This is a genomic window from Arthrobacter sp. 08Y14 (assembly GCF_002929455.1).
Classification (GTDB): Bacteria; Actinomycetota; Actinomycetes; order Actinomycetales; family Micrococcaceae; genus Arthrobacter_B; species Arthrobacter_B sunyaminii.
In genome coordinates, this window is the sequence record NZ_PJIX01000004.1 from 168,666 (window position 1) to 226,336 (window position 57,671).

Sequence of the window (57,671 nt, forward strand, 5' to 3'; positions counted from 1 at the left end):
GGTTTTTCAGTGGTGCGCGCGAAGGGATTCGAACCCCCAACCTTCTGATCCGTAGTCAGATGCTCTATCCGTTGAGCTACGCACGCATCTGGATTTTCTTCATTTTCCGGCCGGTGAGGCCTTCCTTCAAAGTTTCTCCGTGGCTGTTTTGCCGTAAATAACTATAGCCCAGATTTACGGGTGCGCCTAATCGGGGGTGCCCGGCGTAAAGTTACTAGACCGGTCTATATGACGTTCGTCACATCAGGGTATGTTTGGTGCTGGAAGTTCCCCGAAATCTAGCTGAACCTCCGGCGCCGCTGGATATAGGTATTACCTTATGTGCCGTGGTCCACGGCACACCGACAACTAGCATCAAAACCACACCACTGGCCCAACGAAGGGAAGAGTCATGGGCGATGACGCGCGTCAGCTAGTTCTCAATGAGAGCGGCGACAACGCTGCTCCTAGCCATTTGGACAGCAACACACCGGGGGCCTCTGAGGATGCCCCCACCACCCACCAGGCTCTCCTTGCGTGGGTTCAGCAAGTGGCCGAGCTGACGCAGCCTGATCGCGTTTATTGGGTGGATGGTTCCGAGGCGGAGAACAAGCGCCTCACCGATGAGCTGGTGGATGCAGGAACCCTGGTCCGGCTCAACCCGGAGAAGTTCCCTAATTCCTTTGCCGCTTTTTCGGATCCGAAGGACGTGGCACGCGTCGAGGAGCAGACATTCATCTGCTCCGAGAAGAAGGAAGACGCCGGCTTCACGAATAACTGGATGGACCCGTCCGAAATGCGGGCCAAGCTCAACGGGCTTTTCTCCGGTTCCATGCGCGGCCGCACCATGTACGTCATTCCCTTCGTCATGGGTCACCTTGAAGCCGAGGATCCCAAGTTCGGCGTCGAAATCACTGACAGCGCCTACGTGGTTGCCTCGATGCGGATCATGGCCCGCATTGGCACCGACGTGCTGCGGAAGATGGAAGAGCTGGACGCGTTTTTCGTGCCGGCCCTGCACTCCGTCGGAGCACCGCTGGCCGAGGGCGAGCAGGACGTCGCCTGGCCCTGCAGCGATGACAAGTGGATTGTGCACTTCCCCGAAGACCGCTCCATCTGGTCCTACGGCTCCGGCTACGGCGGCAACGCCCTCCTGGGCAAGAAGTGCTACGCCCTGCGCATCGCCTCCATCATGGCGCGCGACGAAGGGTGGCTTGCCGAGCACATGCTCATCCTGAAGCTCACCAGCCCGGCAAAGAAGGACTACTTCGTGGCGGCGGCTTTCCCGTCCGCCTGCGGCAAGACGAACCTTGCCCTGCTGGATCCCACGATTGAGGGCTGGAAGGTCGAGACCCTCGGTGACGACATCACCTGGATGCGCTTCGGCCACAACGGCGAACTGCGCGCCACCAACCCGGAAGCCGGCCTGTTCGGTGTCGCACCGGGCACCGGATGGAGCACCAACCCCAACGCCATGCGGGCGATCGCCAAGGGCAACTCCATCTTCACCAATGTGGCCCTGACCGACGACGGCGGTGTCTGGTGGGAAGGCATGACCGACGATGCTCCGGCGCACCTGACGGACTGGCTCGGCAACGAGTGGACGCCGGAAGCCGGCCGTCCCGCAGCCCATCCGAATTCCCGTTTCTGCACGCCGATCGACCAGATCGACATGCTGGCCGAGGAATACCACTCTCCCGACGGCGTTCCGGTGTCGGCCATCCTCTTCGGCGGACGCCGCAAGACCACGGTTCCCCTGGTGACGCAGTCCCGCGACTGGACCAACGGTATCTTCATGGGTTCCACACTGTCCTCCGAAACCACGGCTGCCGCCGCCGGTCAGGTGGGCGTAGTGCGCCGCGATCCGATGGCCATGCTGCCGTTCATGGGCTACGACGCCGGTGATTACCTGCGGCACTGGATCACGCTCAGCGGCAAGGCCAACCAGGAGACGCTGCCCAAGATCTTCCTGGTGAACTGGTTCCGCCGCACGGCCGACGGCGGATTCGCCTGGCCCGGGTTCGGTGACAACTCGCGCGTGCTGAAGTGGGTCATCGAGCGGATCGAAGGAACCGCCGACGCAGTGGAAACCCCGATCGGCTTCGTGCCCACCGGAGAGTCCCTGGACCTCACCGGCATGGACATGACCGCGGCCGACGTCGAGGCTGCCGTGCATGTTGACCCGGAGGAATGGAAGAAGGAGCTGGCGGGCATCGAAGAATGGTACGCCCGCTTCGGTGAATCCCTTCCCGAGGACCTCGTTGCCGAGCTGCAGACGCTCAAGGAGCGCTTCGCGGCCGCCTAATCCGGCAGGCAGACAAAAGGCCGGCGGTACTGCGCAGATGCGCGGTACCGCCGGCCTTTTGCATGGGCGGGGGAGCGGGAAGCCTTTAGGCCTCGCTGGACTCTTCCGTGCCCCAGACCAGCCGGTCGCCGGACTCCCACTGCGGTTCATTGAAGGTCCACTCGCCGTCGGTCTCGGAGTAGGTCTGGATCGCGGAGATGCAGACCCCCTCGGAGTGCTCGGCCACCACATGGATGGCGTCGGTGGATTCATCCGGCAGGTGGATGTCGGAGAACACGGCTGCAGCCCGGTTGTCGCCCTTCTGCTCCGTGAGGACCTGGTAGATGTCATCGATCATGGCATCGGCGTCGAGGTCCTCGTCGCTTTCCTCCGGAGCAACGGCAATCATCCGCAGCTCGCCGTCGTTCTGGACCACCAGGGCGGCGGGCAGGAAGGCGCCCTGTGCCTCCAGCTGCTCCTGGGCAACGCCCAGAGCGGTGCCCAGCAGCGAATTCAGGTCCTCCTGGACCTCGGCGGAGGGCTCGGAGCCGTTCAGTTCAACATCAGCCATTGGTTTTAGTTCCTAACTAGTTCAAGTACGCGGTCGCGGACCCGCACCATGGTGGGAAGGTCTTCGGCCTCGGCGTTCAGCCGGAGGAAGGGTTCGGTGTTCGACGCGCGGAGGTTAAACCACCACTGTCCGTCATCGGCGGTGAAAGTCAATCCATCGAGCGTATCCACGGTGACGCCGTCGCGGTCAAATTCTGCCCGGACGCGGGCCACGGCCGCGGGAACGTCGGAGAGCTCGGAATTGATCTCGCCGGAGGCAAAGTAGGGCTCGTACTCACGGGCCAGGTCAGAGAGCGGCAGCGTCTGCTCACCCAGTGCTGCAAGCACATGCATGGCCGCGAGCATGCCGGTGTCGGCGTTGTAGAAGTCGCGGAAGTAGTAGTGGGCGGAGTGCTCACCGCCAAAGACGGCGCCTTCCTCGGCCATCAAAGCCTTGATGAAGGAGTGGCCCACGCGCGTGCGGACGGCGCGGCCGCCGTCGGCCTCCACCAGTTCGGGAACGGCGCGGGAGGTGATGAGGTTGTGGATGATGACCGGCGTCGTTTCTCCGGCGGCCTTGGCGCGTGCGATTTCGCGGCGGGCCACCAGCGCGGTGATGGCCGAGGGGCTGACCGGGTCGCCCTTCTCGTCGATCACGAAGCAGCGGTCGGCGTCGCCGTCGAAGGCCAGACCCAGGTCCGCGCCATGCTCAACGACGGCAGCCTGCAGGTCCACCAGGTTCGCCGGCTCCAGCGGGTTGGCCGGATGATTCGGGAAGGAACCGTCCAGCTCGAAATAGAGGTCCACGATTTCCAGCGGAAGCCCGGCCAGCAGTGTGTCACCCAGAACGGCCGGTGTGGTGAGGCCGGCCATGCCGTTCCCGGCATCCACGACCACTTTCAGGGGCCGGATGGCGGTCAGATCCACCAGGGAGCGCAGATATTCGGAATAATCGCGCAGGATGTCGCGGACACTGATTTGGCCCGGCTTTGCGACGGCGGGGATGCTGCCCCCGTTCAGATACTGCTCAGCCTTGGCCTGGATCTCGTAGAGGCCCGTCTCGGAGGAGATGGGAACAGCTCCGGCCTTGGCCATCTTGATGCCGTTGTACTGCGCCGGGTTGTGGCTGGCGGTGAACGTGGCACCGGCCGCGTTGAGGGCGCCGCAGGCGTAGTAGAGCTCATCGGTGGAGATGAGGTCCAGCAGGAGGACGTGGGCGCCGCGCATGGTGGCGCCGGCAGCGAAGTCCTTGATGAACTCAGGAGAGGAGGGGCGCATATCCCCGCCCACCAGAACGGTCTGACCGGCAAGATCAAGCACGTCCACAAATGCGGCACCTACGGCTTTGACGATCTGCGGGGTGATGGTCTCGCCTACGACGCCGCGGACGTCGTAGGCCTTAAAGGACGCGGAAAGATCGAATGCACTAGTCACCCGGACAGTCTATAGGCCCGACCCGCAGGTGCGGTTTCTTGGAGGTGCCTCTGTCCATAACCGTTCCTGTCCACAGGGGTTCTCCGGGCTGGAGGAAACAGTCAGCGCCAACTGGGATAGTGGAAGGTATGGATATCCGGCAAGGCACCACCCATCAGGAAACCGCACAGCAGGAAACCGCACATCAGGACTCGAACTCCGGTTATGGCGTTGCGCCTGATGCACAGGGTGATACGGCCGGCGCAGGGTCCCCGGAGGCAAGCGCCGGTCTGCGGGCTGAAGCCGTGGGCTTGCTCCGCGCCCTGGTGGGAAATGACTCAGCTGACTTCCATGAGGGACAGTATGAAGCCATCGAAGCGCTGGTTTCCGGCGGCCGCCGCGCCCTCGTGGTTCAGCGCACCGGCTGGGGGAAGTCGGCCGTCTACTTCGTTGCGAGCCTGCTGCTGCGTGCCCGCGGTGCCGGTCCCACACTGATCGTCTCGCCGCTGCTGGCGCTGATGCGGGACCAGGTTGCTGCCGCTGCCCGGGCCGGAGTGCGTGCTGTGGCGATCAACTCGGCCAACCAGCTGGAGTGGCGGGAGATTTCCGCCAAACTTCAGGGCGATGAAGTAGACGTCCTCCTTGTTTCGCCCGAACGCCTGAACAACCCTGGGTTCCGCGAAACCCATCTGCAGGAACTGATTCGCCGCTCCGGGCTGCTGGTGATCGATGAAGCGCACTGCATCTCTGACTGGGGCCATGACTTCCGTCCGGACTATCGGCGCATCCGCAGCCTGATCGAGCAGCTGCCCGCCTCGGTTCCGGTGCTGGCCACCACCGCCACCGCCAACTCCCGGGTTGTGAAGGACATCGAGGAACAGCTGGCCTCCGGCGGTGAAGACGTTTTCACTATCCGCGGTGCACTGGCCCGGCAGTCCCTCCGTCTGGGGGTGCTGCGGCTGCCCACTGCCAAGGCGCGGCTGGGGTGGCTCCTGACCCACCTCGACGAGCTGCCCGGGTCCGGCATTATCTATGCGCTCACGGTCTCCGCGGCGGAGGACACCGCCCGGCTGCTGCAAAAAGCCGGGCATCCCGTCCTGGCTTACACCGGACGCACCGATCCGGCGGACCGGGAGCAGGCCGAGGCCGCGCTGAAGAACAACGAGGTCAAGGCACTGGTGGCCACGAGTGCCCTGGGCATGGGATTCGATAAGCCGGACCTGGGGTTTGTGGTTCACCTCGGCGCTCCGTCCTCGCCGGTGGCCTATTACCAGCAGGTGGGACGTGCCGGCCGCGGCACTCCGAGCGCCGACGTGCTGCTGCTTCCGGGTGCCGAGGACAAAGACATCTGGGAGTACTTCGCCACTTCATCCATGCCGGCGGAAGGCCCGGCCAATGCGGTGCTGGCGGAGCTCGCATCCGGGGCCGTGATGTCCACCGGAGCGCTGGAAACACGGGTGAACCTGAAGCGCTCGCCGCTGGAACTGCTGCTGAAGGTCCTGGCGGTGGACGGAGCGGTGGAACGTGTCTCCGGCGGCTGGCGGGGCACCGGGGAACCGTGGAGCTATGACCGGGAGCGGTATGAGCGGATTTCCGCAGCCCGCGTCCGGGAACAGCAGGCGATGCTGGACTATGAAAGCACCGCCGGCTGCCGCATGGAGTTTCTGTCCGTCCAGCTCGATGATCCCGCAGCCGCTCCGTGCGGCCGGTGTGACAACTGCGCCGGACGCTGGTTCTCCTCAGAGGTGGCGGCGGAAGCCACCGACAGTGCGGGGCAGGCACTGAGCCGGGTGGGCGTGGACGTGGATCCGCGCGGTATGTATCCCTCGGGCATGGACCGGCTGGGCGTCCCGGTGAAGGGAAAGATCAAGCCCGATCTGGCACTGTCCACCGGCCGGGCGTTGGCCCGCCTGACCGATCTTGGCTGGGGCGGTCGGCTGCGGGAGATTTTCGGCCCGGAAACAGCGGACACCACCGTGGATGATGCCCTTTTGAAGGGCTGCGTGCAGGTGCTGGCGCAGTGGGGCTGGGAACAGCGGCCGGTAGCCGTGGTCAGCATTCCGTCCCGCTCCCGGCCGCAACTGGTCGGATCCCTGGCACACGGCATCTCAAGCCTGGGACGGATCCCGTACCTGGGTGCCCTGCAGCTGCCGCATGGCGGCCCCACAGGAGGGTCCGGCGGAAACAGCGCCTTTCGCCTGGCGTCCGTCTGGGATCAGTTTGCGGTTCCTGAAGAGGGAGCAGCCTGGTTTGCGGCCAACCCCGGTCCGGTTTTGCTGGTGGATGACTTCGCTGACAGCCGATGGACGCTGACCGAAGCCGGTCGGGTGCTCAGGCAGGCCGGCGCGGCTTCCGTGCTGCCTTTTGTCCTGGCGTTGAAGGCATAGCGAACAACTCGTACACGGCAGGATCGGGTGCGATGCGGGCGATTTGCGGTGCCGGAGTCCGCGCCTGCCGCGCTGCAGGAAGCCGGGGTGCAGGAGGAACCTGGAGGGTAGCCGTTTTCTTCGGCGCCCTCCCCGGTGCTTTCTTAAGGGTCTCCTTCGGCCCTTTGGCCGCGGGCGGTGCTTCGGCCATGGGCGGTGCCGCGGGCTCCGGCGCCGGAGTCGGAGCCATGGCCCGCCTGGGAAGGGCAGGGGTAACGGAACTGGACGGCGTAGCCGGACCGGAAGAGGCAACAGGGCGGGGTGGTTCTGCCGCAGGGCGGCGGAGCCAGCGCTCGGCGGATGAGACATGGACGGTCATGAGGGAGCGGGCGAGCTCGGCATCGCCCACGGTCAGGGCTTCGAGGATGGCCGCATGTTCCCCTAGGACAGCCTCTGCCGCTCCGGCCTCGGTAATCCGCTGCCAGGTCCGCAGCCGCAAAGCGCTGCCGGTCAGCGAGTCCAGCAGCCCGGCCAGATAGGGATTGCCGGAGGCACGTGCAATGAGGGAGTGGAAGGTGAAGTCGTGGGACGCCAGATCGGCGGCTGACGCCTCCGGCGGAACGGACTCCAGACACTTGTGCAGTGCCGCCACGGAACGGGAATCGATACGTCCGGCAGCGTGGGCGGCAGCTCCGGGTTCAAGGATGCGCCTCACCTCCAGCAGCTCAGCGGCAGAACTCTCCTGATGGATTTCCACCATGAAGCCCATGGTTTCCGTCAGGAGTCCGGGTTCCAAACTCGTCACGTATGTGCCGTCCCCGCGCCGCACATCCAGCACACGGATCAATTCCAGCGCCTTTACGGCTTCACGAAGCGAACTGCGTGACAGGCCGAGCTGATCGCTCAGCTCGTTCTCCGGCGGAAGCCGGTCACCAGCCTTGAGCTGCCCACTGATGAGCATCTCCTTGATCTTGGTAATCGCTTCATCGGTAACAGCCACTCGACTATCTTAAGGGGCTGCTGCGCGGCAGCCTGCCCGTCGGAGATGAGCGAACCGGACCTTGACGGCGCCGCCTGCTTGTACCCTCGGCGGAGGGCAGGGCGGGAAACCTCAGTTGCCGGTGAAAACGGCCGGACGGCGTTCAGCGAAGGCAGTTGCCGCTTCATTGAAGTCGCGGCTGGCCAGGAACGCCGAATTCCATACCTGAACGTAGTCGAGCCCGGACTGGACGGACGCTTCACGGCCGTGGTTCATCACCTGCTTCACGCCCTGCACCACCAGCGGAGGATTCGCGGCAACCAGGGCGGCCAGTTCACGTCCGCGGCCGACGACGTCGTCCGCCAGTTCCGTGACCAGGCCCAGACGGTGGGCGCGGCCGGCGTCGAAATCTTCACCGGTGAGGGCGAGGTGGCGGGTCGGTCCTTCGCCGATGATGCCCGGAAGCCGCTGGAGGGATCCAAGGTCCGCAACAATGGCAACCTTCACCTCCCGGACGCTGAACTTGGCGGCCGGGGACGCAATACGGATGTCGGTGGCGGAAATGACATCAATCGCACCGCCGATGCACCAGCCGTCCACGGCTGAGATGACAGGCTTCGCGCAGCGGGCCAGGGAATTAACCGACTCCTGCAGGTCCCTGATGCTGCGCCGGAAGCCTTCCCGCCGGCGAGCGTCCATCCCGTCGGCGGAGAGCAGGGGAGCAAAGACCGGAGCCATGGCCGGCAGATCCAGCCCGTAGCTGAAGTTTCCGCCGGAGCCGTACAGCAACACGGAGCGCACGCTCTCGTCAGCGCTCAAGGCATCAAAGACTTCGGGGAGTTCCCGCCAAAAATCAGGGCCCATCGCGTTTCCCTTGGACGGACCGATGAGCTCTACTTCGGCTACTCCGTCAGCAATGCTCACGCTCAGCGAACGCAGGGAAGTGGTCAGGCTCATGGCATCTCCAATGATCAGCGGGCAGGGCTGCACGTCAATATACCGGGAGGAAGGTGCCTGCACCGCGGGCAAAGCTAGGATCGGTATATGGAGTTCCTGGTGATTGTTCTTTTTGTCGTAGCCATTGTTGCGGTCAACTTCGTGATCAGCCGCGCCCAGCGGCGGAAGAAGCAGGCCGACAGCGAATCTGGGGCGGGTGGAGAAAGCCGGCAATCATCGGGAGCCAAGCCGCAGCGGGCGACGGGGAACGGCGCGTCAGCAGCAAAGGCCGGGGGCAGGACCACCTCTAAGCGGCCGGCCAAGGCTGCTCCGGGGACGCCGCGGACGTCCGTTGAAGCTGCACGGGAGGCCAATGCGCGCCTGGACGCGACTGCGCACCAGCAGGTGTATGCAGCGATTGCCCAGGGGCATCCCATTAAAGCCGTGCAGCTCTACGCGAAGTTCACCGGCGTCGGCGTTCGCGCGGCAGGCGCCGCGGTGGAGAACCTCGCAATGCATCCGCAGCCCTTTGTGCCCCAGCAGCCGCAGCGTCCTGCCTCGGACGCTCCCGCCGGTGCTGCAGACAACGCGCCGGTCTCTCCGAAAACCGGGGACGCCGCGGGTTCATCGGTCTCCGGCCGGACGGCAAAAGATCAGAATGCGGCCCCGGAGGACACGAATCCGTTGGGTACGGCCCCGGAGGGACCGGCCGCTTCCACGGACAAGTCCCGCCAGGGTCCGGCAGCCAAACCAGCCACCACACCTGAAGAAGACGAAATCAGCAAGTGGGTCAAGAATCTTCGCCCGGAGGACTTTTAGCCGGCCTCCGGGGTATCTTTGCCAAACCGCCGGTTACGCCGGGTGCAGCTGCCGGGAACGTTGGTTGCGGCCGTCCGCCCCGTAGGGATAGTTGCCAACGGCCGGCCGGCTCAGATCGGCAAGCTGTTTTTCCTCGGCTGCAGTGAGCGCGAGGTTAGCAGCACCCAGATTGTCAGTGAGCTGCTCCACCGTGCGGGCGCCGAGGATCACCGAGGAGACACCGGGCTGGGCTGCAAGCCATGCCAGGGCTACTTGGGCAGAGCTGGCGTGATGCGCATCAGCGATGGCCCTCAAGGCGTCAATGATCTGCCAGGTGTGTTCGTTGTTGCTGCGCAAATCCCAGCCTTGGAACTGCCGGGCGGGATTGTCTCCCACCCGTGTTTTGCCCGCCGGAACTGATTCCCTGCGGTACTTGCCCGTGAGCCATCCGCCCGCAAGGGGTGACCAGGGCAGCAGGCCCAGTCCGGCGTCGAGCGCTGCCGGCACTACTTCGGACTCAATTTCGCGTTCCAGCAGGTTGTACTGCGGCTGCACGGTCACCGGCTCATTCCAGCCGTGCATCCGGGCGGTGTACACGGCTTTGGTCAGCTGCCAGCCGGTGAAGTTGGAGAGACCGTAGTAGCTGATCTTTCCGGCAGTGACGGCGTCCTGAAGGAAGCCAAGGGTCTCTTCCAAAGGGGTGAGGGGATCCCATGAGTGCAGCTGGTACAGGTCAATGTGGTCCACGCCCAGCCGTTTCAGCGACGCGTCCAGTGCCTGGCGCAGATGCCTGCGCGAAGTACCCAGATCATTCGGACCGGAGCCCATGGGGAACCTGCCCTTGGTGGCCAGCACCAGGTTCCTCGCCGCTTCCGGACGGGCCTGCAGCCAGTGGCCAATAATTTCCTCCGAGGCCCCGTCGGTGTAAACATCCGCGGTATCGATGAAGTTGCCGCCGGCTTCGACGTAGGTATTCAAGAGCGCGTGGGAGACGTGCTGATCCGATTCGTTGCCGAACGTCATGGTGCCGAGGGCGTAGGCGCTAACAACTGTGCCGCTGCGGCCAAGGAGACGCATTTCCATGGAGGGTCCTTTGCTCGATTCCGTCGGACTGACAGCATATGCGTGGTAGGGCTGTGCTTGTCTTCCCCTATCCCTGCGCAATGATGCCGCGCCGCGTGTACTCGGCGATTTCTGCCTCCGAAAAACCGTGGTCGGCGAGCACCGCATGGCTGTGCTCGCCCAGGACCGGCGGAGCGGAGTGCAGCCACGGCGCGTCGCCGGTGTCGGCAGGACGGTCCAGTACCAACATGTCACCCAACGTGGAGTGGTGCACCGAGCCGGTCAGCTCCAGTTCCCGGGCGAGGGGATGGTTGAAGACACCGTCCATGGCCAAGACGGGTCCGCAGGGGATTCCCGCGCGGTTGATGATGCTGATCCAGTCCGCAGAGTTCTTCCCGGCGAGCTGTTCTTCCATGAGTTTGCGCAGCTGAACCCGGTTGTCCAGCCGCACCTCGTTTGTACTGAACCTTGCATCCCGCAGAAGATCATCCAGCCCCAGCACAGCCGCGAGTTTTTCCCACATTTGCTGGTTCCCGGAGGCAATGGTGACGTGCCCGTCCCTGGTCCGAAACGTGCCCTGGGGGAAGATCAGCGGGTGATCGTTGCCCTCCATGGTTGGCACAATGCCCAGGCTCAGGTATTTCTGTGCCTGGTAGGTCATCATGAACGTCATGGTCTGCATCAGGGATGTGGACACCTGGCCGCCGACGCCGGTATGTGCCTTCTCGAAGAGCTTGGCAAGTATCGCAAAGCCGGCGACCAGGCCGGTGCTCGAATCGGCAACAGGGATACCCGCGCGCAGTGGTCCGGTCTCCGCCGTTCCCGTCACGCTCATGAAGCCGCTCATGCCCTGGGCATTCTGATCGAATCCTGCCATGGTCGAACCGGCAGTGCCGCTGCCGAAGCCGCTAATGGAACAATGAACCAGCCCGGGATTCCGCGGTGCCAGGTCGCCGTAGGACAAGCCCATGCGGGACACCGTTCCGGGTTTGAAGTTCTCGATCAGAACATCGCACCCGGCAGCGATCCGCTGGACGGCAGACAAGCCCTCGGCCGATCGAAGATCCACGGCGAGGGAACGCTTGTTGCGGTTTGCCGACATGAAATACACGCTCTCACCACCATCCATGAACGGCCCGGACTGCCGCGACGGGTCGCCGCCGGGCAGGGGTTCAACCTTGATCACGTCAGCACCCTGGTCCGCTAGCATCATGCTGGCCGTTGGACCGGCGATGTAGCGGGACAAATCAAGCACGACGACGCCCTCCAGCGGCCTCATCGGGTGGGTTCCCCTTCCGCGACCCCGCCGGCGAACACCGGCCTGCGTTTTTCCAGGAAAGCCGAGACTCCCTCCCGCAGGTCCGCTCCGTCGTAGGCGCGCAGGGAAAGTTCCTGCACACGGTCGGCGGCGGCATCGTTGAGCGTGCCGGCCAGATCGGTGATGACCTTTGCGGCAGTCATTACGGTGGCAGACGATGCCCTGACCGCGGCAGCCAGCGTGGAAACCCTGGCGTTCAGTTCCGCAGCCGGCACAACTTCATCCACCAGCCCCATCCCCAGCGCCTGCTCTGCATCCACGAGTTCGCCGCTGAACAGCAGCCGTTTCAGGCCATTGACACCGATATGGCGGACCAGCAACCGCGATTCCGTCAGCCCCAGGATGACGCCCAGGCGGCCCACCGGAATGCCGATGGAAAGGCCATCGGCTGCTATCCGCAAATCACATGCGGCAGCCAACTCACATCCTCCGCCCACCGTGAAGCCTTGCAGCATCGCGATGGTGGGGATCTCAATCTCGGCCACCCGCCGCAGCGTTCGGGACAGCTGGGCGTTGTAGACGGCGGCTGAGGATGCAGTGAAACGGAGTTCGGGGAACTCGCTGATGTCAGCGCCGGCCGCAAACGCTTCCGTCCCCGCGCCCCGCAGCACAATGACCCGCACCGAGGCATCGGAGGAAAGGCCCCTGAAAACGGCTTCCAGGTCCTTCCACATCTTCAGCGAAAGCGCGTTGCGGGCGGAGGTGTTGGCAATCGCGACTACCGCTACACCGTTCTCCACCGAACACAGAACATCCGGCAACCGGTCGTCAAAGTTGTCGAACGAGGATACAAATTTTTCGATCAAGGGATGTCCTGACTTTGAATCCAAAACGGGAAGTGTGCTGGCGGATGCAGATCCGGGAAAAGTATTAACTCCATCCGGGGACAATGAAGATCAGCCACGTTGCCACGGGGGCAATCAACACCATGGAAAAACCCCAGACCATGAGCTGGCGGAACACTTTATCCCGCTGGTCTTCGGGGGAGTTGGCCACCACCAGGGCGCCGGAGGTGGAAAATGGACTCGAATCAACAACCGAGGAGGATATTGACAGCGCAATAATCATTCCAATGGCGCCTACTTCACCCGTCATGAGGAAGGGAACGGCCAATGGAATGAGAGCCCCCAGAATGCCTGTGGTGGAGGCAAAGGCGGAGACGATGGCTCCGATAAAACAGATCAAAATGGCTGCAAACAATGGTGCGCCAATGTTTGCCACACCATTTCCGAGCCAGTCAATCGTCCCGATGCGCTCCATGAGGGACACATAGGTGACGATGCCGCACAGAAGCAGGACGGTGGGCCAGGCGATGGCACTGACTGCGCCTTTATTGCTCTCAGGCGACAACAGGGACAGGATGACGGCGATGGAGACGGCCGTGAAGCCGACGTCGAATCCGAACCCCAGTACCGCTACGGCGAGCACGAGGATTCCCACCAGTGTAAAGACCTTGTGCCGGTCCAGGCTGCTCTCCGTCGGAATGGGCTCGCCGGTGGACGGCGTCATGGTTTGAACGGTGGTATTGGCAGCCCTGCTGGTCCTGGATCCGCTTCCGCCACTCTGGGGTTCGGCTCCGTCGTCAGGCGAGGTGCGCCGGCTCGTGCTTCGGATGACACCGTCGCCGATATCGCGCTGGCCTATGAAGCTGCGTCCGCCAAACATGAAGAAGACGACGATACCCAGGCCGATGTTGAATAGCAGCGAGGACAGGAAGAGCAGGCCGGGGCTGCCGGGCAGATCGCTTCTCACCACCACGCCGTTGACGATGCTGCCGAACACGCTGATGGGGGAGAACCCGCCGGCGCTGGCCCCGTTGATGACCATCAGGCCCATCAGGACGGGACGGATTTTATAACGGACGGCAAATCCCATGGCGACCGGCGCAATAATTGCCACTGCGGCCGGGACAACTGCGCCCACCGAAGTGATGACGGCAGTAATGGCAAACATCACCCATGGAATGAGCGCAATTCTGCCGCCGACCATCCTCACGGATTTCACGACAACCCAGTCAATGGTTCCGTTTGCCTTCGCCAACGCAAAGAGATAGGTGACGCCTACGAGGATGACGAAGAGGTCTGCGGGAAATCCCAACAGGACTGTATCCACGTCTTCGCCAATAACCATGGTTCCCATAATGAAAGCTGCGACCAGCGCCAGCGCACCCATATGAACGGGGCGAACGGTTGCGATCAGAAATAGTGCGGCTAGTACCAGGATCGATAGAAGTTCAATAGACATTTACACTTCTCCCACGTCGTTGAGGGTCGCCATGATCCGTATGCCGCGACAGGTCGCACAGCCCTGGGAGCCGCGATCTTTGATGTCCGGAAGGAACACGCCGTTGGGGGAGAGTATGGAGAGGCGGACAGCGTCGCGTCAAGGACCCGCAAATAGGCTGCCTGGTCCATTCTGCGGCGCGCCAACGCATCGGAATCAGGGTTAAAGACGATGCTGGACGGGGTTGGACCCCACTGCTAACGTTCACCCATGCGATAAAAAAATTCCATTCAGAAGCTTGGCCGAGGGCGCAGTGAAGCGCCATCTTGGAGGACGGCAGCATGGAAACTTCTCGACCCAGGGCCACAAGCGGCCGCCACTATTTGCAGATTCCCGGACCAACAAACTGTCCCGATGAAGTGTTGAGGGCCATTGCAGCGCCCACCATCGATCACCGCGGCCCGGACTTTCAGGAGCTCGGGCGGCATATTCTCTCGGCCATCGGCCCGGTGTTCGGAACAACGCAGCCGGTCGTTATTTATCCGGCCTCGGGGACAGGAGCCTGGGAAGCAGCACTCGTCAATACCCTCAGCCCGGGAGACCGCGTCCTGTGTTTCGAGACCGGCCATTTTTCGGCACTGTGGAAGAAAATGGCGGAGGAGCTGGGCCTGGTTGTTGAACTGGTTCCCGGGGACTGGCGGCACGGCATAGATCCCGCGGTTGTTGAAGAAAGACTGTCCGCGGACCGGGAACATGAGATCCAGGCCGTCTGCTGTGTGCACAACGAAACCTCCACCGGCGTGACCAGCCGGATTGCCGAGGTGCGGGCGGCAATGGACGCAGCATCGCATCCGGCTTTGCTGCTGGTGGACACCATTTCCTCCCTGGGGGCGATCGACTATCGGCACGATGAGTGGGGTGTGGACGTCACCATCTCCGGGTCGCAAAAAGGGTTGATGCTTCCCCCGGGGCTGAGCTTCAATGCGGTCAGTGCCAAGGCACTCAGAGCCAGGGAAACGGCAGGATTGCCCAAGTCCTTCTGGGACTGGCTGCCCATCCTTGCGGCAAACGAAAACGGGTTTTGGCCGTACACGCCCTCCACGAATCTCCTCTACGGGCTCAAAGTTGCGCTGCGCATGCTTGATGACGAGGGTCTGGAGAATGTGTTTACCCGGCATCAGCGGCATGCCCGGGCAACGCGGGCCGCGGTGGAAGCCTGGGGGCTGGAAGTGCTGTGCCAGGACCCGCGCGAATACTCCGGATCTCTGACCGCGGTCCTGGTCCCGGACGGCTTCAATGCCGATGATCTCCGTGCCACTATCCTGGACCGCTTTGATATGTCCCTCGGAGCGGGACTGTCCAAGCTGAGCGGCAAGGTATTCCGGATCGGGCATCTTGGCGCCTTCGAGGACCTGACACTGATCGGCACGCTGGGAGGAGTGCAGATGGGCCTGAACCTCAGCGGAATACCCATCAAGCAGGACGGATTGGAAGCAGCCATGGCTGTCCTGGAACAGGGTTAATAAAGACAGCGCAAGGTCCGGGACACCGGTACAGGCGGCAACGAAGCCGCGGAAGCGAGGCATGTCAGTATGACCACCACTGAAATTTCGGCTGTGGACGCGGCGCTGCCCGCCGGGTTCGCCGAAGAACTCACGCAGGCGCTGACCGGAGAGGTGGCCTTCGACGATTACAGCCGGCACATGTTTTCGCGGGACGCCAGCATGTACACCATGCGCCCGGTGGCCGTTGTTTATCCGGTGGACGGGCGCGATGTTGCCGAAACCGTCAGGATTGCCGCGGCCTACGGCATCCAGGTGACTGCACGGGGGGCGGGAACAAGCCTGGCGGGGCAGACGGTGGGAGCCGGCATCATTGTGGACCATTCACGCCATATGAACCGGATCCTCAGTATTGATCCTGTTGCCCGGACGGCCCGGGTGGAAGTGGGGGTGGTCCAAGATGATTTGAACCGTGCCGCTGCGCCGTACGGGCTGATGTTCGGGCCGGATACTTCAACCAGCAACCGGGCAACCATTGGCGGGATGCTTGGCAACAACTCAGCCGGTTCCGGCTCGCTGCGCTACGGCATGACGATTGACCACATTCGAAGCATGGACGTGGTGCTCGCGGACGGGACCACTGCCAGGCTGGAACCCGTTGACGGAGAAGAGCGGATCCGTCGGGCAGCAGCGCAGACAAGGGAAGGCGAAATCTACCGCCGGCTGCCCGAGATCCTGGAAGAGAATGCCGAGGCCATTGCCTCCGGCTTCCCGCCTTTCTGGCGCCGGGCCAGCGGATACCGGCTCGACCGCCTGTCCCTGGACGATTTCAACCTGGCCAAATTTGTTGTGGGCTCGGAAGGAACCCTCGTCATTGCAACGCAGGTAGAAGTGGATCTGGTGCCCAAGCCCCGCCACACCGTCTATGCGGTGGGGCACTTCGCCACCACACAGGAAGCCATCGAAGCCACCGCCGACTCGCTGAGCTGCGAACCCGCGCAGGTGGAACTGATGGACAAGACGATTCTTGATCTGTCCCGCCAAAAGATCGAGTACTCGAACCTGGGCCGAACGCTGAAGGGGGACCCTGCCGCGCTTCTTTTCGTTTCTTTCACCGGAGACGACAAGGAAGAGATAACCGGACGGCTGGAAGCGCTGATTTCGCTGTGGGAAAGGAACGGCCGGGGTTATGCAACGCTGAAACTTGTCACTGCGGCGGAACAGGCTGATCTGCTCAAGGTGCGCAAGTCGAGTCTCGGCCTGCTGATGGCCGCCAGCGAAGGGTCCAACCGTCCGCTGGCCTTCGTCGAGGACACCGCCGTGCCGCCCGAGCGCTTGGCGGAGTACACCGCGAGGTTCGCCCAAATCCTGGACCAGCATCAGATGAGGGCCGGATTCTACGGTCACTGCTCTGTGGGATGCCTGCACATCCGGCCCTTTGTCGATCTTGCCAAACCCGACGAAGTCCTGCGCATGAGGGCAGTTGCCGTCGAGGTCAAGAACCTCGTGAAAGAGTTTGGCGGAGTGAACTCCAGCGAGCACGGCGACGGCCTTGCCCGCAGTGAATTCAACCGGGAAATTTTCGGCGACCGGCTCTACGAGGCTATGCGGGAAGTGAAGCGGGTCTTTGATCCAGGGAACATCATGAACCCCGGGAAGATTGTTGACGCCCCAAGCATGACGGACAATCTGCGCGATGCGATGTTGCCGGCTGCCGTCGGTTTCCGGACCCGTTTGGACTTCGAAGTGGTTGGAGGCATGCGGGGCGCCGCCGACCGCTGCATGAACATCGGTCTGTGCCGCAAGAGCACCACCGGGGCCATGTGTCCCTCATATATTGCAACCAAGGAAGAAGAGCATTCCACCAGGGGCCGGGCCAATGCCCTCGTCAAGGCACTCTCGGAGCCGGATCCCAAGGCAGCCCTTGGCGACGAGCGGCTGCACGAGGTCCTGGACCTGTGCCTGATGTGCAAGGCCTGCAAAGCTGAATGCCCGCTGGGCGTGGACATGGCCAAGCTCAAAAGCGAAACCCTCTCCCATTACCATGAGCTCCACGGGGTTCCGCTGCGGACGCGGATCTTTGGAGCCATCCGCACCCTGAACAAGCTCGGCTCGGCGTTTGCGCCTGTTTCCAACCTTCCCGGACGTATTCCGCTGCTGCGCGCAGTCATGGAACGCACCGTGGGGATAGCCGCCGCCCGGCCGCTGCCGCACTACCGGTTCATGAACCTCATCCGCTGGTACCGGCGAACCGGACGGCTTGCCGAGCCCGGCAGCCAGGGCACGATCAGCTTCCTGGCGGACTCCTTCACGACCTATTCGGAACCGCACATTGGGCAGGCAGCGGTCAGGCTGCTGCAGGCTACCGGCTGGAACGTGGAATTGGCCAGCACGGGTTGCTGCGGCAGGTCGGCGCTGTCCAAGGGGCTCGTCGACGAAGCCAAGGCCAAAGCGGCCGCGATGGCAAGGGACCTGAACAGCCCCGGGTCTCAGGAATCCCCAATCGTCGGATGCGAGCCTTCATGCCTCTTCACGCTCAGGGATGAGCACGTCACGATGCTGCCGCAGGATGCCAACGTCCAGGCGGTGGCCAAGAGGGTGAGGCAGATCGAGGAGCTGCTGACCGAAGCCATCGATGACGGGCGCCTGGTACTGGCCGAAGACTCCTGGCTCGCCGGGCGGACCATCCTCTACCAGGGGCACTGCCACCAAAAAGCGGAAGTGGGCACAGCCGCCACCATGGCCATGCTGCGGCGCATTCCCGGAGTTACAGTGACGGATTTGGACGCAGGTTGCTGCGGCATGGCCGGTTCCTTCGGCTACGAGTCCGAACACTATGCTGTATCCCTCAAGGTCGGCGAGGACCGGCTGTTCCCGGCAATTAGGGAAGCGGGAGAGGACACGGTGGTTGCGGCAACCGGAACGTCCTGCCGCGAGCAGATTTTTCACGGCACCCAGCGCTCAGCCTGGCACCCGCTGGAGCTTCTTCAGGAGGCATTGTCGAGCAGCACCGGGGAGGGCCGCAGTGCGGATCATTCGGTACGTTGAAGGGAACGGACAGCCGCAGTCCGGAGTCCTCGCGGACGGATCGGTGTACGAGCTGGTTGGCGGGTGGGAAAATCCTTCTGCCGGGCGAAGAAGAGCGGCGGAAGCGGACATTCAGTTACTGAACCCGTGCACCCCCGGCATCATCATCTGCGCCGGGGGAAACTACCGCAGCCAGCTGGCCGAACTCGGTAAGCCGGTGCCGGATGAGCCGCCCATCTTCCTGAAGGGGATCAACACGCTTGCCGGTCCCGGGGACGCCATATTGCATCCCAGGGAGCTGGACCGGCTGGAATATGAAGGCGAACTCGCCGTCGTCCTGGGCCGCACGGCCCGGAACGTGCGGGCGGCCGACTACCGGGACTATGTCCTCGGGTATACCTGCGCCAATGATGTCACCGCCAGCAACTGGCGGGCAGACGGGCAGTGGACCCGTGCCAAGAGCCTCGACACTTTCTGTCCCATGGGTCCCTGGATCGAAACCGGGATCTCCGGCGAGTCACTGCGGCTGCAGACACGCCTCAACTCTGAAACCGTTCAGGACTGCCAAACCTCCGACATGGTGTTTGGCGTGGGCGAACTCCTCGAATGGATTACCCGGTGGATTACCCTGCAGCCCGGGGACGTCTTGTTGACGGCAAGCCCCGCCGGAGTGGGACAGATGAAGCCCGGAGACACCGTGGAGGTTGAAGTTGCCGGAATAGGCGTGCTGACCAATTCGGTGGCCTGGCGGACCTAGAAAACAAAAAAACCCCCGGTTTCCCGGGGGTTTTAGCGCGGAGACGGGGAGATTTGAACTCCCGGTGGGCTTTAGGCCCACACTTCATTAGCAGTGAAGCCCATTCGGCCGCTCTGGCACGTCTCCAAATACCCTCTGGTAGCTTCCGCTGCCAGCCTGACAAGACTACCCATAAGGGGCCGGTAAGAGCAAAACGTCCCGGCCCGCAGAGCCCCGCGCCGCCGGTTGGTTAGGCCGTGCCGTCCCGGTGCAGGCGGTCCGTCAGGGCTTCCCACAGGAACTCATAGGACATGGCGTGCATGCGCGCCGCCTGGCGGTTGTCGGATGCACCGGCGTGGCCGCCTTCCAGCGCCTCGTGGAACCAGACCTGCTCCACACCCATCGCCTTCATGCGGGCTGCCATTTTCCGCGCCTGCACCGGGCCTACCCGGTCATCGCTGGTGGCCGTCCAGATCAGCGTGGGCGGATAATCGGCGTCGTCCTTGAGCAGGTGATAGGGCGAAAAAGTCTTAACAAACTCCCACTGCTTCGGATCATCCGGATCGCCGTACTCGGCAATCCAGGAGTACCCGGCGGACAGCTTGGTGTAGCGGCGCATATCCAGCAGCGGTACCCCGCAGGAAACAGCCCCGAAGAGGTGCGGATACGTGGTGAGCATGTTGCCGACCAGGAGCCCGCCGTTGCTGCGTCCGGTGCAGCCCAGGCGTGCCCGGGAGCTCACGCCGCGGTCGATCAGGTCCTGCGCCACCGCCGCGAAATCCTCGTAGGCCCGGTGCCGGTGTTCCTGCAGCGCCGCGCGGTGCCATTCGGGGCCGTATTCGCCGCCGCCGCGGATGTTCGCCAGCACGTACACGCCCGCACGCTTTATCCCTGATTCATCGGTGAAGCTGCGTTCCAGCCAGCCGCGGCCCACCATTGCGCTATAGGCGGGGGTGAGAGCCTGTTCGAAGCCGCCGTAACCGTTGAGCAGCGTGGGATTGCCGCCGTCGAGCACCAGGTCCTTGGGCCCCACCTGAAAGTAGGGCACCCGGGTTCCGTCAGCGGAGACGGCAAAGTGCTGTTCAACGGTGCAGGAGGAGGCGTCAAAGAACGACGGCGATTCCTTCACCACCGCTGCCCCGCCGCCTTCAGCCTGGCCGAGGGTTCCGCGTGAGAGCGTGGACGGGGTGAGGAAACCGGTGCTGATCAGCCAGTAGTCATTGCCGGCTTCCTCGTCCTCGTCATCCACGGCATAGGCATCAACACTGTGCAGCGGCGGGCAGGCGTCCAGGGCCGACGCCGTCCAGCCGTTGGCCGGATCCAACACCGAGATCTGCGAAGAAACATCATGCAGCAGGTTCAGCAGCAGGTAGTCCCGGGTCCAGCTCCAGGACTGCAGCGACGTGGCCGGGTCCGGAGTGAACAGCGTGAGAAGATCCCGGCTGCCCGCCAGGAAGGCGTCGAGATCGGCCGCCAGCAGGGACCCGGCAGCGTGGACTGTTTCGCCCAGCTGCCAGTCCGTGCGGGGACGCAGCACCAGCCACTGCCGGTGCACGTCCACGTTCACGTCCAGCGGCACGTCCAGACGGACCCACTGGTCATCGCGGCGCAGGAAGGTGGAGCTGTTGTAAAAGTCCACGATGTCCACCGCCAGGTCCCGCTCAAAACCGGGCGTCTGGTCGTGCGCCACCACCGCCATCATGTGGTCTTCAGGCACCTCGAAATAGGGAACGGCATCGGCGAGCTCCATCCCGCGCCGCAGAATCCGGCTGGTCCGCGGATAGGAGGAGCTGGTCATGGACCCGGGGCCAAAGTCGGTGCCGACGTAGAGCTCGTCCGGCCCGGCCCAGCTGATGCGGTTTTTCGCCGCAGGAATGTCAAAGCCCCCGGGAACAAAGGCGCGGTCGACGACGTCGAACTCCCGGTAGCGGGCGGCGTCACCGCCGTCGGGGGAGAGAGCCACCAGCGCCCGGCGGTACGGGCCGCCGTCAGTGGGGCGCAGGAACGCCGAACCGCCCCAGACCCACTCCATGTTCTCGGCGAGGCTGAGCTCGTCCACGTCCAGCAGGATTTCCCACTCAGGATTGTCGGTGCAGTAGTTTTCCCACGTGGTGCGGCGCCACAAACCCTTGGGATGCTCGGCGTCGCGCCAGAAGTTGTAGTAATGCCCGCCCCGCTTGGTTGCCATCGGTATCCGGTCGGTGGAGTCCAGGACTTCCAGCAGACGCTTCTCGGTGTCCTCGAAGCCCGTTTCGGAGAGCAGGTCCTCGGTGACCTTGTTCTCCGAGCGCACCCAGTCCAGTTGCTTGTCGCCGTAGATGTCCTCCAGCCACAGAAACTCATCATCAGCGAAGGGACCGGGCAGGTCAGGAGTCGAGGAAGTCATGTGCCCATCCTAGGGGCGGATGCCACAGGCACGCGGCTAGCCTTCGGGTCGGAGGTTCTCCCTGAGCGCTTCACCTGAGGCGTGCCCGCAACCTCTAACGGGCGCCCCGGACATGGACCAGCGCTTCGCGGGCGAAGCCGGTCCAGCTGGCCCGGGTCGCATCAAGGGTGGCTTCGGCCGGAATCACAACCCACTCCCGCATGGTGCGTTTGCCCATGGTGACCGGCGTGGCTGCGCCGGTTGAGACGAGGCTTGCGGCCCGGTCACGGGGAAGCTTCACGATGAGGGTGTCATCGTGCCCAAGGAAAGCAACAATTGTTCCGTCGAAGCGCAGGCCCGGACTGCGGAACATGGTCCCAACCGTTATCGGGCCATCCGGCTGCAGGGCGGCGGCTACATCGCGCAACAAATCGAGTGCAGTTTCGGAAGGAACCATGACGCTGCGCTTCCCTAGGAGAGATGAGCCGGACCAGTGGTGTCTTGATTACGATAGGCGATGGCCGCCTCAGATCAAGGGGGCGGACAGCCATTTGTCCGCCCCGCCGAAAAGGTGAACCTACCGGTTAGATACTCTTGAAGCATGATCAATACCACGCAGAGCTTCCAACTGGCCGTGATCGGAGCGGGCCCGCGGGGGATCTCTGTTGTGGAACGTACGCTGGCCCGGTATTTGGCGCTGCCGGAACCGAGCCGGCCTGCCCTGAAAATCCGGGTCATCGATCCGTTCAATCCCGGTCCGGGCCATGTCTGGCGCACCGGCCAGTCCCGGCTGTTCCTGATGAACACGCCCTGCCTCTTTCCCACCGTGGTTCCGGCCGGCGCCACCGCCGATGAGCTGGCGGCATCGCCGTCGGGCCTGTCCTTCGACCAGTGGCGGATACTGATGACGGATCCGGGCGCCGGCACGGAGCTGCCTGCTGCCGACCGGGACGAACTGGCACAGCTGACACCCGGTGCTTTTCCCAGCCGCGCAGTGTACGGCCGGTACCTCGAATGGACCTTCGCCCGGTTGCAGGAAGCGGCGCTCGCAGCCGGCGTGGAACTGGACCACGTCCGCTCCGAAGTCCTCAGCCTCACGAGGCCGGAAACCGGTGCGGGCTGGGTGCTTGAAGTGGCAGGCGAAGACAAGCTGGACGCAGACGCCGTCGTGCTCGCCCTCGGCCACCTTCCGGCAGCCCTGAGCGCGGATCAGGATCGGCTGCGTGATGCCGCGGACCGCCACAAGCTGCGCTACCTGCCGCCCGCAGTTCCTTCCGACGTGGATTTCAGTGTGTTTCCCGCCGGCGAGCCCGTACTTGTCCGCGGACTCGGACTGAACTTCTTCGACATCATGATTCAGGTGACCACCGGCCGCGGCGGACGCTTCCTGCCCAGCGGACTGCCTGCGGGCCGGGCGCTTCGCTATGAGCCCAGCGGTCGTGAACCGGTCCTGGTGGCAGCCTCGCGGCGGGGAACCCCGTACCGGGCTAAGGCGCGGCTGGACTCTTACGTGCCGCGCAGCGTTCGCCTGCGCTACTTCACTGAAGAAGCCGCAGCAGCCTTCAGGCAGCAGGGAATCCTGCCCGGCTTCGACCATGATCTCTGGCCGCTGCTGCACCGCGACGCCGTTTGGGCCTACTACTCCACACTTGCCCGGGTGGCGGCGGACGAGCTGCTCGAACCCGCAGAGCTGTTCCTCGAAGAGCTCCGCGCGGCCCTCGACCTTCCCGGCCCCGAATGGGATTCGGTCAAAGAAAAAGTTCTGGACCGCTTCGTGCCGGCGGACCGGCGCACCAACCTGGAAGCTTTGGCCCAGCCGCTGGGCAGACGCCCCTACCGCGGCGCGCATGATCTGGACAACGCCGTCCTGGCCTATTTGGAGGACGACGCCGCCGGTTCCGCAGCAGGGGAGGACGATCCCCTGAAAATGGCGATTGGCGCCCTGAACGCCGGACGCACGCTGCTGAAATCCATAGTGGCCGACGGCGGACTTGCCGACGCCTCCTGGCTTTCCGAACTGCGCGGCTGGTTTGAGCCGCTGGTGGAAGGGCTCGCGAGCGGACCTCCACCCGAGCGGATCGAACAGCTGGCCGCTCTGGTGCGGGCCGGCGTCGTGCACTTCGTGGGTCCGGACCCGCGCTTTGACATCGACGAAGCGCGCGGTGTGTTCACCGGTTCCTCGCCCTGGTCCGGCACGGAATACGCCGCCCGGACGCTGGTGGAAGCGATGATGCCGCCCAACCGTGTGGACCGGAACATCTCCCCGCTGCTCGGCGGGATGCTGCGCGACGGACTGGTGCGGCCCAAGGTCATGATGGCGGCGGACGGAACGGCTGTGATCACCCCCGGCCTGGATGTCACCCTGCCGCCGTACCGGCCGGTGGGGATCAGCGGTGAGCCGCAGGAGAACCTGTATGTACTGGGGCTCCAGCTTTCATCGGTGCAGTGGGGTACCGCAATCGCGGCTGAAGCGGGTTCCCCGGCCGGCGCAGGCGCCCGAACACTGCGGGATGCGGACGATATTGCCTCGGCCCTCCTGAGCTCAGCGGCCGGCCGCGGACAAACCGGCGGGGCAAGCAAGTACGAGCGGGCGAACGCCGGTAGTTCGAGCTGACCCGTTCCTTGCCTGCGCGCGCGGGCTTGCCTATGCTCAGGCGATGTCTGCGAAAACGATGCCGGGGGACTCAGGAAAGGCACTTCGCCGGGAACGGGCTGCGCTGCTGGCAGCCGGGCTCACCTACGGTCCTGCTGAGCTGATCGATTTCCTTATCCCGCTGTGGGCGGGAATTGCCCTGGGGGCGAGTGCCTCGCAGGTGGGGTTGCTGATCGCGGCGGAACTGCTCGTCTCGGTTCTGGTCCGGCCCCTGGCGGGACGCTTGGCCGACAGCAGGGAACGGCGGACTCTTGCCGGGATCGGTGCAGTCATTTACGGGGTGTCCTGCTGCGGCTACGCCCTTGCAGATTCCCTGCCGACGGCGTTTGCCGCCGCCGTTGTGGGTGGTGCCGGCGGAGCCGTCCTGTGGGTGTCCCTGCGTGCCATCGTGAGCGAAAGGTTGGCGGTAGACTCCGGAGTCTTTGCCCGGTTTATGTCCGTGCAGTCCACAGGTTCATGGATCGCCTTTGTTGCCGGGCTGACGCTGCTGGGACAGACGGACCTCTTCGCTCCGGTGCTCGCAGGATGCGGTGCGGCCTGCATGGTTGGTGCGGTGGCGCTGTTTACCAGCCCTGTCCGGCTTGCCCGGATTCCGGACGGCACGGGAACGGCCGGGGGAGTAAGCACCGGGTCCCGGGCCGTCGCCCGGCGGGTGCGGCCCATGCTGATTGCTTCAGCCACTACCACTGTGGCAGAAGCGGCCGTTTCCGTCCTGCTGTTGCTGCACCTGCAGCGGGGATTCGGACTGGGTGTCATTGAAGCCGCTTATGTCTTTCTTCCCGGAGCCATTGCCATGATGGTCCTTCCTCCCGTGCTGCATAAAGCCGTCCTGCGGATCGGGCGGCGGCGGGCGGTCATGGCGGCGTCCGTTTTCAGCGCGGTCTTTGCCATGTCGCTGGCATGGGTCGGCAGCCCGGTGCTGGTCTCGGTCCTGTGGATCCTGAGCGGTGTCGCGTTTGCCGTGCTGATGCCGGTTGAACAGGCCGTGGTTGCCGAGGCAGCACCGAACAGTGTCGGCACTGCCATGGGCATCTACACCGCCGTGGGACTGCTCAGTGCGGCCGCCGGCGCCCTTGCCGCAGGGGCGCTCTACGAGTTCAGTTCCTGGCAGGTAGCCTGCCTGGTTTCCGGGGCCTTGATTCTCAGCGGTGCAGTGCTGGGCCCGTGGGCAATCCGGAAACTGGGTGTTGCTGATGTCCCGGCCGAGGAATCACCGGTTATTCCGGGCTGATCCTGACCGGGGCTCCGATCCAGTGTCCCGGCGGTGCCGCTTCCCGCGGGATCTTTGCGCATCGCCTCCACACTCGAGGGCTTACTCGGGTGCTGCGTTCTGCCGCAGCATCCGGCAGAACGCGGCACTGTTCTCTGCGGGCCACCAGTGTCCGCCGTCGACGGCGCTGATCCGCAGATCCCGAACCTCCTCGCGCAGCCCGTCCGTCAGCCGCGGAGACAGGAATGGATCCTGCAGCGGAACCACCACGTGCACGGGAACGCCGATGAGGGGTGGGAGTCCTCCGGCCGGAACACCGGACCCCAGCAGGTTGGCCCGGTACAGCTGCAGCCCGCGGATACCGTTGTCTGTGGCGGTTTCGGCGCTGGTTCCCGCACGCTTCGCGTAGCGCGGCCCGAGTAGCCGCCACAGGAACTCCGGCAGCACGGGAAGCTGGAAGAAGGCCACATACGTACTGCGCAGTGCCTGCCCCGCTGCCAGCAGCCACCGGCGCGGAGAGCGCAGGGACACGCCAAACCAGCGCCGCAGGTGACCGATGTCCGGACCGGAAATGCTGGTGAAGCTGAAAATTGTGCCGTCGGCCCGGCTATCGCGGACTGCAGCCCAGCATTGAATGGACCCCCAGTCGTGGCCCACGAGACGGACCGGCCCGGCTTCTGCCGATGCCAGCACCGCGTAGAGATCATTGACGAGCAGCGGCAGCCGGTACGGAGCCAGGGGACTGTTTGCCGGGATGCTGTCCACCCGTGACGCACCCGCATTTCGCGTGTCATAGGCGAGGACCCGGTGGTCCGCAGCCAGATCCTCGATCACACTGCGGAACACCGTGTGGTCATCCGGGTAACCGTGCACCAGGAGCACGGTGGGTGTCGTCGGTGCAGCCGGCAGCCCGTACTCGAAAACGGCCAGCCGGGCGCCGTCGTTCTCCACTGTCCACTGTCGCCTCGCCTGCATCGACTCCCCCTTCATCTGCGTGGTACCCGGCAAAAGAACGATGCCGTCCCGGCAATCAGCCGGGACGGCATCCTTTCAGCTTTCAGCTTCGGGTGGAAGCTGCACCCGTTAGAACGGGTACTGCCGCGGCTCACGCTGCAGGGTCACCGTGTGGTCGGTGGTGAATTCCTCGATCGCCCATTCCCCGTTGAAACGTCCCAGACCGGAGTTCTTCTCGCCGCCAAAAGCCACATGGGCCTCGTCCTGAACGGGGATGTCGTTGACGTGCGTCATGCCGGCCTTGATGCGGCGGGCAAACAGAACGCCCCGGTCCAGATCCGAGGTGAAGACCGAGCTCGCCAGTCCGAGATCACTGGCGTTGGCCAGCGCGAGGGCGTCTTCGGCGTCGGCGGCGCGGATGATGCCGGCGATCGGACCGAAAATCTCCTCCTGGAAGAGCTCCATGTCCTTGGTGACATCGGCAAAGACGTAGGGGGAGAGGACCTGTCCGTTGGTTTCACCCTCCACCACCAGCCGTGCACCCTGCTCCTGGGCCAGCTCAATCTTTTTCTGCAGGCCTTCGAGCTGCTTGGCGTTGATGATCGGGCCCACTGTGGTCTGCGGGTCCGTGGGATCCCCGGACTTCAGCGTCTTGGCGTGTGCGGCGAACTTCTCGACGAACTCGTCATAGACGGCGTCCTCGACAATGATCCGGTTCACGGCCATGCAGATCTGCCCCTGGTGCAGGAACTTGCCCATGATGGCGGCCTTGACGGCCTGGTCCACGTCAGCGTCGGCGAGGACCACAAAGGGACTGTTGCCGCCGAGCTCGAGCGCCACATGCTTCAGCGTGGGACCGCTGGAAGCAAGGGCGCCGAGGTTCTTGCCCACCGGGGTGGAACCTGTGAAGGAGATAAATGAGGGAACCGGGTGCTCCACAAATGCGTCACCGATTTCAGACCCGGCGCCAACGACGACGCTGAGGACGCCTGCGGGAAGCCCGGCTTCCTCGAAGATGCGGGCGATCATCAGGCCGCCGGTTACCGGGGTGTCTGAAGCGGGCTTGAGGACGACGGCGTTGCCCAGTGCCAGCGCAGGTGCCACGGAGCGCTGGGACAGGTGCAGCGGGAAGTTCCAGGGGCTGATGACGCCGACGACGCCGAGCGGGCCTCGGTAGACGCGGGACTCCTTGCCGGGGACGTCGGACTGCAGGATCCTGCCGGACACGCGGTGCGGGAAGGTGGCCGACTCCTTGGTGATGGCGCGGGCGGAATCAACCTCGATGTTGGCCTTGATCACGGTGCTGCCGGATTCGGCGGCGAGCCAGGCGATGATCTCGTCGCGGCGCTCATCGAAGATTTCCGCTGCGCGTTCTATGACGGCGCGGCGGGCCGCAGGTGTCTGCGCCGCCCACTGAAGCTGGGCCTTGGCCGCTGCGGTGTAGGCCTCGTCCAGGTCTTCCCGGGACGCCTGGCGGATGCTCATCAGTTCGGTGCCGTCAAACGGGCTCTTGTCCGAGAGGGTCTTTTCCGAGCTGCCGTCGCGCCACAGCCCGGCGATGTACTGCTTCGAAGGAATCCAGTCCGTGAGGGCCGGAGCTGGTGACTGAACCTGAGTTGTCATGTGTTTCTCCTTGGAGTCTCGAGGCATGTCCCCGGTTCAACCGGGTGCCGGACGCTTTCATTCCCCGCTGTTGGACTGCACCGCTTCGAGCCCGTGGGCTGCGGAAGGTTCCTGCAGCCTCTGGACGGCGGTGAAAGAGGAGACCTACGATACAGACACGGCGGGCTCCGAGGGGATCGCTGGAAGTACGTTGTTCTGGCCACTGCACCCAAGGATGGCACTGCATGTCGACGCTCAAGTACTCCACTGATGAATCCGGCACCTTCGTCGCGCCGCGCGTCGTTCCGCTGTCCAAGGGACGCATCGTCGTCAACTGGATCACCTCGACGGATCACAAGACGATCGGATACATGTACCTGATCGCGTCGTTCATCTTCTTCTGCCTGGGCGGGGTGATGGCCCTGGTGATCCGCGCCGAGCTCTTCGAGCCCGGAATGCAGATCCTGCAGACCAAGGAGCAGTACAACCAGCTGTTCACCATGCACGGCACTGTCATGCTGCTGATGTTCGCCACGCCTCTCTTCGCCGGCTTTGCCAACGTCATCATGCCGCTGCAGATCGGTGCGCCGGATGTTGCCTTTCCCCGGTTGAACGCGCTGGCTTTCTGGTTTTTCCTCTTTGGCAGCACCATCGCCGTCAGCGGGTTCATTACGCCCCAGGGTGCAGCGTCCTTCGGGTGGACGGCCTATGCGCCGCTGTCCAACACCACGTTCTCGCCCGGGATCGGCGGGGACCTGTGGGTGTTCGGACTGGCCCTGTCCGGGTTCGGCACCATCCTGGGCGCAGTCAACTTCGTCACCACGATCATCTGCCTGAGGGCCCCCGGCATGACCATGTGGCGGATGCCGATCTTCACCTGGAACACGCTGGTCACCGCCATCCTGGTCCTCATGGCGTTCCCGCCCCTGGCAGCAGCGCTGTTCGCCCTCGGAGCGGACCGCCGGTTCGGAGCACACGTCTTTGACCCCGACCGCGGCGGCTCCATCCTCTGGCAGCACCTGTTCTGGTTCTTCGGCCACCCCGAGGTGTACATCATCGCCCTGCCGTTCTTCGGCATCATCTCGGAAGTGCTGCCGGTCTTCAGCCGGAAGCCGATTTTCGGGTACAAGGGACTCGTCTTTGCCACGATCGCCATTGCGGCCCTGTCCGTCACCGTGTGGGCCCACCACATGTACGTCACCGGTGCGATCATGCAGTCCTTCTTCGCCTTCATGACCATGCTGATCGCCGTGCCGACCGGCGTGAAGTTCTTCAACTGGATCGGCACGATGTGGCGGGGATCCATCACGTTCGAGACGCCCATGCTGTGGAGCATCGGCTTCCTCATCACCTTCCTCTTCGGCGGCCTGACCGGCATCATCCTGTCCTCGCCGCCGCTGGACTACCAGGTCTCTGACACCTACTTTGTGGTGGCGCACTTCCACTACGTGATCTTCGGAACCGTTGTGTTTGCCATGTTCGCCGGCTTCTATTTCTGGTGGCCCAAATTCACCGGGAAGATGCTTAACGAGCGTCTGGGCAAGATCCATTTTTGGCTGTTGTTCATTGGGTTCCACGGCACGTTCCTGGTCCAGCACTGGCTGGGCGTTATCGGCATGCCGCGCCGCTACGCCGATTATTTGGTGGAGGACCGCTTTACCGCCATGAACCAGCTGTCCACGATTTCCTCCATGATCCTGGGTGTTTCAATGATCCCGTTCTTCTGGAACGTGTACATCACCTGGCGCCGGGGACGCCGGGTGGACGTGGATGATCCCTGGGGCTTCGGGTGTTCGCTGGAGTGGGCCACGTCCTGCCCGCCGCCGCGCCACAACTTCACCTCCCTGCCCCGCATCCGGTCCGAGCGTCCTGCCCTGGACCTGCATCATCCGGAGCTGAAACCGCGGGCCAACGAGGACACGGACAACCCCATGGTCAAGGTCTTCGGGGCTGCTGATATGGGCAGTGAGAAGCCCAACGATCCGGACCCGCGGGACTAGCTGTCTGAAGACAGCCAGCGGGTCTGGACCTGAGGTCTTTGACCTGATGCTCCGCGGCGAGATCACGCCGGGCTACGAGGAAATCACGTTCGACCAGATCGGCGAGGGCCTCGAGCGGCTGAAGAACAACCAGGTTCTCGGCAGGCTCGTTGCCCGCTTCGGGAACTAGACGCCGCAAACAAGAGGCGGTGCTGCCGGGACTCAGGGTCCCGGCGGCACCGCCTCTTATTTGTCTCAGGCTCTATTGATCAGGCAGCCCGGACTAGCCCCGCTGGCTCAGGCAGACCAGGTACTTGGCCCACTCAAGGGCGTACCGGAGCCAGCCCCGGAAATCCCACCAGTGCTGGGGCGGAACCGGAGCGGTGCAAACCGGAGCCGGCGGAACGGTCGGAGCAGCCTCCACCGTGACAGGAAGCGTCACTGTGGTTCCGGACGGAGCCGCGGTGAGCACCAGGGTGCCCGAACCGGAAGCCGACGCCGGCAGGGTGACGTTCACTGTAGCCGTCCCGGTTGCCACAGGGGCTGTTCCCAGAGCTGTGGCGGTTCCGGCCGCATTCACCCAGCTGGCGGCCAGCCCGGTGTTGACAGGGCTGCCCAGTGAGGTCAGATCCAAACCGGACACGGTGAAGGACACCGCGGTTCCGGCCGTTGCAGTTGTCGGGGCGCCCTTGACGATGACGCCCTGGCGGGCAAAGTCCGGGGAGAGCGGGCTGTTGGCTTCGATGTAGCTGATCCAGGCATCACGGTCCACCAGTCCGGAGTCACGGGTGTCAGTGCCTTCGGAGAAGACGGTGAAGTTGTCACCGCCCTGGGCCAGGAAGCTGAAGGTGCCCACCCGGTAGTCGCGGGACGGATCCATGGCGGCACCGTTGATGGTGACGGTCTGGATCCGGGAGCCGCGCGGCTGGTCCGGATCATAGGTGTAGGTGATGTTGTCGGACAGGCCCAGCGCCAGGAAGGCACGTGAGCTTCCGTCGGGCTGCCACTGCTGTTCCAGCATCGTCTTGAGCTGGGCACCGGTGAGCGTGGTGGTCCACAGGTTGTTGACGAACGGCAGCACTGCGTTGGCTTCGGCGTACGTGATCACGCCGTCGTCGCCGTAGTACAGCTCGGCGCGCAGACCGCCGGGGTTGGTGACACCGATTTCGGCGCCGCCGCGCTCGGCGGAGGACAGCGTGGTCAACAGGGAGTCTGCCACGAGGTTGCCCAGCGTGGATTCCGAGCTGCGGTCATCACGGACGGTGCCGCTGAACGCGGTCGTAATGTCAGCTGTCACCGAACCGACCGGCTGGTTGCCGATCTCCGCGGCGGAGGCCAGCGCCGCATCCACAATGGACTTGACCTCTGCCACCGCGGGGTAGGCGGCAACGAGTGACTCAGCGCTCGCGGTGGTCCGCGGAACGTTGGTCGCCGTGTAGGACAGCACCTCATCCGTGGCCGGGTTGTAGTCCAGAGTGATCTGGCCGATGAACTCGCCGTAGGAACCGGTCTGCAGGACCGGACGGGTCTTGCCGTCGGTACCGGGAACGGGTGCATCCCAGGCGTACTGCTTGTGGGTGTGCCCGGTGTAGATGGCATCTACCAGCGGGGTGGTGCCGTTGACGATCTCGGCAAACGCACCGCCGTCGGCCAGTTCATCGGCGAGGGAAGCGCCGTCGGGAGTGCCGCTGCCGGCGCCCTCGTGGTACTCGGCGATGATGACATCAACATCGCCCTCAGCCTGCAGCTTTTCGGCTACGCGGTTGACGGCTTCCACGGGATCACCGAACTCAAGCGCGGCAATGCCGCCGGGCGTGACCAGCGTGGAAGTCTCTTCGGTGACGGCACCGATGACGGCCACGGAGACGCCGTTGACGTCCAGGACCGTGTATTCGTCCAGGGCAGGGGTGGTGGTGCCCTTGAGATAGACGTTGGCCCCCAGGTACGGGAAGTCCGCAGCGGGATCAACCCGGTCCGTCAGGTCGGCGTAACCGGCGTCGAACTCGTGGTTGCCCACGGCGGAGGCCCGCAGTCCCAGGGCGTTCAGCACGTCGATCGTCGGGACATCCTGCTGCACCGAGGAAGCGAACAGCGAAGCGCCGATGTTGTCGCCGGCAGAGAGGAACAGCGAGCTGCCCTCGGGTGCGGCGGCTTTGAGCTGTTCAACGGTTCCGGCGAAATTGACGGTGTTGGCATCAATGCGGCCGTGGAAATCGTTGATGTTCAGCAGGTTCAGTTCCTCGGTTTCGGTTCCGGCCGGGGTCAGGTCCAGGCCGACGAGGATGGGATCGTGGTCCGAGGAACGGTACGGATCCGGTGCGTAGTAGTTGGTGACGTTGGTGTTGTAGCGGCTGTATTCCAGTGCCACCGACTCCACCGAGTTGATGTTCCAGATGTCGGCACCGGTGACGGCTTCCGCTGCTTCCTCAGATGCCAGGATGTGGTCCAGGGAACCGACCATCCCGCTGAAGGCGTAGGAATGCTTGCCGGTGGCCTTGCCCAGATTCACATAACCGGCCCCGGCCAGAACGTTCATCGGATCTTCGGCGGCGTAGGAGTTGAAGTCTCCCAGCAGGAAGACCTTTTCCGTGCCGGCGGTTTCGGCCGCGCCGTCGGCAAACGCCGCCAGTGCCTGGGCCTGCCGGACGCGGTCTGCGTTCCAGCCGCCCTGCCCGGTGTCGGCGTTTTCGCCGGTTGCCGGAGCCGATCCCTTGGATTTGAAGTGATTGCTCACAGCCAGGATGGTGGAGCTGTCGTCCCCGGCGACAGGCTTGAAGGCCTGCGCCAGCGGTTCACGCGCATTGGAGAAGACGGTTTCATCGTTGAGGATGACGGATTCACCCACCGGCTCGGCAACGGCCGTGCGGAAGATGAAGGCGGTGCGGATGACGTCTTCAGCGTCCGGCAGCGCTGCGGGGGAGCGGACATAATCCCAGGTTCCCGGTGCTGCCTCATTCAGGGCGGCGGTCAGGTTGGCCAGGGCTTCATCGCGGTCCTTGCCGAACACTGCGGAATTTTCCACCTCCATCAGGGACACGACGTCGGCGCCCAGGGCGTTGATGGCGGAAACGATCTTGGCCTGCTGCCGTTCCAGGTTCTCCGGGTTGGCAGCGCCTCGGGCGTCACAACCTCCGCGCACAGTCAGCGGGGCGCCGGCGCGGTCGTTGTAGTAGGTGCACCCGGTGAGATCCGTGCCCGTCGTGCTGAAGTAGTTGAGCACGTTGAAGGATGCGAGTTTGAGGTTTCCTCCCACGCTTTCCGGTGCGGCGGTGCGCGTGGCTTCGAACGACGCCGGGGCCGCCTCTGCCGCATTGGCAGCGGTGAGCGCTGTGAGCGGCTGGAACTTCCAGGCACTGTTGCGGTAGTCCAGGATGACGCCCGTGGTGAACGTCGCGGCAGCGCCGATGCGCACCGGGTTGTCCAGAGTCAGGTAGGGAAGCGCGATGCCCTGATTGGCGGCGCTGAGGAAATTGATGCTGGTGCCGTCGTCCAGCTTCACGGCGCGGGCCGCGTTGTCGGCGACGACGGCGTCGTGCTCCGGGGTTCCGACGGCAGCCACAGCGGTGGGCTGGACCAGGGGTGAGTCGCCGGCGGCCAGACCGATCTCCGCGTACTGGTTCAGGGAGTAATTGTCGGTCACCGTATAACTGCCCTGCGGTGCCAGCAGCATGCCCTCGAGGGCTTCACGCTCCGCGTCGGAGGCAGGCCAGGCAACAGCGGCAGGCTTGATCTCTTCGGCCGGTTCATCGAGCTTGCTCATCTGGCTGGCAGCAACCGTGAGCTGGGTGAGGCCGAAGTACTCGCCAACGGCGCCGGTGACCTCAACATAGTCACCGGCTGCTACGGAGCCCACGGTGTCTGCGGAGAATACAAAGATGCCGTCCGAAGCGGTGTGGGTGGCCGGATCCAGTGCGCCGCCGGTGCCGGGGGTCTGGAGGTAGTAGCCGTTGAACCCGCCGGTGGGATAGACACCGGTGACTTTTCCGCGGGTGGTGACGGTCTGGCCCACCAGCGGACTGGTGTCACCGGAGCCCTGGATCTGGGCAATGGGAATGGCACCCGCAGGCGGTTCGACGGGCGTGGTGGGCGACGGCGTCGGAGAGGGGGTCGGAGTCGGCTCGGTGGGAGCTGTTCCGCCGGTTCCGGTGGGAGTCACGGCTGGGCTGAGCACGAAATCTGCTGCGTTGTTGTTCGTGTCCGCGAATTCGGTCCGGTTCAGGGACTTGGGGTCGCTGTTTCCGGCCGGTGCGGCGGCGGCGGAGGTTTCGAAGGTGTTCGAGGTGCCGTAGCCAAGCAGATCAACGACGCCGGCGGCGGCGGTGACCGAACCGGTGGGCAGGGGATCCACCCGGGTGGACTGGCTGGACAGGATCAGGGTGCCGCCCGAGCCGGAGAAGCTGGCGCCGATGGTCGCATCGGCTTCGGGCAAGGGTGCTCCGGTGGCGCCGTTGGAGGCGCCGGAGACCAGATAGTAGCCGCCGGCAGGAATAGTGCCGGACAGTGCGCCGATGCCGGTGGGTGCCACCGTCGAACCCGCGGCACGGTACTGGAGGGACCAGCCGTCAAGGCTGATGTCTGCGCCGGTCGGGTTGTACAGTTCCACGAACTTGTTGGCGAACGGCGCGTTGGCGCTGCCGCCGCTCAGGTACGCCTCGTTGATGATGACACCGGGGGAAACAGCAGCACTGCTGTCTTGTGCAAAGGCCGGCAGCGCCGTAATCGGTGCGGCCAGCAGGCCGGCTGTGAGAGTGGTTCCCAGCGCAGCCTTCCAGAATGGTCTTCTCATGCCTCTTGCTCCTTGGTCCGCTGGGGTGCCAGCCGACAGTAGTGACACCGCCGCGCGGCGCCAAGGGGGGGTAACTGGAGTGACGCACGTAATACTATGTGGTCTGCGTTACGAACACATGACCTGCAGGAGACCAAACGAAGTTATTGCATGTGGGGGAGTCCCCGGATAACAAAAAAGCGGCCCCAATACGGGACCGCTTTTAGCTTTTTGGCGGAAGGTAAGGGATTCGAACCCTTGGTACGGGGTTACCGCACACTGGTTTTCAAGACCAGCTCCATCGGCCGCTCGGACAACCTTCCTCACTAGTAGTCTGGCAGAAAGGTGCAAAACACCCAAAATTCGATCAAGCACCGCGGAGGTCAGAATGAGAGCAATTGTCATTAATTCGCCCGGAGGGCCGGAAGCCCTGCAGGTTCAAGAGGTGCCGGCGCCGGTGCCCGGCCCGGGGGAAGTCCTCATTGATGTGGCCGCTGCGGGTTTGAACCGGGCGGACGTGCTGCAGCGCCAGGGGCACTACCCGGTTCCCGCCGGCTCCTCCGAATACCCGGGTCTTGAGGTGTCGGGCCGGATAGCCGCAGTGGGAACCGGTGTCGAAGGACTCTCGGTGGGGGCCGACGTCGTCGCCCTGCTGACGGGCGGCGGTTACGCCGACCAGGTGAATGTCCCGGCGGGGCAGGTTCTGCCCGTCCCGGCCGGCCTTGACCTGGTGACGGCGGCAGCCTTGCCGGAAACCGCTGCCACTGTGTTTTCCAACCTGTTCATGGCCGCCGGGGTCACTGAGGGGGATCACGTCCTGATCCACGGGGGAGCTGGCGGAATTGGAACGATGGCCATCCAAATGGTCGCGGCGTTCGGCGCCGTCCCCATGGTCACAGCGGGATCACCGGAGAAACTGGAATTGGCGCGGTCCCTGGGCGCCCAGGTCCTGATCAACTACAAGACCGAGGATTTCGTGGCTCGGGTGCGTGAAGTCACCGAGGGCCGCGGAGCTGACGTCATCCTGGACGTCATCGGAGCGAAGTACCTGCAGCGCAACCTCGAGGCGCTGGCAGTGTCCGGACGCCTGGTCATTATTGGCCTGCAGGGCGGTACCAAGGCGGAGATTGACCTCAATCTGCTGATGCGCAAGCGGCTGGCCGTCATCGGGACCACCCTGCGCGCCCGCCCGAACGAGGAAAAGGCCGCCATCATGCAGGCGGTCAAGCAATATGTCTGGCCGCTGGTTGAGGCAGGAAAAATCCGCCCGCTGGTGGACAAGACCTTCCCCCTGACCGAAGCCGCAGCAGCCCACGAGTACTTCGACTCCGGCGTCCACACAGGAAAAATCCTGCTGACAACCTAATGCCGCCCGCAGGTGTTCCTGCCCCTGCGCCTACGGCCCCGCCGGTGACTGCTCCGGACAGTCACCGGCCTGTCTTGTGCCCGGCGTCACAGCGCACTGCTACCCTCTGTGGCAAGAGTCTGGAATCTTCCGGCTCCTGCCGGTTCCGCTGCCGGCTTCCGCGCTTCATTACCGCAAGCAAAGGGACCCCTCCATGAGTGAGAATCGCCGGCGCCGGGCCGCTCCCGGAAAACCTGAGGACAACGACGTCCTGGTGCAGGATCCGGATCTTCCGCCGGTGGCCCTGGACGCCGAAACGGCGGACGCCGAGGATCGGGAATGGACTCCGCTGAAGATCGCCATTTGGGCCGGCATTGCGCTGCTGGGCGGCGTGAGCTGGTACATGCTGGCGCTGGTCCGCGGGGAAACCGTCAACGCCATCTGGTTTGTGTTCGCAGCTGTCTGCACGTACTTCATCGCGTACCGCTTCTACTCCAAGTTCATTGAGCGCAAACTCCTTCAGCCCAATGACCTCCGGGCCACCCCGGCGGAGTACAAGGCGGACGGCAAGGATTACGCCGGCACGGACCGACGCGTCCTGTACGGGCACCACTTCGCGGCCATCGCAGGAGCGGGACCCCTTGTGGGCCCGGTCCTGGCTGCCCAGATGGGCTACCTGCCCGGCACCATCTGGATCATCATCGGCGTCGTCCTGGCCGGGGCCGTCCAGGATTACCTGGTCATGTTCTTCTCCATGCGCCGCGGCGGGCGCTCGCTGGGCCAGATGGCCCGCGAGGAACTGGGGCGAGTGGGCGGCACAGCTGCCCTGATCGCCACCCTTGCCATCATGATCATCATCGTGGCCATCCTGGCACTGGTGGTTGTCAATGCACTGGCTGAGAGCCCGTGGGGCGTCTTCTCCGTGGGGATGACCATCCCCATTGCCCTGTTCATGGGCGTGTACCTGCGGTTCCTGCGTCCGGGTAAAGTCACCGAAGTGTCCATCATCGGTTTTGTCCTGCTGCTGCTGGCCATCATCGGCGGCGGCATGATCGCGGACACCGCGCTCGGCGACGCACTGACCCTGGACAAAACCGTCATCGCCTGGGGCATCATCATTTACGGGTTCATTGCCGCAGTGCTGCCCGTCTGGCTGCTGCTGGCGCCCCGTGACTACCTGTCCACTTTCATGAAGGTGGGAACGATCGTGATGCTGGCGGTGGCCATCATCATTGTCCGGCCGGAAATCACCGTTCCGGCCATCAGCGAATTCGCGTCCGCGGACAACGGCCCGGTAGTGGCCGGCCCCCTGTTCCCGTTCCTCTTCGTCACCATCGCCTGCGGTGCCCTGTCCGGGTTCCATGCCCTGATCGCCTCCGGAACCACTCCGAAGATGATCGAGAAGGAACGGCAGACCCGCTTCATCGGCTACGGCGGCATGCTGATGGAATCCTTCGTGGCCATCATGGCTCTGGTCGCAGCCATCTCCATTGACCGCGGCATCTACTTCGCCATGAACTCCTCTGCCGCAGCCACCGGCGGCACTGTGGAAGGCGCCGTCGCCTTCGTCAACAGCCTGGGCCTGGTCGGCGTGAACCTGACCCCGGACATGCTCACCAACATGGCGGCCAACGTGGGCGAGGAGTCCATTGTCTCGCGCACCGGCGGCGCACCCACCCTGGCAGTCGGGCTCGCCCAGATCATGCAGAGCTTTATCGGCGGTTCCTCAATGATGGCGTTCTGGTACCACTTCGCCATCATGTTCGAAGCCCTGTTCATCCTCACCGCAGTGGACGCAGGCACCCGCGTGGCCCGGTTCATGCTGCAGGACTCCATCGGCAACTTCATTCCCAAGTTCCGTGACACCTCCTGGCGTACCGGAGCCTGGATCTGTACGGCCGTCATGGTGGGAGGTTGGGGCTCGATCCTGATCATGGGGGTCACGGATCCGCTGGGCGGCATCAATACCCTGTTCCCGCTCTTCGGCATCGCCAACCAGCTTCTGGCGGCAATAGCCCTGGCCATCTGCCTGGCCATTCTGGCGAAGAAGAACGTGTTCAAATACATCTGGATTGTGGTGCTGCCGCTGGCGTTCGCGTCCGTGGTGACCATCACCGCCTCCATGTACAAGATCTTTTCCACCGTTCCGGCCGTGGGTTACTGGGCGCAGCACAACGCCTTCAAGGGAGCCCTCGAGCGTGGCGAGACCAGCTTCGGAACGGCCAAGACGGTGGAAGCCATGGAAGCGGTGGTCCGGAACACCTTCATCCAGGGCACGCTGTCCATCGTGTTTGTCACCCTCGCCATTATCGTTATCCTCACCGCCGTCCTGGCGAGCATCCGCTCGTACCGGTCCGGCGGTGCGCCCAGTGCTGAGGACCCCGCAGTTCCCTCGCGGATGTTCGCACCCTCGGGCTTCCTCGCCACGCCGGCGGAGAAGAAAATCCAGGCGCAGTGGGATGCCCTCCCCGAGGACCGCAAGGTTGTCCGAAAGGCCCATTCGTGACCCCGGCCGGTGCCCGGACGGCAGGAGTGAGGGACGGGCTTCGCGGGTTCGTCCGGTTCTTCCGCGACGTGATGGGCGAAGACGCCTACCGGAAGTACGTGTCCTTCCACCGGGCCTCCGGATGCGCTGGGCCGCTGCTCAGCGAACGTGAGTTCTGGAAGGACAAAATGGACCGCCAGGACGCCAACCCGGCGGGCCGCTGCTGCTGACGGATCCAGTTTCATGACGATGACGGCGGCGCCTGCCCGGGTGCCGCCGTCATCGTTTGCGCGGCAGCTGCACTCAACGGATCGGACAGCCCGATGCATGTCTTTATGTTTCCCGGCCTTGAGCGTCAGCCGCGCATCGGCCTACCGTGAAGGATGGGACATCACCGGAATGCCGAGAACCTGCCGCAGGACGAGCACCTGCGCCATGACATCAACCTTCCCGTTGCAGATACCGCCGACAACGAGAATGACCACTTGGCCGAGGACGTTAACCTGCCACGGGAAGAAGCACTGGGGCCCGAGTTCGACGACCGGCACTACACCGCCGGACAGCTCAATGCCGGCCAGCAGGTCGCAGGCCTGAGCCCTAACGCAGAGTACGCGAAAATGCGGGCGGAAGAGCTCGAAAACTAGCTCGCCACCGGGCAATCAGGGTCAACCATGAGAGCATTAACGCATGACTGAAGAGAACGGATCCGCCGACCGCGGGACTGCGGCGCGTGCGCCCGAATCCGACGATTCATCACGTGCCGGGAAAGTCGGCGGTGTTGAGGCGCCGTCCAGCAACCCGCCGGTGGGCGTTCCGGCCGCCGGCGGCAGAGCACCCGGCAACGGTGCGGAAGACCCTGCCTCCGGCGGCGACAGCGTAGCCGGTCCGCCAAAGCTGCGCGATCTGGTGGACCAGCCCGCAAAGGTCATGCGGATCGGCACCATGGTCAAGCAGCTCCTGGAGGAGGTCCGGAACGCGCCGCTGGATGACGCAGCGCGCAACCGCCTGGCGGAAATCCATGAGCGGTCCCTCCATGAACTTGAGGACGGACTCGCGCCTGAACTGGTGGAAGAACTCCACCGCATTAACCTGCCTTTCGGAGATGACACCGTTCCCACCGACGCCGAACTTCGCATCGCCCAGGCCCAGCTGGTCGGGTGGCTGGAAGGACTGTTCCGGGGCATTCAAACCGCCATCGCAGCCCAGCAGACCGCCAACCAGCAGATGGCTTCACGTCTGCAGCTGCGCCAGCTCCCGCCCGGCACCGTCCTGGCCCCCGGCGTCATTATCGGCGAGAACGGTGAGCCGCGCCGTGCCGATTCTCCGGCCCAGAGCCGTCTCGGATCCACCAACCCCGAACCGCATGCCGGTCCCGGGCAATACCTGTAGGACCAATGGCACTTTTTGCAGCCGCCCGGCAGGGGCGGAAGGACGACACCCAACTCGGAAAAGGCGTGTGGCGCCGGGCCCATGACCGCTTTACCCGCGGTTTGGACCGGTACCACCAGATGCTCGAGGGTGTGGAAGACGATGCCGTTTACAACGAGCTGGTGACGGTGGCCAACAGTTTGTCGGAGCTGCTGCCGCGGGTGCGGGAGGTGTGCATGGCTGCACAGCGCCGACTGCCCAGCGACGGACAGGACATTCCGGGAGCCCTCATCGCCGTGCACCGCGCTCTCTCCCGCAGCGGCAACTCCCTGGCAGCCACCGCGGAGGCCGCCGCCATGTCCCGGCTTGAGGGCGAACGCTGGGGGTATGCCTCCGCCGGTCTGCAGAATGTTCACCGGCGGGCGCAGTTGGTCGCCGAAGACGTGCTGGAAGCTGAACGCGCACTGAAGGTCGCCGTCCCCGGACCTGCCGGCTCCAGAAAATAAATCCGCAAAACGGGAATAGAGCGGGTGCTTTTTTCGCGTCCAGCATAGAGGCGTGATTCAATGCCGGATACCGCCGGTCATTTGCAAAGATAGGCGAATGACTACATCACCGGTTTTGACTTTCAATGACGGCAATACCATCCCCCAGCTCGGCTACGGCGTGTGGCAGGTTGAGGATGAAGTTGCCGAAAAGGTAGTGGGACAGGCATTCGAGGTTGGCTACCGCCACATCGACACTGCCAAGATCTACGGCAACGAAGCCGGCGTCGGCCGTGCCATCGCCGCTACCTCTGTTCCCCGCGAGGACATGTTCATCACCACCAAGGTATGGAACGCGGACCAGGGCTACGAAGAGACCCTGAAGGCCTTCGACGCCTCCATGGAACGCCTGGGCCTGGAAACCCTGGACCTGTACCTGATCCACTGGCTGCAGCCGAAGCAGAACAAGTACGTGGACACCTGGAAGGCCCTGATCGAACTGCAGAAGCAGGGCCGCGTCAAGTCCATCGGTGTCTGCAACTTCACCGTGGAGGCGCTGCAGGAAATCATCGACGCCACCGGCGTTGTCCCGGTCCTGAACCAGGTTGAAACCCACCCGTACCTGAACCAGTCCGAGCTGCGTGCCTTCGAAGCCAAGCACAACATCCTGCATGAGTCCTGGTCTCCGCTGGGCTCCGGCAAGGGTCTACTGGAAGATCCCAAGCTGGTGGAGATTGCCGCGAAGTACGACGGCGCCACCCCGGCCCAGGTGGTCATCGCCTGGCACCTGGCGCTGGGCAACATCGTGATCCCGAAGTCCGTGACCGAGTCCCGGATCAAGGAAAACTGGGAGTCCCTGGACCTCAAGCTCTCGGACGAGGACATCGACGCCATCAATGCCCTCGACAACGGCACACGCTACGGAGCGGACCCGGCCACAGCCGACTTCGCCTAGGCCGCCGGCGGCCTCCACCTCCGGAGGCCACCGACGCGACACGCAAAAACCCCTGGAAACTGAGTTTCCAGGGGTTTTTCTGTGGAGCCTCCTGCCAGAATCGAACTGGCGACCTTCTCATTACGAGTGAGACGCTCTACCAACTGAGCTAAGGAGGCGGGCTTCACCTGTCCGCTAAGGGCCAGAATCCACAAGGAACAACTTTATATGCCACAGCCCGGCTGGTCAAAACGGGCGTCATTGGGCCGGAGTTTCCGGCACGGCATAGAACCGGGACCATTTTCGGGCGGCCCCTGTCACCTGGTAGTAAACGTTGGCGAACGTTATGAGCACCACGGTGGTGAGCGCGGACAGTGCGGCGGACAGCGAAGGCACGCTGTCGACGGGCAGCGTGTAGGCCATGAAGATGCGCAGCACGCAGTCGAAGATCAGCGCGAGGCCCCATGCTACCGAGGTGACCCGCCAGACCCGGCGGAAACGGGGCACGCGCTCCCAGACAGCGTCCCAGTCGCCGGGCCAGCCGAAACGGCCCTCCAGCAGTGGTCTGCTGAACACGCACACCAGCGGGGAGCGGGTAAAGGCGCTCACCAGAAACCAGGTTCCTGCCAGGCCGGTGGCCCAGGCTCCGCGGGCCAGCAGGAAGCGTACGTCCCCGGCGATCAGGGAAACGCCGGTGCTGAAGACCATCAGGGTGATCACGAAGGCCGTGGCGGGTCCGATGGTCCGGCGGCGAACCAGATCGACGGCGGTTCCCGCCAGGGATACGGCGGTTCCGGCCAGCAGCGCCAGATAGGCGCTGACGCCTACTGTTCGAAGCCCGTAAAACAAGGCCAGAGGCAGAAGGACAGCTCCAGCCACCCGCAGGCCGCGCAGCAGCAACAGCTGCGCAGGACCGCGTTCTGCAGGACGCTTCACCTCGCTCCTTCCTTATGCTTCACTCCGGGTGCCCAGCTCAAACAGCATCGCCAGCTCGCGGGCATAGGCAGCGCAGTCCAGCTCCGGTTCCCGCTCCAGCAGGAACGGGAGCCCGTCCACGCAGCGCTGGACGGCGGCTGCCATCACCAGGGGGTCAAAGGGCCGGAACTCTCCGGCCTCCTGGCCCCGGCGCAGCAGTTGCTCCAGGGGCGCCCCGGCCCCGGCATCATCGGCTGCCGAATAATTCAGGGCTCCCGCCAGGAGAATTTCAGTCATGGCCTTCATGGGCGCACGGTTGTCGGCAATGAACTGCACGGTCGCTTCGATGTGCGCCCGCAGCTGGGCGGCAGCACTGACGTGGGACCGCATTTCCCGGCCGGTCCAGTTGCCGATGGCGGTGATGACGTCCGCCGCCACGGCGGCCATCAGGTCGGCTTTTCCGGCGAAATGGTAGGAAATCAGGCGCGTGCTGGAGATCCCGGCGCGCTCAGCGATGCGGGCGAACGACGCACGGTCGTACCCCTGTTCAGCGATGACTCCGATGGTGGCGTCAATGATCTGGGTCCGCCGCGCGGCCCCGGTGACCGTCACCGGTTTTACCTGCATGAGTAAAAAATACGCCGCCGAGGTGACGGCGGCCAGAGGCTTCCACAAATAAAAAGAGTTAGGAGCAGACCTTGTCCTCGCCGGGCACGGTGCCGTCAATGAAGTAGTCGTCCACCGTATCGGCGATGCATTCATCCCCGCGTCCATAGGCCGTGTGTCCCTCGCCCTCCCAGGTCACCAGGGTGGCCGAATCCAGCTGTTCGGCCAGGGCCACCGACCACTGGTACGGGGTGGCCGGATCGCCGGTGGTGCCGATGACCAGCAGCTCAGCGGCGCCTTCGGCCTTGATCTCGTGCGGGGTGTTGACCGGTTCGTAGGGCCAGAACTCGCACGTGATGCCGCCGTAACCGAGGAATTTCCCGATCGTGGGGGAGGCTTCTTCGAGTTTCTTCGCGTCCAGGGCCATCTGCTCGTCGTCGGCCGTCATCGGATAATCCAGGCAGTTGATGGCGCTGAAGGCTACCGTGGTGTTGGATCCGTAGGTGCCGTCCGGCTGCCGGTCGGCGTTGAGGTCTGCAAGGTACAGCATCGTGGACGGATCACCCTGGAGCGCTTCATCAAGCGCCTGCGTGAGGATCGGCCAGTTGTCCGAGTTGTACAGCGGCACGATGAGGCCCGTGACAAAGGTGGACACGGTGACCGTCCGGCCGTCCTTGGCCGTCATGGGGCTGGCCTCGACCGAGGCGATCAGGTCCCGGATCGTTTGAACGGCCTCATCGGTGCTTCCCGACAGGGGGCAGCTAGAGGAGGTCAAACAATCCTCTACGTAGGCACGGATGGCATTTTCGAACCCTTCCGCCTGCCCCAGGGTGATCTCTTCATTGCTGGCGGAAGGATCCAGGCCGCCGTCGAGAACCATGCGGCCCACTCTGTCGGGAAACAGTTCGGCGTAAGTGGCACCCAGGAAGGTGCCGTAGGAGAAGCCCAGGTAATTCAACTGCTTGTCACCGGCCACCGCGCGCAGGATGTCCATGTCCCGGGCCGCGCTGACGGTGTCCACGTGGCCCAGCAGCTCACCGGTCTTCGCTTCGCATTTCGCCGCCAGTTCCCTTGCGTCCTCACGCGCGGCTTCCAACCCGGCCGGTTCGGCCGGGTCGTAGTATTCTTCGCGAAGCGCATCCAGCTCGGCATCGGTGAGGCATTCCACCGGGGTGGACCGTCCGACGCCGCGGGGGTCAAAGCCCAAGATGTTGAAGTTCTCCCGCAGCCGGTCCGTGGTTACGTAGTCCACGGACTCACGGACGGTGTCATAGCCGGAGCCCCCCGGGCCGCCCGGATTCAGCAGGATAGTGCCCTGCGGCGTGTCATCGGATCGAGCGAGAATGGCGGCCAGTTCAATGCTCTCGCCCTCCGGATCCGCGTAGTCCAGCGGAACCTCCACCGTGGCGCACTGGAAGCTGCTTCTAAAACCCGTCTCGCATTCTTCCCAGGTCACTTCCTGGCTGTAAAACGGCAGCAGGTCCTCGGGAACGTCCCCGATAACGTCAGCCGAGGCTGCCGTAGGAGCCGCACTGGCGGACGACGACGGGGAGGCAGCGCCGGTTTCATCCGACGCAGTGTCCCCGGTACAGGCAGTGATGCCCGTCAGCAGGACGACGGCGGACGCTGCAGCCAGCGCGAGTCGGGGAAAGCGGCGGCTGGCTGGGGTCATCGTTGCTCCTGTAAGCGGTGGATGGTGCGATGGTTGTCAGCGGACTGATGCTGGCCGTGCTGGCTGCGCGGGCTTATAACAGGCTAACCGCCATGGCTTCGATGGCCAGCAACGGCGCCACGTTGGTGGATACCAGGCGCCTGCGCACCACGTTGATTTCCTCCATCCGCAGCAGCGTCTGCTCCGGAGAGCCCTGCGCGGCGTACTCGGTCAGCTCACGGCGCAGGGATTCATTGACGAGGGTGTCGGCGTTGCCCAGCTGGAGCATGAGCACGTCCCGGTAGAAGGACAGCAGATCGGTCAGAGCCCGGTCAAAGTAGTCGTTCTTCGACCGTTTGGCGCGGCGGACCTGGTCCTCCTCCAGGCGCTTTACCTGGCTTCGGAGTGACGGAGGCAGCGTTCCGTTTTCCGGTGCGCCCAGGGAGGCCAGCAGCGACTGCCGCTCGGCGGCGTCTCGCTGCTCAAAGGAACTGGTGGCTTCGGCTTCGGCCAGGGCCACCAGATCGGCCGCCGCTTTCATGGCGCCGGAGACATTGCGCAGGGACAGGGGAAGCCGCACGATGGAGTCCCGGCGGCTGCGTGCGCCCTCATCAGTGGCCAGCCGTTTGGCAATGCCAATGTGGCTTTGGGCGGCACGTGCCGAGGCGCGGGCCACCTCGGGGTCAATGCCGTCGCGGCGGATCAGGAGCTCAGCAACATCCTCGACCGGCGGCAGACGCAGGCTGACGGCACGGCAGCGGGAACGGATGGTCACCAGGACATCGCCGGGGCTGGGGGCGCAAAGCAGCCAGATGGTGCGCGGCGGCGGTTCCTCGATGGCTTTGAGAAGCACATTGGTGCTGCGCTCCTGCATGCGGTCGGCGTCTTCGACGATGATGACGCGCCAGCGGCCGGTGGAAGGCTTGTCCTGGGCCTTGCGGACCAGTTCCCGGGCTTCATCGATGCTGATGGTCACTTTCTCCGTGGTGACGGAAGTGACGTCCGCGTGTGAGCCAGCGAGTGCAGTCCTGCAGGCCTTGCATTCTCCGCAGCCGCGCAGGGCCGGGTCCTGCTGGTCGCACAGCAGGGCGGCGGCAAAGGCGCGGGCGGCATTGGACCGCCCGGACCCGGGGGGTCCGGTGAACAGCCAGGCGTGGTTGGGGGTTGCCTGGGCGGCCCCTCGGCGCAGCTGGTCAACCACGGGAGCCTGGCCCTGCAGATCCTCCCAGACACTCACGGCAGCAGCTCCTGCACCTTGGCCAGGATGGTGGCTGCCAGCTCTTCCACCGGCCGTCCGGCGTCGAGCACCAGATAGCGGTTCGGTTCGGTGCGGGCCTGTTCCAGGAAGGCCCGGCGGATGCGCAGGTGGAAGGTGTCCGGCTCGGATTCCAGCCGGTCCTCGGCGGCCTCGTTTGCCGTGCGCCGCAGACGGCCCTGCCCGGGATCAACGTCGAGCAGCACTGTGAGATCCGGGGTGAAGCCCTCCGTGGCCCAGATGTTCAGCTGCCGCACATCGTCCGTGCCCAGGGACCGCCCGGACCCCTGATAGGCCACCGAACTGTCGATGAACCGGTCGCAGACCACCACCTCGCCGCGTTCCACCGCCGGGCGGATTACCTGGGCCACGTGCGCGGCCCGCGAGGCCGCAAAGATCAAGGCTTCGGTGCGGGCGTCGATTTCGCCGTTGCCGTGCTCCAGCACCAGGGACCGCAGCTGTTCTCCCACCGGCGTTCCGCCGGGTTCACGCGTGCGGACCACGGTGTGCCCGGATGATTCGAGGGCCGCGGTGAGCTTGGCGGCCTGGGTCGACTTGCCGGCACCGTCGCCGCCCTCGAAGGTTATGAACAGGCCGGGCGTACCGGCTGGGACATCAGAAATACTCACCTGCCTAGCGTACCCAGTCCGGCTGGGAGGCAGCTGCCGGTCCATGGGGCCTGCGTGAACGTAATGCGCGGACCTATCCCGAATCAGCGCATTAGGCTGTTCCCATGAGCCAAGCGCCGAACCACCACTGGACAGCGAACCTTTCACCGGACACCGTAGTGGTGTCCGCGGGGCGCCCGCCGCGTGAGCCTGATGCCCCGGTCAACCCGCCCATTGTGCTTTCCTCCACTTTCCACGGCGCAGGGACTCCGGCTCCCGGCGACCGGGTGTACGGACGGTTTTCCAACCCCACCTGGGACCCCTTTGAAACGGTCCTGTCAGAGCTTGAAGGAGCAGCTTTGCCGGCCCTGGTCTTTTCGTCGGGCCTGGCCGCCGTGGCTGCCGCACTGTCGCTGGTTCCCGCCGGCGGAATCCTGGTGATGCCGCAGCACAGCTATCAGGGTTCCCTGCTCCTCGCCGCGGAAGAGGCAGCCAACGGACGTTTCACCGTCCGGACCGTGGACATTGCGGATACGGAGCAGGTGCTGGCTGCCCTGCAGGGTTCATCCGGGGAGTCCGGAACCTCCCGGCCGGCGGACATGCTGTGGATTGAAAGCCCCACCAATCCGATGCTTGAGGTCGCTGAGATCGATGTGCTGGCCCGCGCCGCGCATGACGCCGGTGCGCTCGTGGTCGCGGACAATACCTTTTCCACGCCCCTGGTAACCCGTCCGCTGGACCTGGGTGCCGACGTCGTCCTCCACTCGGTCACCAAGTACCTTGCCGGGCACTCGGACGTAATCCTTGGAGCACTGGCCACCTCGGATGAGGACCTCCGCGCCCGGCTGCACAACCACCGCTCGCTGCACGGCGCCATCGCGGGACCCTTTGAGGTGTGGCTGGCGCTGCGCGGGCTGCGGACCCTGGCGCTCCGGATCGAAAGATCGCAGACCACGGCGGGCCTGCTGGCGGACCGGCTGCTCGGACATCCGGCAGTGGAAGCGGTCCGCTACCCGGGCCTGCCCGGGGACGCCGGATATGAACGCGCCGTCAAGCAGATGGACGGGTTCGGTTCCATCCTGTGCATCGAAGTTGCCGGCGGGGCCGAGGCTGCGGAAGCCGTGGCAGATAAGGTTCGTTTGTGGCTCCCGGCCACTTCGCTGGGCGGAGTGGAATCACTGATTGAGCGCCGGCGGCGCCAGCCGGGGGAGCCGCATTCGGTGCCGGAGAACCTGCTGCGGCTCTCGGTGGGCATCGAGAACGCCGAGGACCTCTGGTCGGACCTGTCCCAAGCGCTGGCAAGGTAGGCTGAAACGGTGATTGCCGTTCTGCTTCTTGAGCCCATCCTGTACCAAGTCCTCGGCTTGGCTACGCTGATCATTGCGCTGTGGGCCTTTTCGGACGCGCTGCGCCGCAAGCCGCAAATGTTCGAGGCTGCGGACAAGCGGACCAAGGGCTTTTGGCTGGGCATGACCGGTGCCGCTACGGCTGTCGGAGTGTTCAGCTCCCTTACCCCCGGCGCGCTGCTGCCCTTCACCCTGGCGGCTCTGGTGGCAGCATGCGTCTACTTGGCTGACGTCAAGCCTTCGGTCAGCGGTTCCGGCCGCGGAAACTCCGGCCCCTACGGGCGCTGGTAACGCGGCTCCAAACACGCTCAAACGGCGCGCCTAGCCGGCGTCCGGCGGAGCCGATCGGGACCCCGGCGGCTCAGCTCGGGGCGACGGCGTCCCACGCGACGGTGATTTCGCCCAGCCGCCAGCGGGCCGGGCCGGTCATCAGCGGCCAGCCGGAGGCACGCAGGTCCGCGCACATTGCCAGCCAGCGCTGCCGGTTGCCGTAGGAGGCCTGGGGCGCTGCCGCCAGCCACGCCTGGTCCATGGCCTGCAGCAGGGCGTGGACTTTTTCGCCCGGGACGTTGCGGTGGATCAAAGCTTTGGGCAACCTCTCGGCCACGTCCGAGGGCAGCGTAAAAGCACCAAAGCGCAGGGAGATACTCAGGGACACCGGCCCGTTGGAATCCAGTTCCACCCATGTGGAGCGCCGGCCAATCTCGTCACAGGTCCCGTCCACGAAGATGCCGCCGGGAGCGAGCCGCGAGAGAACCATGTCCCAGTGTGCCCGGTATTCGTCCTCCGAATACTGCCGGAGCACGTTAAACGCCCGCACCATGACCGGCCGCCGTCCATCCGCCGGCAATTCGAAGCCGCCCTGCCGGAAGGAGAGGCCGTCCCGTTCCAGGGGCTTCGCCGCGCGCACCCGGGCCGCGTCAATTTCAATACCCATGAGCTCGACGTCGGGACGGACCCGCCCCAGGCGGGCATGGAGCTCGACGGCGGTGGTCGGGGCGGCCCCGTAACCGAGGTCAACAATCAGCGGGTCTGCCGCTCTGCGCAGCCGCCATCCCTGAGGACCGGCCAACCAGCGGTCCACCCGTCGTAGTCTGTTGGGGTTTGTAGTGCCCCTGGTCACATTTCCTACGGGTTTCTGCAGTTTTTGCACTAAACAATGCTACTTGTCCGCAACCGGGTCCCCGGACCGGGCAACGGACTGACGCCGTGCCGCAGGAGGGTCTAGGGGCACTCAGGCACCCAAAGTAAGCCGTAACGTTGGCCGCCAGGACGCAACCCTGCCCCCGGTGCGGTGTCCTCCGTTACGATGACATATATGACTTACAAACTGATCCTTCTGCGCCACGGCCAGAGCGAATGGAATGAAAAGAACCTGTTCACCGGCTGGGTGGACGTGGATCTGACGGACCTCGGCCGGGCCGAAGCGCTCCGCGGCGGCGAGCTGCTCGTGGAAGCGGACATCCTCCCCGACATCCTCTACACCTCGCGGCTGCAGCGTGCGATCAACACCGCCAACATTGCCCTGGGCGCAGCGGACCGCATCTGGATCGATGTAAAGCGCAGCTGGCGCCTGAACGAGCGGCACTACGGTGCCCTCCAGGGCAAGGACAAGGCCCAGACCCTGGCGGAATACGGCGAGGAGCAGTTCATGCTCTGGCGCCGGTCCTATGACACCCCGCCGCCGCCCCTGCCCGATGACAGCGATTTTTCGCAGGCACATGATCCGCGCTACGCCGATCTGTCGCAGGACGAGCTGCCGCGAACCGAGTGCCTCAAGGACGTCCTGGAGCGGTTCCTGCCGTACTGGGAGTCGGACATCTCCGCCGATATCAAGTCGGGCAAGACGGTCATGATCGCCGCGCACGGCAACTCGCTGCGCGCCCTGGTCAAGCATCTGGACGGCATCAGCGACACGGATATCGCAGCCGTCAACATTCCCACGGGCATCCCGCTGGTTTATGAACTGGATGAAAACCTCAAGCCGGTCAAGGCCGGCGGCACGTACCTGGATCCGGAGGCCGCAGCGGCGTCCATCAAGGCCGTGGCCAACCAGGGCAAGAAGAAGTAAGCGTCTTTCCCGGTTTCTGCTTGGAACAACAGCAAAGGGCGGCCCCGCGGGGCCGCCCTTTGCTGTTGTTCCTCGATGTTTAGCGGCTGGACTCGGACATCGGCTGCCACTCACCGGTCACCAGGTAATTAACCTTCCGGGTGACCGAGACGCCGTGGTCCGCGAAGCGCTCAAAGTAGCGGCTGGCCAGGGTGAGGTCAACGGTGCTGACCGCGGACACGTTCCAGTCCGGCGAAGCAATGGCCTTGAAGACGCCGGCGTGGAGCTCGTTGATCCGGTTATTGCAGGCGTAGATGTCATTGCTCAGTTCCAGGTTCCGCGTCTCGAGCAGCTCCGTAAGCAGTTCGGAAATACGGATGTCCAGCCGCGCCATCTCGCTGAAGGTTTCCACCATGGGCTCGGGCACCACATGCTCGGGGTAGCGCAGGCGTGCCAGCTGGGCGATGTGCCGCGCCAGGTCACCCATCCGCTCCAGTGAGGCGCTCATCCGCAGGGAGCCCACGATCATGCGCAGGTCGCTGGCCACCGGCCCCTGCAGTGCGAGGACATCGATGGCCCGCTCATCGAGATCATTCTGAAGGAAATCGATGCGCGCGTCGGCGGCAATGACATCCTGCGCCAGTTCAGTGTCGGCGCCTTCGAAGGCTGCGGTGGCTTTCTGCATCGCTTCGGTGACGAGCTCGGAAATCTGGGTTAGCTCTTCGCCAATCTGATGAAGCTCGGCTTGAAAAACCTTACGCACTTCGGCGTCCTTTCGGTTGTGCAGCATCCTGCCCTGGTTGTCCGCAGCTGTTGATCGCGGCCATACTGGCAGGATTTCAGTTGACGGTTAACGGTTGGGCTTCTTTTGATGAACGTTAGTTTAACGGATCAGCTTATGCCACCGGAGAAGCCTCCCGCATTTCCGCGGTCAGCCTAAGCTAGGAGAGTGAATCCTGTATTGCTGGGCCTGATTGCCGGGGTCCTCGGCCTGGCCGTGGGCGTTTCCGGTGTGCTTGCGTATGTGTCCAGCCGGCGCCAGCGCCAAGAGCTTGCCGCAAACGATGACCCGGCCATCCCCAACGGAGCAGCGGAAGTGCTGGCCGCCATTGGCCGGGCGTACATCGTGGTGGACGCGGTCGACGGCGTGGTGCGGGCCAGTCCGGGTGCCTACGCTTTGGGACTGGTCCGGGGGCACACCCTCGTGCCTCCCGAACTGTTGGCTATGACCTCCCGGGTCCGGCGTGACGGAGTCATTGAGGAACGGCAGTTGGAGCTGCAGCGTGGACCGTTGGGCCAGGGCAGCACCATCCTGCAGGTTCGAGTGGCAACTGTGGGGGAGGAGTACATCCTCATCCTCGCGGACGACCACACCGAAATCGCCCGCACCGAAGAGGTGCGCAATGACTTTGTCGCCAACGTATCCCATGAGTTGAAGACCCCCGTGGGAGCAATCTCGCTGCTTTCCGAAGCTTTGGATGACGCCGCAGGTGACGAAGAAGCAGTGCGGCGATTTGCGGCCAGAATGAGCAAGGAATCCGCGAGGCTCACGTCGCTGGTCCAGGACATCATCGAACTCTCACGCCTGCAAAGCACCGACATGGTGGACCGGGCCCGTGAGGTGGACCTGAATCAGCTCGTTGCCGAGGCGGTGGAAGCCAACCGGCTGCCGGCCGAGAACCGCAAGACAACCGTCGTCGTCGGCGGCTCCGTTGACGGCGCTGTCTATGGCGACGCGAAGATGCTGACCACGGCCTTCCGTAACCTGATCGACAACGCCATCCGATATTCGCCGGAGGGGAGCCGGGTGGGTATCGGCCTGCGGTCCCGCGACGGTATGGCGCAGGTTTCGGTTACCGACCAGGGCCCGGGGATCAACCCCGAGGACCAGGAACGGATTTTTGAGCGTTTTTACCGCATCGACAGTGCCCGGTCACGGCACACCGGCGGCACCGGCCTGGGTTTGAGCATCGTCAAGCACGTCGTCTCCAACCACGGCGGGGAAGTAAACCTCTGGTCCCAGCCGGGGCAGGGTTCCACCTTCACGGTCCGGCTGCCGGAGATGGAGTCCGCTGAGCCGTCCGCGGAGAGGCAGCAGCAATCGGACGCCGCCGGCGCCCGTGCACGGAAGGCAACCCCGCCGGCCGGCGGAGGAACGCGCGAACAAGGAGTCAGTGCTTGAGCAGGATCTTGATGGTTGAAGACGAAGAGTCCTTCAGCGACCCGCTGTCCTATCTTCTGGAACGGGAAGGTTTCGAGGTCCAGGTCGTGGACAACGGTAATGATGCCGTAACGGAATTCGACCGGCGCGGCGCGGACCTCGTGCTGCTGGACTTGATGCTTCCGGGCCAATCCGGCACTGAAGTCTGCCGGCAACTCCGCCAGCGATCCGACGTCCCCATCATCATGCTGACAGCGCTGGACGGAGAGATCGACAAAGTCGTGGGCCTGGAACTGGGGGCTGACGACTATGTCACCAAGCCCTACAGCTCCCGCGAACTGCTGGCCCGTGTCAGGGCAGTGCTGCGCCGCCGGAGCGACAGCGGGGAACTGTCCGGGCCCTCCGTTGAGGCAGGACCCGTGCGCATGGATCTGGACCGCCACGTGGTCAGCGTCAACGGAGAGAACGTGCCGCTGCCGCTCAAGGAGTTTGAGCTGCTCGAGTTGCTTCTTCGCAATTCCGGCCGCGTTCTGACCCGCGGCCAGCTGATTGAACGGGTGTGGGGCGCGGACTACGTAGGTGACACCAAAACACTTGACGTGCACGTCAAGCGGCTGCGCGGGAAGATCGAACCGGATCCGTCGCTGCCCCGCCACCTGGTGACGGTGCGTGGGCTGGGCTACAAGTTCGAAGCCTGACCGGCTCACGGAGCCCGGAACGCCGTGGTGCCCGACTCGGAACATCCGTCGCGCACGGGAAACGTCGCACACGGAAAAAGGGACCAGGCCCCGCGGCCATGATCCCTTATCCCTGCCGGCATAGCGCCGGCACAAGCTGATGAACTAGTTGGTCTGCACCGGTGCAGGCGTTTCCGCAACTCCGGTGTCAACGCCTGTGTCCTGCTCAGCGCCGGCCTCGTCGGAGGGAACCATGGTGGCAACGTCCGAGGGCACAGCCGACGGCGTCGGCAGGTACTCGCGGTAGTCAGCCAGGGTTCCGTCAACAACCGGGATGTTCACTTCGACGGTCTCGGTGCCGTTGCCGGCGTCGCCGCGCAGCCCGGTTCCCGGCTTCACATCCACGTTCGGCACAGTCACCTCGGCGGCAGCTGCGTCTTCGAAGACCACTTTGTCTCCGGCTTCAATGTTCCAGGTAAGGGTGGTGCCGCCGGTGGCCAGCGAGAATTCAACGTCCTCGGAGGAGGCGTTCACCACTGTGCCCAGGAGGCGGCCTTCTTCGCCGTCGCCGTTGCTGACCATCAGGATGTTGCGCAGCTCCACGTCTCCGACGTTTTCGACGATTCCGTCAGACGGGGAGTACTCGCGCACCGTTGCCTGCTCGTTCACGGCGCTGCAGCTGGAAACTCCCAGTACGGCCAGCGCAATTACACCGGCGGCAGCTGCTCGCTGCGCCCGGTTCTTGGGTGTGAATCTCACAGCACAAACTCCTGGGGTATTGCGGTCTCTCGACCGGCGGCGTTTCTTTTGTGCCTAGCCTATCGGCAAACCCTCAAAATGTTGGATTTTGGCCCGTTGCGGGGGACGTAAAGCTGGGCCCAGGAAGACGCATCGCCGCAGGTGGGAATGGGAAATAGGGTCCGAATAATAGTCAGCCTGATGACGATCGACTACCTGACCTGCGAAAACTCTACTCCGCGTGTCGCACACATGGTAAACTAGAGGTTGGGAAAGGGGAAAGTCCACATGGTTTTTGAGGTTGGCGAAACAGTTGTTTACCCTCACCACGGTGCCGCGAAGATCGAAGAGATCAAGATGCGGACCATCAAGGGCGAAGAGAAAATGTATCTCAAGCTTAAGGTGGCACAGGGTGATCTGACCATAGAAGTACCGGCTGAGAACGTCGACCTCGTTGGGGTTCGGGACGTAGTGGGCAAAGAAGGTTTGGAGCATGTTTTTGACGTGCTGCGGGCCGAGCTCACTGAAGAACCCACCAACTGGTCGCGCCGCTACAAGGCGAACCTGGAGAAGTTGGCTTCCGGTGACGTGGTGAAGGTGGCAGAGGTCGTTCGTGACCTGTGGCGCCGCGACCACGACCGTGGGCTCTCCGCCGGGGAAAAGCGCATGCTCGCAAAAGCCCGCCAGATTCTGATTTCAGAACTTGCGCTGGCCGAAAAGACGGACGAGGATCAGGCCGCAGTTGTTCTGGACAAGGTCCTGGCAAGCTAAGCAGCAGCATCCAAGATAGAACGCAGCACCTACGGCACGCTGCCGGTCCTTTGGGACCGGCATTTTGTCGTTAAAGGGCGTCTTTCATGCCCGGCTCCCGGGCCTGGTGCCCGAATGCGCTGCCCGGCCGAGGGGCACTAGGCTGAAGGGGTGCCAACAACCACTTCATCCCGTCAACGCATCGGTGTCATTCTCGTGGCGGGCGGTTCCGGCCAAAGGCTGGGCTACGGAATTCCCAAAGCCCAAGTGCCGCTGTCCGGCGTCGCGCTGTTGACCCGGGCACTGCGGGGTGTAGAAGCATCCGGGGTTGCCGCCGCGGTCAGCGTTGCAGTTCCGTCAGGGGACACGGTTTTGCGTTCCCTCTGCGCTGAAGCCGGGATGAGCGTCCCGCTTGCCGTAGTTGACGGCGGAGAAACCCGTGCCCACTCTGTTCGGGCTGCCCTGCAGGCCCTTCCCGCGGACATCGACTCGGTCCTGGTCCATGACGCAGCCAGGCCACTCACTCCGCCTGAGGTGTTCCACCGGGTCGCAGCAGCCTTGGCCGCGGGCGCGGAGGCGGTCATCCCTGCCGTTCCCGTCACCGATACCATCAAGTCAACCGCGCCGACAGCGCCCGGGCAGGCAGGCATCGCCTCACGGACTGTGACGGGCACCCCCGACCGTTCCGCGCTTAGAGCTGTACAGACGCCCCAGGGTTTTGACGCCGCGCTGCTGCGCAGCGCTCATTCGGCAGCTGAAAGCTTCGACGCCGCACAGGCCGCAGCAGTCACCGACGACGCCATGCTCGTTGAATCCCTCGGAGCAGTGGTTTACGTTGTCGAAGGCTCTCAGACATCCCTCAAGATCACTACGCCGCTGGACCTGCTTCTGGCCGAAGCAGTACTGGCTCAGGAACAGAATCGTCAGGAGGACTGACCATGCCCGCAGTGAACCTTCCCCGCACCGGCATCGGTGTGGACGTCCATGCGTTCGCTCCCGTCGACGCCCCGCGTCCCCTATGGGTGGCAGGACTGCTCTGGGACGGCGAGCGTGGGCTTGCGGGCCATTCCGACGGCGATCCGGTGGCCCATGCGGCGGCGGACGCCCTGTTTTCCGCCGCCGGTCTCGGGGACCTGGGTACCCACTTCGGTACAGATCGGCCTGAATATGCGGGGGCCCCGGGGCTGACGCTGCTGGGCGAAGCCGCCCGGATTGTCCGCAGCGCCGGGTTTGAGATCGGCAACGTGGCGGTGCAGCTGATCGGTAACCGGCCCAAATTCTCCCCGCGCCGCGCAGAGGCTGAAGCAGTGCTCTCCGGTGCAGCCGGCGCACCGGTGAGCGTTTCCGCAACCACCACCGATGCTCTCGGGTTCACGGGACGCGGCGAGGGCATCGCAGCCGTGGCAACCGCCGTCGTCGTATTGGCGCATGAGTCCCTGCGCGACATCTAGATCGCCGCGGAGGCGTCCCGGCGCGATAGCCTAGACCGGTGAGCTTGAGATTTTATGACACCGCTTCCGCGCAGGTCCGTGACTTTGTTCCCTTGAAGGAGGGCGAGGTCAGCCTGTATTACTGCGGCGCCACTGTGCAGGGCCGGCCGCACGTGGGGCATATCCGCTCCGCCATTGCCTTTGACCAGCTCACCCGTTGGCTGCAGTTCCGCGGCTACCGGGTCACCACGGTCCGCAACGTGACGGACATTGATGACAAGATCCTGGCCAAGTCCGCCGAATCCATGGGTGCCGAACCCTCCGCCGACGTCGTTCCCAACGAACCCTGGTGGGCGCTGGCCTACCGCTTCGAGCAGGAATTCGCCAAGGCTTATGACACCCTCGGCGTCCAGCGGCCCACCTACGAACCCCGCGCCACCGGCCATATCCCGGAAATGCATGCGCTGATTGGACGGTTGATCGAGGCTGGCCACGCCTATCCGGCGCTGGATGATTCCGGCGACGTCTACTTCGACGTCCGGTCCTGGAACAAGTACGGGTCGCTGACCCGGCAGAATATTGACGACATGCAGGCAGCGCCCGACGCCGGCCCCCGCGGCAAGCGCGATCCGCGCGACTTCGCACTGTGGAAAGGCTCCAAGGAGGGCGAGCCCCAGACGGCTGCCTGGGACAGCCCCTGGGGGAAGGGCCGGCCCGGCTGGCATCTGGAATGCTCGGCCATGGTCACCAAGTACCTTGGCCCGCAGTTCGATATTCACGGCGGCGGACTGGACCTGCGCTTCCCGCACCACGAGAACGAGATGGCCCAGTCGCAGGCAGCCGGCGACGGCTTCGCAAACTTCTGGATGCACAACGGCATGGTCACCTTCGAGGGCGAAAAAATGTCCAAGTCCATCGGCAACACGGTGAGCCCGGCGGACATGCTGGCCGAAGCAACGCCCCGGGTAGTGCGGTATTACCTGGGCCAGGCGCATTACCGGTCGGTGCTGGACTACCGGCCCACCTCTCTGCAGGAGGCAGCAGCCGCCGTGGAGCGGATCGACGGGTTTATCGCCAAGGCGCACGCCAAGGTATACGGCGCCGGAACCTATGCCTTTGTCCTGAACACCGATGCCATGCCGGCGGCCTTCGCCGAGGCCATGGATGACGATCTCAACGTTCCGCAGGCGCTGGCAGCGCTGCACGACACCGTCCGTGCCGGAAACACCGCCCTGGCCGAGGGTAATACCGACGCCGTCCGTGAGGCGCTGCATGCGGTGCTGACCATGACGGGTGTTCTCGGCCTGGATGACGTCCGGCAGCCGCAAACAGGCACGGGCGCCGAACACCGGGCCCTGGACGCACTGGTCCAATCGCAGCTGGAAGAGCGGCGGGCCGCCCGCGCTGCCAAGGACTGGGCCCGCGCAGACGCCATTCGGGATTCGCTCGCAGCCGCGGGCATCACCGTGGAAGACACCGCAGACGGCGCCAGTTGGAGTATGGCCCAGGGCTGATTCCGTCCAGAGGGTGAGACTGGAATGTTTGCTTTCGGAGTACACTGCGGGGCGTGGAACACGCAGGCCCGTGAGCCTGCGTAAACTAGAAGTAATGCTTTCTTCTAGGTTTAAGGTGTAATCGATGGCCAACAACGGACGTCCCGGCGCAATGCGTAAAGCCAAAAAGGGCCCCAGCGGGGGCACCGGTGGATTGGGCCGCAAGGCTCTTGAGGGCAAGGGACCCACGCCCAAAGCCGAAGACCGCCCCTACCACAAGGCGTTTAAGAACAAGCAGCTCTCCGAGCGTTCGGCAGCCAAACGCGGGGATTCCCGCGACAACCGTGCCGCCGGCGGCCGCAGCGGCACCAACGTCCGCGGCAAGGTGGCTGAGGAAGTCGTCACCGGCCGCAACTCAGTGGTGGAGGCCCTGCGCGCAGGCATTCCCGCCAAGGCGCTGCACGTCGCTGTCCGGATCGACATGGATGACCGCGTGCGTGAATCCCTCAAGATGGCGGCCGACCGCGGCCTGCCCGTGATGGAAACACACAAGCCCGAGCTGGACCGCATGACCAACGAGGCCGTGCACCAGGGCCTCGTGCTGCAGATCCCGCCGTATGAATACGCTGACCCCACGGATTTGGCAGCAGAAACGATCGAGGCCTGGAAGAAGG

General features: G+C 64.3%; 48 protein-coding genes and 4 tRNA genes (1 of these 52 only partly in view). 27 read left to right on the top strand and 25 right to left on the bottom strand.

The window, feature by feature from the left end:
• Positions 1-10: 10 nt before the first annotated feature.
• Positions 11-86, bottom strand: a tRNA-Arg gene (locus tag CXR03_RS16605).
• A gap of 305 nt (positions 87-391) precedes the next feature.
• Here CXR03_RS16605 and CXR03_RS16610 point away from each other — a divergent pair.
• A complete protein-coding gene (locus CXR03_RS16610) occupies positions 392-2,284 on the top strand; it encodes a phosphoenolpyruvate carboxykinase (GTP) (RefSeq protein ID WP_104104850.1) in 1,893 nt (630 codons plus the stop codon).
• Positions 2,285-2,369: 85 nt separating this feature from the next.
• Here the strand turns inward: CXR03_RS16610 and CXR03_RS16615 are convergent, their stop codons facing one another.
• Together CXR03_RS16615 and CXR03_RS16620 are read right to left on the bottom strand one after the other, a co-directional pair.
• On the bottom strand, positions 2,370-2,834 hold the full coding sequence (locus CXR03_RS16615) for a hypothetical protein (protein WP_104055846.1): 465 nt from the start codon (positions 2,832-2,834) through the stop codon (positions 2,370-2,372).
• 5 nt (positions 2,835-2,839) lie between these two features.
• Positions 2,840-4,246: a phosphomannomutase/phosphoglucomutase gene (locus CXR03_RS16620; protein WP_104104851.1), complete on the bottom strand. Its 1,407-nt coding sequence runs from the start codon at positions 4,244-4,246 to the stop codon at positions 2,840-2,842.
• A 128-nt stretch (positions 4,247-4,374) separates the two neighbouring features.
• Between CXR03_RS16620 and CXR03_RS16625 the strand changes: the two genes are divergently transcribed.
• Positions 4,375-6,612 carry a RecQ family ATP-dependent DNA helicase gene (locus CXR03_RS16625; RefSeq protein ID WP_104104852.1) on the top strand — a complete coding sequence of 746 codons (2,238 nt, stop codon included), beginning with the start codon at positions 4,375-4,377 and terminating at the stop codon, positions 6,610-6,612.
• Here CXR03_RS16625 and CXR03_RS18805 read toward each other — a convergent pair.
• Both CXR03_RS18805 and CXR03_RS16635 read right to left on the bottom strand, forming a co-directional pair.
• Positions 6,557-7,591 carry a FadR/GntR family transcriptional regulator gene (locus CXR03_RS18805; RefSeq protein ID WP_104104853.1) on the bottom strand — a complete coding sequence of 345 codons (1,035 nt, stop codon included), beginning with the start codon at positions 7,589-7,591 and terminating at the stop codon, positions 6,557-6,559. The genes CXR03_RS16625 and CXR03_RS18805 overlap by 56 nt on opposite strands.
• 111 nt (positions 7,592-7,702) lie before the next feature.
• The gene (locus CXR03_RS16635) at positions 7,703-8,527 is read right to left on the bottom strand and encodes a crotonase/enoyl-CoA hydratase family protein (protein WP_104104910.1); all 825 of its coding nucleotides are present in this window, start codon (positions 8,525-8,527) and stop codon (positions 7,703-7,705) included.
• Between the two features lie 87 nt (positions 8,528-8,614).
• Here CXR03_RS16635 and CXR03_RS16640 point away from each other — a divergent pair, with 87 nt between their 5' ends.
• Positions 8,615-9,325, top strand: coding sequence for a hypothetical protein (locus tag CXR03_RS16640; RefSeq protein WP_104104854.1), 711 nt, complete (start codon positions 8,615-8,617; stop codon positions 9,323-9,325).
• 33 nt (positions 9,326-9,358) lie between these two features.
• Here CXR03_RS16640 and CXR03_RS16645 read toward each other — a convergent pair whose 3' ends face one another.
• From CXR03_RS16645 to CXR03_RS16660, 4 genes are all read right to left on the bottom strand, one after another.
• On the bottom strand, positions 9,359-10,387 hold the full coding sequence (locus CXR03_RS16645) for an aldo/keto reductase (protein WP_104104855.1): 1,029 nt from the start codon (positions 10,385-10,387) through the stop codon (positions 9,359-9,361).
• 67 nt (positions 10,388-10,454) lie between these two features.
• Positions 10,455-11,645, bottom strand: coding sequence for a CaiB/BaiF CoA-transferase family protein (locus CXR03_RS16650; RefSeq protein ID WP_104104856.1), 1,191 nt, complete (start codon positions 11,643-11,645; stop codon positions 10,455-10,457).
• Complete coding sequence (locus CXR03_RS16655; RefSeq protein ID WP_181034663.1) at positions 11,642-12,490, bottom strand: enoyl-CoA hydratase/isomerase family protein; 849 nt, start codon at positions 12,488-12,490, stop codon at positions 11,642-11,644. The genes CXR03_RS16650 and CXR03_RS16655 overlap by 4 nt, the downstream gene beginning before the upstream one ends.
• Before the next feature lie 64 nt (positions 12,491-12,554).
• Positions 12,555-13,928 carry an SLC13 family permease gene (locus CXR03_RS16660; protein WP_104104858.1) on the bottom strand — a complete coding sequence of 458 codons (1,374 nt, stop codon included), beginning with the start codon at positions 13,926-13,928 and terminating at the stop codon, positions 12,555-12,557.
• A gap of 320 nt (positions 13,929-14,248) precedes the next feature.
• On the opposite strand from CXR03_RS16660, the gene CXR03_RS16665 reads away from it, so the two are divergent.
• The 3 genes from CXR03_RS16665 (at position 14,249) to CXR03_RS16675 (ending at position 19,193) form a co-directional block, all read left to right on the top strand.
• Positions 14,249-15,430 (top strand): alanine--glyoxylate aminotransferase family protein, encoded by a 1,182-nt coding sequence (locus tag CXR03_RS16665; protein ID WP_104104859.1) that lies wholly within the window; start codon positions 14,249-14,251, stop codon positions 15,428-15,430.
• 69 nt (positions 15,431-15,499) lie between these two features.
• A complete protein-coding gene (locus tag CXR03_RS16670) occupies positions 15,500-18,457 on the top strand; it encodes an FAD-binding and (Fe-S)-binding domain-containing protein (protein WP_104104860.1) in 2,958 nt (985 codons plus the stop codon).
• Entirely contained in the window at positions 18,435-19,193 is a 759-nt protein-coding gene (locus tag CXR03_RS16675) for a fumarylacetoacetate hydrolase family protein (RefSeq protein ID WP_104104861.1), read from the top strand. Before CXR03_RS16670 ends, CXR03_RS16675 begins: the two co-directional genes overlap by 23 nt.
• 38 nt (positions 19,194-19,231) lie before the next feature.
• On the opposite strand, the gene CXR03_RS16680 is transcribed toward CXR03_RS16675, so the two are convergent.
• The 3 genes from CXR03_RS16680 to CXR03_RS16690 form a co-directional block, all read right to left on the bottom strand.
• Positions 19,232-19,319 (bottom strand) — tRNA-Ser (locus CXR03_RS16680).
• A gap of 103 nt (positions 19,320-19,422) precedes the next feature.
• Positions 19,423-21,558, bottom strand: a complete 2,136-nt coding sequence (locus tag CXR03_RS16685) for a prolyl oligopeptidase family protein (protein ID WP_104104862.1) — start codon at positions 21,556-21,558, stop codon at positions 19,423-19,425.
• Between the two features lie 94 nt (positions 21,559-21,652).
• Positions 21,653-21,994 carry a TfoX/Sxy family protein gene (locus tag CXR03_RS16690; protein WP_104104863.1) on the bottom strand — a complete coding sequence of 114 codons (342 nt, stop codon included), beginning with the start codon at positions 21,992-21,994 and terminating at the stop codon, positions 21,653-21,655.
• A gap of 144 nt (positions 21,995-22,138) precedes the next feature.
• Between CXR03_RS16690 and CXR03_RS16695 the strand changes: the two genes are divergently transcribed.
• Both CXR03_RS16695 and CXR03_RS16700 read left to right on the top strand, forming a co-directional pair.
• The gene (locus CXR03_RS16695) at positions 22,139-24,151 is read left to right on the top strand and encodes an FAD/NAD(P)-binding domain-containing protein (protein ID WP_258073722.1); all 2,013 of its coding nucleotides are present in this window, start codon (positions 22,139-22,141) and stop codon (positions 24,149-24,151) included.
• A 43-nt stretch (positions 24,152-24,194) separates the two neighbouring features.
• Positions 24,195-25,421, top strand: a complete 1,227-nt coding sequence (locus tag CXR03_RS16700; protein WP_104104864.1) for an MFS transporter — start codon at positions 24,195-24,197, stop codon at positions 25,419-25,421.
• Positions 25,422-25,502: 81 nt separating this feature from the next.
• On the opposite strand, the gene CXR03_RS16705 is transcribed toward CXR03_RS16700, so the two are convergent.
• The gene (locus CXR03_RS16705; protein ID WP_104104865.1) at positions 25,503-26,375 is read right to left on the bottom strand and encodes an alpha/beta fold hydrolase; all 873 of its coding nucleotides are present in this window, start codon (positions 26,373-26,375) and stop codon (positions 25,503-25,505) included.
• Between the two features lie 108 nt (positions 26,376-26,483).
• Positions 26,484-27,977, bottom strand: a complete 1,494-nt coding sequence (locus tag CXR03_RS16710; RefSeq protein WP_104104866.1) for an aldehyde dehydrogenase family protein — start codon at positions 27,975-27,977, stop codon at positions 26,484-26,486.
• Positions 27,978-28,201: 224 nt separating this feature from the next.
• Here CXR03_RS16710 and ctaD point away from each other — a divergent pair, with 224 nt between their 5' ends.
• Both ctaD and CXR03_RS18765 read left to right on the top strand, forming a co-directional pair.
• Complete coding sequence (ctaD, locus tag CXR03_RS16715) at positions 28,202-29,956, top strand: cytochrome c oxidase subunit I (RefSeq protein WP_104104867.1); 1,755 nt, start codon at positions 28,202-28,204, stop codon at positions 29,954-29,956.
• 46 nt (positions 29,957-30,002) lie between these two features.
• A complete protein-coding gene (locus CXR03_RS18765) occupies positions 30,003-30,125 on the top strand; it encodes a hypothetical protein (RefSeq protein ID WP_258073723.1) in 123 nt (40 codons plus the stop codon).
• 93 nt (positions 30,126-30,218) lie between these two features.
• Here CXR03_RS18765 and CXR03_RS16720 read toward each other — a convergent pair whose 3' ends face one another.
• Together CXR03_RS16720 and CXR03_RS16725 are read right to left on the bottom strand one after the other, a co-directional pair.
• The gene (locus CXR03_RS16720) at positions 30,219-34,721 is read right to left on the bottom strand and encodes an ExeM/NucH family extracellular endonuclease (protein WP_104104868.1); all 4,503 of its coding nucleotides are present in this window, start codon (positions 34,719-34,721) and stop codon (positions 30,219-30,221) included.
• Positions 34,722-34,932: 211 nt separating this feature from the next.
• Positions 34,933-35,023: transfer RNA gene (locus CXR03_RS16725), tRNA-Ser, on the bottom strand.
• A 65-nt stretch (positions 35,024-35,088) separates the two neighbouring features.
• Between CXR03_RS16725 and CXR03_RS16730 the strand changes: the two genes are divergently transcribed.
• The 7 genes from CXR03_RS16730 (at position 35,089) to CXR03_RS16760 (ending at position 41,338) form a co-directional block, all read left to right on the top strand.
• Positions 35,089-36,066 carry an NAD(P)H-quinone oxidoreductase gene (locus CXR03_RS16730; protein ID WP_104104869.1) on the top strand — a complete coding sequence of 326 codons (978 nt, stop codon included), beginning with the start codon at positions 35,089-35,091 and terminating at the stop codon, positions 36,064-36,066.
• A 193-nt stretch (positions 36,067-36,259) separates the two neighbouring features.
• On the top strand, positions 36,260-38,551 hold the full coding sequence (locus CXR03_RS16735) for a carbon starvation CstA family protein (RefSeq protein WP_104104870.1): 2,292 nt from the start codon (positions 36,260-36,262) through the stop codon (positions 38,549-38,551).
• Positions 38,548-38,760, top strand: coding sequence for a YbdD/YjiX family protein (locus CXR03_RS18770; RefSeq protein ID WP_258073724.1), 213 nt, complete (start codon positions 38,548-38,550; stop codon positions 38,758-38,760). The genes CXR03_RS16735 and CXR03_RS18770 overlap by 4 nt, the downstream gene beginning before the upstream one ends.
• Positions 38,761-38,913: 153 nt before the next feature.
• Positions 38,914-39,174 carry a hypothetical protein gene (locus CXR03_RS16745; protein WP_104104871.1) on the top strand — a complete coding sequence of 87 codons (261 nt, stop codon included), beginning with the start codon at positions 38,914-38,916 and terminating at the stop codon, positions 39,172-39,174.
• A 43-nt stretch (positions 39,175-39,217) separates the two neighbouring features.
• The gene (locus CXR03_RS16750) at positions 39,218-39,919 is read left to right on the top strand and encodes a bacterial proteasome activator family protein (protein ID WP_104104872.1); all 702 of its coding nucleotides are present in this window, start codon (positions 39,218-39,220) and stop codon (positions 39,917-39,919) included.
• Positions 39,920-39,924: 5 nt separating this feature from the next.
• A complete protein-coding gene (locus tag CXR03_RS16755) occupies positions 39,925-40,404 on the top strand; it encodes a hypothetical protein (RefSeq protein ID WP_104055884.1) in 480 nt (159 codons plus the stop codon).
• A 97-nt stretch (positions 40,405-40,501) separates the two neighbouring features.
• Positions 40,502-41,338 (top strand): aldo/keto reductase, encoded by an 837-nt coding sequence (locus tag CXR03_RS16760; protein ID WP_104104873.1) that lies wholly within the window; start codon positions 40,502-40,504, stop codon positions 41,336-41,338.
• Between the two features lie 82 nt (positions 41,339-41,420).
• Here CXR03_RS16760 and CXR03_RS16765 read toward each other — a convergent pair.
• The 6 genes from CXR03_RS16765 to tmk form a co-directional block, all read right to left on the bottom strand.
• Positions 41,421-41,496: transfer RNA gene (locus CXR03_RS16765), tRNA-Thr, on the bottom strand.
• Positions 41,497-41,575: 79 nt separating this feature from the next.
• Positions 41,576-42,253, bottom strand: a complete 678-nt coding sequence (locus CXR03_RS16770) for a VC0807 family protein (protein WP_104104874.1) — start codon at positions 42,251-42,253, stop codon at positions 41,576-41,578.
• 12 nt (positions 42,254-42,265) lie between these two features.
• Positions 42,266-42,859, bottom strand: coding sequence for a TetR/AcrR family transcriptional regulator (locus CXR03_RS16775; RefSeq protein ID WP_181034665.1), 594 nt, complete (start codon positions 42,857-42,859; stop codon positions 42,266-42,268).
• A 58-nt stretch (positions 42,860-42,917) separates the two neighbouring features.
• The gene (locus CXR03_RS16780) at positions 42,918-44,510 is read right to left on the bottom strand and encodes an alpha/beta hydrolase (RefSeq protein WP_104104876.1); all 1,593 of its coding nucleotides are present in this window, start codon (positions 44,508-44,510) and stop codon (positions 42,918-42,920) included.
• A 73-nt stretch (positions 44,511-44,583) separates the two neighbouring features.
• Positions 44,584-45,726, bottom strand: coding sequence for a DNA polymerase III subunit delta' (locus CXR03_RS16785; protein ID WP_104104877.1), 1,143 nt, complete (start codon positions 45,724-45,726; stop codon positions 44,584-44,586).
• Positions 45,723-46,418, bottom strand: coding sequence for a dTMP kinase (gene tmk / locus CXR03_RS16790; RefSeq protein ID WP_104104878.1), 696 nt, complete (start codon positions 46,416-46,418; stop codon positions 45,723-45,725). The genes CXR03_RS16785 and tmk overlap by 4 nt, the downstream gene beginning before the upstream one ends.
• Positions 46,419-46,477: 59 nt before the next feature.
• Here tmk and CXR03_RS16795 point away from each other — a divergent pair, with 59 nt between their 5' ends.
• Positions 46,478-47,659, top strand: coding sequence for a PLP-dependent aspartate aminotransferase family protein (locus CXR03_RS16795; RefSeq protein ID WP_104104879.1), 1,182 nt, complete (start codon positions 46,478-46,480; stop codon positions 47,657-47,659).
• A 9-nt stretch (positions 47,660-47,668) separates the two neighbouring features.
• Positions 47,669-47,989 carry a DUF2516 family protein gene (locus tag CXR03_RS16800; protein ID WP_104104880.1) on the top strand — a complete coding sequence of 107 codons (321 nt, stop codon included), beginning with the start codon at positions 47,669-47,671 and terminating at the stop codon, positions 47,987-47,989.
• Between the two features lie 70 nt (positions 47,990-48,059).
• Here CXR03_RS16800 and CXR03_RS16805 read toward each other — a convergent pair whose 3' ends face one another.
• On the bottom strand, positions 48,060-48,782 hold the full coding sequence (locus CXR03_RS16805) for a class I SAM-dependent methyltransferase (protein ID WP_258073725.1): 723 nt from the start codon (positions 48,780-48,782) through the stop codon (positions 48,060-48,062).
• Between the two features lie 234 nt (positions 48,783-49,016).
• Between CXR03_RS16805 and CXR03_RS16810 the strand changes: the two genes are divergently transcribed.
• On the top strand, positions 49,017-49,769 hold the full coding sequence (locus CXR03_RS16810) for a phosphoglyceromutase (protein WP_104104882.1): 753 nt from the start codon (positions 49,017-49,019) through the stop codon (positions 49,767-49,769).
• Between the two features lie 79 nt (positions 49,770-49,848).
• Here the strand turns inward: CXR03_RS16810 and phoU are convergent, their stop codons facing one another.
• A complete protein-coding gene (gene phoU / locus CXR03_RS16815) occupies positions 49,849-50,511 on the bottom strand; it encodes a phosphate signaling complex protein PhoU (RefSeq protein ID WP_104055970.1) in 663 nt (220 codons plus the stop codon).
• Between the two features lie 186 nt (positions 50,512-50,697).
• On the opposite strand from phoU, the gene CXR03_RS16820 reads away from it, so the two are divergent.
• A complete protein-coding gene (locus CXR03_RS16820) occupies positions 50,698-51,930 on the top strand; it encodes a cell wall metabolism sensor histidine kinase WalK (RefSeq protein ID WP_104104883.1) in 1,233 nt (410 codons plus the stop codon).
• Positions 51,927-52,607, top strand: a complete 681-nt coding sequence (locus CXR03_RS16825; RefSeq protein ID WP_104055906.1) for a response regulator transcription factor — start codon at positions 51,927-51,929, stop codon at positions 52,605-52,607. The genes CXR03_RS16820 and CXR03_RS16825 overlap by 4 nt, the downstream gene beginning before the upstream one ends.
• 144 nt (positions 52,608-52,751) lie before the next feature.
• Here CXR03_RS16825 and CXR03_RS16830 read toward each other — a convergent pair whose 3' ends face one another.
• Positions 52,752-53,345: a hypothetical protein gene (locus CXR03_RS16830; protein ID WP_104104884.1), complete on the bottom strand. Its 594-nt coding sequence runs from the start codon at positions 53,343-53,345 to the stop codon at positions 52,752-52,754.
• Between the two features lie 267 nt (positions 53,346-53,612).
• On the opposite strand from CXR03_RS16830, the gene CXR03_RS16835 reads away from it, so the two are divergent.
• The 5 genes from CXR03_RS16835 to rlmB all read left to right on the top strand — a co-directional run.
• Positions 53,613-54,095, top strand: coding sequence for a CarD family transcriptional regulator (locus tag CXR03_RS16835; RefSeq protein WP_104055910.1), 483 nt, complete (start codon positions 53,613-53,615; stop codon positions 54,093-54,095).
• A 150-nt stretch (positions 54,096-54,245) separates the two neighbouring features.
• Positions 54,246-55,010 (top strand): 2-C-methyl-D-erythritol 4-phosphate cytidylyltransferase, encoded by a 765-nt coding sequence (gene ispD / locus CXR03_RS16840; protein ID WP_104104885.1) that lies wholly within the window; start codon positions 54,246-54,248, stop codon positions 55,008-55,010.
• A 2-nt stretch (positions 55,011-55,012) separates the two neighbouring features.
• On the top strand, positions 55,013-55,525 hold the full coding sequence (ispF, locus tag CXR03_RS16845; RefSeq protein ID WP_104104886.1) for a 2-C-methyl-D-erythritol 2,4-cyclodiphosphate synthase: 513 nt from the start codon (positions 55,013-55,015) through the stop codon (positions 55,523-55,525).
• A 38-nt stretch (positions 55,526-55,563) separates the two neighbouring features.
• Positions 55,564-57,018 (top strand): cysteine--tRNA ligase, encoded by a 1,455-nt coding sequence (gene cysS / locus CXR03_RS16850; RefSeq protein WP_104104887.1) that lies wholly within the window; start codon positions 55,564-55,566, stop codon positions 57,016-57,018.
• Between the two features lie 124 nt (positions 57,019-57,142).
• A protein-coding gene (gene rlmB / locus CXR03_RS16855) for a 23S rRNA (guanosine(2251)-2'-O)-methyltransferase RlmB (RefSeq protein ID WP_104104888.1) crosses the window boundary here: on the top strand, positions 57,143-57,671 show its 5' portion. Its footprint extends 473 nt past the window's final position; 529 of the gene's 1,002 nt are visible here — the first part of the coding sequence; it begins with the start codon at positions 57,143-57,145; its stop codon lies beyond the right edge, outside the window.

Excerpts from the sequence above, each read along its gene's own strand:
- CXR03_RS16610 (WP_104104850.1), top strand. The coding sequence starts at position 392 with ATGGGCGATGACGCGCGTCAGCTAGTTCTCAATGAGAGCGGCGACAAC.
- CXR03_RS16615 (WP_104055846.1), bottom strand. The coding sequence starts at position 2,834 with ATGGCTGATGTTGAACTGAACGGCTCCGAGCCCTCCGCCGAGGTCCAG.
- CXR03_RS16625 (WP_104104852.1), top strand. The coding sequence starts at position 4,375 with ATGGATATCCGGCAAGGCACCACCCATCAGGAAACCGCACAGCAGGAA.
- CXR03_RS16635 (WP_104104910.1), bottom strand. The coding sequence starts at position 8,527 with ATGAGCCTGACCACTTCCCTGCGTTCGCTGAGCGTGAGCATTGCTGAC.
- CXR03_RS16640 (WP_104104854.1), top strand. The coding sequence starts at position 8,615 with ATGGAGTTCCTGGTGATTGTTCTTTTTGTCGTAGCCATTGTTGCGGTC.
- CXR03_RS16645 (WP_104104855.1), bottom strand. The coding sequence starts at position 10,387 with ATGGAAATGCGTCTCCTTGGCCGCAGCGGCACAGTTGTTAGCGCCTAC.
- CXR03_RS16650 (WP_104104856.1), bottom strand. The coding sequence starts at position 11,645 with ATGAGGCCGCTGGAGGGCGTCGTCGTGCTTGATTTGTCCCGCTACATC.
- CXR03_RS16660 (WP_104104858.1), bottom strand. The coding sequence starts at position 13,928 with ATGTCTATTGAACTTCTATCGATCCTGGTACTAGCCGCACTATTTCTG.
- CXR03_RS16665 (WP_104104859.1), top strand. The coding sequence starts at position 14,249 with ATGGAAACTTCTCGACCCAGGGCCACAAGCGGCCGCCACTATTTGCAG.
- CXR03_RS16670 (WP_104104860.1), top strand. The coding sequence starts at position 15,500 with ATGACCACCACTGAAATTTCGGCTGTGGACGCGGCGCTGCCCGCCGGG.
- CXR03_RS16685 (WP_104104862.1), bottom strand. The coding sequence starts at position 21,558 with ATGACTTCCTCGACTCCTGACCTGCCCGGTCCCTTCGCTGATGATGAG.
- CXR03_RS16690 (WP_104104863.1), bottom strand. The coding sequence starts at position 21,994 with ATGGTTCCTTCCGAAACTGCACTCGATTTGTTGCGCGATGTAGCCGCC.
- CXR03_RS16695 (WP_258073722.1), top strand. The coding sequence starts at position 22,139 with ATGATCAATACCACGCAGAGCTTCCAACTGGCCGTGATCGGAGCGGGC.
- CXR03_RS16700 (WP_104104864.1), top strand. The coding sequence starts at position 24,195 with ATGTCTGCGAAAACGATGCCGGGGGACTCAGGAAAGGCACTTCGCCGG.
- CXR03_RS16705 (WP_104104865.1), bottom strand. The coding sequence starts at position 26,375 with ATGCAGGCGAGGCGACAGTGGACAGTGGAGAACGACGGCGCCCGGCTG.
- CXR03_RS16710 (WP_104104866.1), bottom strand. The coding sequence starts at position 27,977 with ATGACAACTCAGGTTCAGTCACCAGCTCCGGCCCTCACGGACTGGATT.
- ctaD (WP_104104867.1), top strand. The coding sequence starts at position 28,202 with ATGTCGACGCTCAAGTACTCCACTGATGAATCCGGCACCTTCGTCGCG.
- CXR03_RS18765 (WP_258073723.1), top strand. The coding sequence starts at position 30,003 with ATGCTCCGCGGCGAGATCACGCCGGGCTACGAGGAAATCACGTTCGAC.
- CXR03_RS16720 (WP_104104868.1), bottom strand. The coding sequence starts at position 34,721 with ATGAGAAGACCATTCTGGAAGGCTGCGCTGGGAACCACTCTCACAGCC.
- CXR03_RS16730 (WP_104104869.1), top strand. The coding sequence starts at position 35,089 with ATGAGAGCAATTGTCATTAATTCGCCCGGAGGGCCGGAAGCCCTGCAG.
- CXR03_RS16735 (WP_104104870.1), top strand. The coding sequence starts at position 36,260 with ATGAGTGAGAATCGCCGGCGCCGGGCCGCTCCCGGAAAACCTGAGGAC.
- CXR03_RS16745 (WP_104104871.1), top strand. The coding sequence starts at position 38,914 with ATGGGACATCACCGGAATGCCGAGAACCTGCCGCAGGACGAGCACCTG.
- CXR03_RS16750 (WP_104104872.1), top strand. The coding sequence starts at position 39,218 with ATGACTGAAGAGAACGGATCCGCCGACCGCGGGACTGCGGCGCGTGCG.
- CXR03_RS16755 (WP_104055884.1), top strand. The coding sequence starts at position 39,925 with ATGGCACTTTTTGCAGCCGCCCGGCAGGGGCGGAAGGACGACACCCAA.
- CXR03_RS16760 (WP_104104873.1), top strand. The coding sequence starts at position 40,502 with ATGACTACATCACCGGTTTTGACTTTCAATGACGGCAATACCATCCCC.
- CXR03_RS16775 (WP_181034665.1), bottom strand. The coding sequence starts at position 42,859 with ATGCAGGTAAAACCGGTGACGGTCACCGGGGCCGCGCGGCGGACCCAG.
- CXR03_RS16780 (WP_104104876.1), bottom strand. The coding sequence starts at position 44,510 with ATGACCCCAGCCAGCCGCCGCTTTCCCCGACTCGCGCTGGCTGCAGCG.
- tmk (WP_104104878.1), bottom strand. The coding sequence starts at position 46,418 with ATGGACCGGCAGCTGCCTCCCAGCCGGACTGGGTACGCTAGGCAGGTG.
- CXR03_RS16795 (WP_104104879.1), top strand. The coding sequence starts at position 46,478 with ATGAGCCAAGCGCCGAACCACCACTGGACAGCGAACCTTTCACCGGAC.
- CXR03_RS16810 (WP_104104882.1), top strand. The coding sequence starts at position 49,017 with ATGACTTACAAACTGATCCTTCTGCGCCACGGCCAGAGCGAATGGAAT.
- CXR03_RS16835 (WP_104055910.1), top strand. The coding sequence starts at position 53,613 with ATGGTTTTTGAGGTTGGCGAAACAGTTGTTTACCCTCACCACGGTGCC.
- ispF (WP_104104886.1), top strand. The coding sequence starts at position 55,013 with ATGCCCGCAGTGAACCTTCCCCGCACCGGCATCGGTGTGGACGTCCAT.